A 56393-nucleotide genomic window follows, 5' to 3' on the forward strand; every position below is an offset into this window, starting at 1 on the left:
CATTCCTGACGGCCGTGACCAATCCCAAGGCGACGATGTTTTTCACCGCGCTGTTCCCGCAGTTCATCGACCAGGGCGCGACGCTGCTGCCGCAGTTCCTGATCCTGACGTCGATTTTCATGGCGCTGTCGGTGACGTCCCTGACGCTCTACGCCGCGCTCGCATCCCGGGCCAAAGGTGTGTTGACCCGTCCGGCGTTTTCCCGCTGGGTCAGCCGGGTGGTGGGGTCGACGTTCATCGGCTTCGGCGCCGCCATTCTGACCATGCGCCGGCAGGCTGCCTGAGGGGCAGCGTCCATCGCCAGCGTCAGCGGGTCATAAAGCTGCGAATCGCCTGTGTGGTTTCCACCGGTGCTTCTTCCATCAGCCAGTGACCCGCTCCGCCAATCACCACTTCGGTAACGTTGTCGGCGGCGTTGCGCATCACGATGGCTTCGTTATTACCGAAGGACTTTTCACCGCCGACGGCCAGGACCGGCATCGTCAGTTTGTTCTTTGACGACGCTTCGTTGTCTACCGCGTCCTGGCGAATGGCGCGGAACTGAGCGAAGGCCGCGTGCATCGCGCCGGGGCGGGCGTAGAGTTTGGCGTAATGCTGGCGGGTGGCTTCGTCGACTTTTTTCGGGTTGCCGGCGAACTCGTTCCAGAACCGATCCAGGTAAATGCGCTCACGGCCGGCGACCAGTCGCTCCATGTCCGGGCCTCCAAAATCGAAGTGCCAGAGCATCGGCGAGCGAACGATGTCGTTCCACGGCGCAATGCCCGGAACAGGCGCATCCATTACCACCAAGCGATCGGTCTGTTGCGGATACCGCGAGGCATAGGCGAACGCGACCATGGTGCCGATGTCGTGACCGATGACGACCGAATGCTCGATGCACAGCGAGGCGAGTACGGCGCGGATGTCTCCCGCCTGGGTCTTCTTGTCGTAGCCACCGTCGGGAATCGACGACAACCCCATCCCGCGCAGATCAGGGATCACCACGGTGTGATCCTTCGCCAGATCGGTCGCCAATGGCACCCACATGTCCCCGGTATCACCAAAACCATGCAACAGCACCACGGCCGGGCCTTTGCCGCCGATGCGCGTGTGGATCTTCGCGCCGTCCACGGCAATGTCTTGCGTGCGGAAGGAAGCGGGGAAGGGTTTCACGTCCGCATGGGCCGGAACACTCAGGGTCACCAGCAAGGAAGCGGTCAGCAAGGCGCGGATCATCACGGTGACTCCAGAGGTGTAGGTGGGTGGAGCGTAGACCGCTTTTAGAACGCTGCCTTTTACCGTTGAGCGTTTTGCGCGGGAGTCGGCCTCTGGCTGACTTGAGGTGCGGTGCAAAGCCTGTCGAGAAAGGTCGAAACCTGCCGTTTACCGCGCAAATGCACCACCGGGACGTCTGGCCCGATTGACTGGCGCACGTTGTCGATACCCGGGCGGTAACCCCGGTCAAAGGTCCATACGAACTTCAGAAACGTCAGGAATTTCCGGTCGATTTTTTCTCTGCAGCCTGCCGCGAGATCCGGGCGCGGGCGGTTCATGATGCTGCGTCGGATCACGCGGGCGAAGCAGGTGAGTCGTGGCGTATCAATCCAGATAATCAGATCGGCACGGGGCAGCCGCAGGTCGAAGGTTCGCCGGGCATAGTTGCCTTCACACACCCATGAATCCGCGTTGATTGCCTCGCGGACCCGTGTGCGGAATTGTTCTGCGTCGGGCTCGACCCAGTCTGGTTCCCAGAACAAGGTATCCAGATGAACCACGGGCAGGTTCAGGCGCTGGCCGAGGGCGCGGGCGAGGGTGGATTTGCCACTGCCGGCGTTACCCAGAATCACAATCCGTTGCATAGGGACGTCCTGTCGAAAAAAGCCGGCAATTGTGCAGGTTCCGGATGTTCAATCAAAGCGGATTCAGTCGTATTTCTTGCCTGACCCGCCGATATCAGGGAAGCTCCCGCGAATCCTGTCTCGGGCAAGTTGGCTGTACGATCGAATCGTTAGGGAAGCGTTGAATGGCGTTCAAGGTGTTGGTGGTCGGTGGGTATGGAAACTTCGGCAGCATCGTCTGCCGGCATCTGGCGTCGATGCCCGATGTTGATCTAGCGATCTCGGGTCGCGATCCGCACAAGTTGCTGCGCAAGGTCGAGGCGTTGCAAGCCGCTTCAGGAAAAAACTGCGCCAGTTGGTGCGGCGATGCCATGGGCCCCGGGTTTCAATCTGCGTTGGGCTCGATGGGAATTGAGCTGGTCGTCCACACCGGCGGCCCGTTTCAGGGGCAGTCCTATGCGGTTGCCGAAAGCTGCATCGAGGCCGGGGTGAACTATTGCGACCTGTCCGATTGCCGAACCTTCGTCAACGGTATTGCTGTACTCGATGCGCGCGCGAAAGAGGCGGGCGTGGCGATTCTCAGCGGTTGCAGTTCGGTGCCGACCCTGTCTTCGGCCATCATCGATCAGCAGCGGTATCGCTTTCAACGCATCGATTCGATCGAACATGGCATTTCCTCTTCCGCCAAGATGCCGGGGCTGTCTACCGTTGAAGGTGTGCTTGCCTACGCGGGCAAGCCGATCAAACAGCTTAAGGATGGCCGGGTTCACGAGGTGCCGGGCTGGCAGGATCTGACGTTGCGCAAGATGCCGCATCTGGGCACCCGCTTGCTGGCCAACGTCGACGTGCCGGACATGGACATTTTCGCCGGTCGCTACGGCGCCCGGACACTGAGCTTCAAGGCCGGTGCCGGGCTCAAGCTCGGCGGTGTCGCCAATGCGTTGTTCGCCCAGGCCCAGAAGAGGGGGCTGATTCGGGACCCTGCGCCCTGGGCTGCACGACTGCATCGTTTGGGCACCTGGTTCGAGCGACTCGGCGATGGCAAAAGTGCGATGTACATTGACGTGCAAGGTATCGGGGTTGAAGGGCAACCGCTGTCCATGACCGCTCAGCTGACGGCGTGGAACGACAAGGGCCCGGAAATCCCGAGCTGCGCCGCTGTGGCCCTGGCCACCAAAATGGCCCAAGGCTATGTGCCTGAACCCGGCGCCCGGCCTTGCGTGGGCGAAATCACCGTCGACGAATACATGGCCGCGATCAACGACCCTGAAAACCTGAGCCTGTCCGTGCGTTTCTCCGACGGGCAGCGCTGAGCATGCTTTACCTGTGCCTCAAATACATTCATGTGATCGCCGCGGTTTTCCTGTTCGGATTCGGCATGGGTTCCTACCTTTACCTGATCGCTGCCAGCCGCACCGCGAATCCTCAAGTGATTGCTCATGTGGCGAAAATGGTCGTGCGTTTCGACGCCTGGATCACCACCCCGGCAGGCTTCATTCAGATCGCATCGGGCTATGGGCTGATCAAGCTGGCCGGCCTTCCGTTGACCACGGAATGGGTGCTGACGTCGTTGATCATCTTTCTTTGTGTGGGATCGCTCTGGCTGCCGGTGCTGGTGCTTCAGAAGCGCCTGTACGTGATGGCTTCGAGTGCGAACGAGACCGGAGGAGGGCTCGCGGAGGAGTACCGGTCGGTGTACCAGAAATGGTTCTGGATGGGAGTGGCCGGTTTTCTGGGGATGTTCGTGATTGTCTTGATGATGGTGACGAAGATGACGCCCGTGCAGGTGCTAGGGCTGTTGCTGTAGCGAAGCCTTCAGAAAGCGTTGTTCATGATCGGGATCAGGCAGAAGACAGGTGTCATATTGTCCAAACAGCCGATAACGATTCAGTGCAATACGATCGTAGGCCCAGTTCCGAAGCCCGCGCGGGAAAATGCGCAAGCATTGCAAAGGACGCCAGCGGGCAGGCAGTTGAGCAACGACTTCGAAAAAGGCGTCGGAGCGCTCCCAATAGTGTCGGTCGCGGATGACCGCCATGGTGTCGAACTGATCGAGGGGTAAATCTGCCCAGGCGAGCAGCGCCTGCCCTTCGGGAGATTGCACCGCCGCCAGCCGGACTCGCTGATGGCGGTCATGACGAATCAGGAATTTCGCCCAGCCATTGCACAACTTGCAGACGCCATCGAACAACACCACCGTTTCGCCGGGTTTCAGCAGGGGAGCCGGTGAAGGGCGAATCCGGGAAACGGTCATAGACATCGGTCCATTGAGGCCTGGTTTCCCGGATCATATCCTTAAACGGTCACGACAATCTTTCCGACCTGCTGGTTGGCTTCAAGAAAGCGATGCGCCTCTTGAATGTCCTCGAGGGCGAACGTCTTCGCGATGATCGGTTGCAACGCGCCCGATGCGAGACCGTCGGAAATGAACGTCTTGGCTCGGGCCAGAGCGGCAGGATCCGCGACGACCTCCGCGTAAAGGTAGCCCTTGAGCGTCAGGCATTTGCCCAGCACGGTGAACAACGGGAACGGCGTAGGCTCCGGGCTCAAGGCGCCGTACTCAAGCAGAATGCCGCCCCTGGCCATGCTCTGGGTGAGCTGTTCGAAAGCCGGGCCGCCGATGGGATCGAACACCACGCGCGCGCCCTGACCATCGGTCAGCGCCATGACGGCGGCGACGATATCCTCTTCATCGCTGACGATGACGTGCGCGGCGCCGGCGTCCAGCAACGCCTGCTTCTTGGCCCGGGTGCGGGTCACGGCGATCGAAGTCGCGCCCACCATTCGGGCAATCTGGAAGGCTGCCAGGCCGACGCTGCTGGAGGCGGCAGTGATCAGCACAAAATCATTCTTCGTCAGTCTGGCCTGTTCGACGAGCGCGCCCCACGCGGTGACGTATTGCATCCAGGAAGCGGCGGCCTGTTCAAAGGACAGGTTCGACGGGTGTTTTACCGTCAGCTCGGCGGGCACGTTGGCCAGCTCGCCGTAGGTGCCCCATTTGGCGATGTCCAGCGGCGGAATCAGGCTGACCGCATCACCGACCTTGAACTCGCTGACACCGGCACCGACGGCAACCACCACGCCGGCCGCTTCATAACCGAGGCGGCTGGGAAACTGCGCTTCCTGCAGATAGGCGTGATTGCGGAACATGACCTCGGCCCGATTCAACCCGAAGGCCTTGACCTCGATTTGCACCTCGCCGGATGCCGGAGCCGGCACATCGACCGATTCCAGTTTCAAAACGCTTGCGTCGCCGTATTCATGAATCCTGACAATGCGTGCCATGGTTACCTCTTCTGTGATCAATGAGGCCGGTGTGACCGGCCTGAATTTGTGTGAAATCGCACCTGTTGCAGCCGTGCGCGTCGTTGCCATGGCCGTCAATTTAGGCTTTGGCCCGGGTCGGATAAAGACCTACGATAGCGCAACACTAGAAACGCAGGGTTTCCAATGGATCGCCTCACCTTGATGGCCGTCTTCGTCAAAGCGGTGGAGCTTGGCTCCTTCAGCGCGGTGGCCGATGAGCTCAATCTGTCCCCGCAACTGGTCGGCAAACAGGTCAAGATGCTCGAGCAGCATCTGGGTGTCTCGCTGCTCAATCGCACGACCCGCAAACAGAGCCTCACCGACTTCGGCCGCACGTTCTATCAACGGGCGAAGCTGATCCTGGCCGACATGGACGCCGCGGAAGAAATGGCCGCGATGACCCGAGGCGTACCCAGCGGCCGGCTCAGAATCAACGCACCGGTCACCTTTGGCGTCAGCACGCTGTCGCCTCGGCTGCTGGAGTACATGGTCAGGTATCCGCAGGTGTCGGTGGACCTGACCTTGTCCAACGAACTCGTTGACCTGGTGGAGGGCGGATATGACGTGGTGTTTCGAATCGGTGAACTGTCAGATAGCGGTCTGAAGGCATTGCCTTTGAAGCCTTATCAAATGGTGTTGTGTGCAGCGCCTGCCTATCTGGCCAGACGTCCACCGATTACGACCCCGCTGGATCTTCAGGAACATGAATGCCTGGCGTTTGCCTATTCGGACGGTCGCTCACACATTCGCCTCGAAGGGCCGGACGGTTGCATCGACGTGCCGATTAAAAGCAGATTGACGATCAATCAGGCCGACCCGTTGCTGTCAGCGGCGGTGGCTGGGCTGGGGGTCGTGCTGTTGCCGTTGGAGCTGGTCAAGGATGCACTGAGAAGTGGAACGCTGGTGAACCTTCTGCCGGACTACAACGTCCCGGTTTCCCTGATGAATCTTCTGTATGCACCGGACCCTCGGTTGACGCCCAAGCTGCGAAGCTTCGTGGATTTTGCCAGGGCTGCGTTTGGGGCGGATGCGTGAAAGGGGAGCGAGGCCGTCATCAGGGTCCATCGTTCAACTCATTTCGAGGCTGTCAGAAATCCCGGATCGAATGACGTATTGGCGATCCTCGCAACGTCCGATTCAGCTTCCCATTCCACGGTGTCACCTGCAATTTCGCGCACGATCCACTGCTGTGGCGCCGTCCACGAGAGTTCGATGTAAGGGCCGTTGAGCGCCTTGTTTGCAATCAGCAGCGCAACCTCATCGGCCGGGCCCGGGCACATGCCACCGACGGCCATGGGCACGCATTCGCGTATCAGACGAGTGAGCAGGGACAGTCGCTCGGTGTGGGAACTGAAGGGAGCTCGATGCGCTGCGCCTGCGTTATCCGTCAGTTGCAGATAGCCCGATTCGTCCGCGGCACAATGGATCAGAGCAAGATGCAACGGTGCCTGCCCCTGACCTTTTGCATAACGTGATTTGATGATTACGAATTCCTGAGTGGGTGAATTGACCGGGGCGTTGCTCAATTCGGTTCTGATTCCTTTGCCTGGCCTGTTGCCCATTGTGCCCTGGCCAGTCCGTGGCACTTGCACCACGCCGGGGTAGTGGACAGCGTCAGCTCGGCATCATCGCGCTCAAGCTTGATATCTACCGTTTCGACGCTTGAATCGCCGCATCAAGCAAAGGCCCCGTGATCATCCGTGCCTTGTAATCGCTGACGAAATAATTGATTCGATTGGCCAGGTACTGAATGGACAGCCAGCCCAGGCCGTGGTGATCGCGCAACTCATCGTCGTTGAGCTTGATCAGAGCGTCATAACTCACAAAAGACGCTTCGCAATTGACGAGCAGATACAGCGATCCGTCTTCAGCACCTAGAAGATCCCAAAAGCTGTCGTTCAGGTGATAGGTTGCCGGCGTGAGTTCAAGTAGCTTCATGTGCGTTCCTTGCTGGCGCTGATGGGGGCGACCCCTTTCTTATCGGTAGCTGCAGCTTTTCCCTGATGTTTCCCCACGCGTTTTTTCCACGGAAAGTACTCTACAAAAACCGCACGGTTGACCACTCCGGATTCACCCACCTGAAATCCGGGCATTTGTTGCAGGTCGAGTTGTAGGCACTGAGCCGCAAGTGACTTTTGTAACGCGGGATCCGGGTGAAAGGACTCTGGACGGGAATAGATTTTCTCAAGCGTCACATCGCAACGCGCAATTTGGCCCTTCGCGTTAGCCGTGAAATCAAAACGGGCTATGCCGAACGCGTTGATTGAGTGCCCGGCCAGCAGGTTGTCCCAGAAAAAGCGGCTTGCAAGACCAGCCTTCCGGTGTTTCAGGTCGTAGTCGGAAATGGATGAAACATCGCCCTTGGCGATTAGCGGCGCGATAATCTCAAGGGAGCCATCGACCGGGCTCTGAAGGTTTTCCGGGATGGTTGACCAGATCTCGCTCCAGCACACATCGGTTACAAGATTGGCGAAGTCGGCTGGGGAATCCGGGTCAGTTGACTGCGTTTCGCAGAGCAATACGTCACCTTGCCGGCTGAGCTTCATCCGTAACTTCACGCTGCCTCGTATGCCTTCGCTATTCGCCAGCAACACTTTCTCGGCCAAGGTGTTACGTAAAACCCTGATGTAGCGCCTTGCCTCCATCGCATTGATTTCTTCTGAAGTCATGAACGCTGGAGCAGACTTGCCACCACTGTCCATCCAGGCATTTATTCGCTGGTCGGTGGTCAGTTGGTGACAGCCAGAAAGCGTCACCAGGCCTGTCAGGAAAAGCAGCGGCGAGATCAGCCGACAATCGATCCATGATTTCAATGTATTGCTGATCACTCATCTGTTCCTTGAAAAAAACGAGGCGCCATTTTGCCTTGAAGCCAGACCGCCGTACATTTGCAACGCGCATCTCGATTGATCGCAAGAATCAAACCGGACTCGGCCGCAACTCGTGCACCAGATCAATCAGTGCGCGCAATCGCGCAGGCACGAAGCGATGGCCCGAGTAATAAAGCCTCAACCCGCCAAACGACGGACACCACGGCATCAGCACCGGCACCAATGCGCCGCTTGCCAGTTCTTCCTGGATGAACCACTCGGAAATGAAACCGATGCCCAGGCCCAGCACCACGGCCTGTTTGATCGCCAGCAACTCGTTGAACACGAAGCGCGTCGGCAGATCCATCTGCAATTTCTCGCCATCGCGTTCCAGCTCCCAATGGTAGATACCTCCGTGGGCCATGCGCATGCCGATGCTCTGGTGGGTGAGCAGATCCCGCGGGTGTTCGGGCACGCCGTGGCGTTCGAGGTACTCGGGCGTTGCCACCATGAGCATCCGGATGTCGCCTGACAGCGCCACCGCAATCATGTCTTGCGGTACCGACTCGGCCAGGCGAATCCCGGCGTCGAAGCCCCCGGCGACGATGTCGACCATGCTTGCCTCGCTGACGACGTCGATGCGCACCTCGGGATAGCGCCGAGCGTACTGATCGAGCAGCGGCTCCAGCAGCAGGTAGGCCGCGCCGTGCGGTGCATTGATGCGCAGTGTGCCGCTGGGTTCGTCGAGACCGACGCTGGCCTCTTCGCCGGCACTCTTGATCTGCGCCAGGGCAGGGGCGATGCGCTCCACATAGCGTTGCCCGATGTCGGTGAGGGCAACGCTGCGTGTGGAGCGATTGAACAGGCGCACCTTCAGGCGCGCTTCGAGGCCGGCCACCGCGCTGCTCACCGCCGTGGTGGACATACCCAGTTCCTGGGCCGCGCCGCGAAAACTGTTGCGTCGGGCAACGGCCAGCACCACTTCCAGCTCGGTCATTCCTGTTCTGTGCATGGATTGTCCTGAAAATAGGGATGCTTCATCAGCCAAAGGATAGCTTATCGGAACAATCAACTCTTCTTAGACTTCGCTTCATCGAGGCTCGCTTCAAGCGAGTCATTTTCAGCGAGGAGTTGCCATGCAGCGCATTGAACACATCTACATCAACGGCGAGTACGTCCTCCCACACGGTCAGGAGTGGTTTGACCTCCATAACCCGAGCACCGAGCAAGTCATCGGTCAGGTCCGGTTGGGCGATGCACTCGACGCCCAGCGCGCCATCGCCGCCGCCAAGGCTGCATTCCCGGCCTGGTCTCGCACCACGCGCGAGGAGCGCATTGCCGCCCTGCAACGCATGCATAAGGCCGTGGCGGCCAGAGAGGAAGAACTGCTGGAAGCCATCCTTGAGGAGTACGGCTCGCCTGCGGTTCGTGGGCGCTGGATGGCGACGTATCCGGCGGATGTGATTGCACAAGCGATCGAGGCGCTGGAGGCGTTCGACTTCGAAGAGCAGGCCGGTATGGCCAAAGTCATTCTGACGCCCGTGGGCGTGACCGGTCTGATCACGCCGTGGAACAGCAATGCCGGCTTCATCTGCAACAAACTGGCTACCGCACTGGCGGCAGGCTGCACCGCCGTCATCAAGCCCAGCGAGATGAGCGCGTTGCAGACGCAGGTCGTGATCCGGGCGTTGCACGAAGCGGGACTGCCACCGGGTGTCTTCAATATCGTCAACGGACGGGGCGATGTGGTGGGCGAGGAGATCGCCCGCCATCCCGACGTGGCCAAGATTTCGTTCACGGGGTCGTCCGCAGTTGGTCAGCATCTGGTCAGAACCGGTGCCGACACCCTGAAACGCGTGACCCTGGAACTGGGCGGCAAGTCGCCCACCGTGGTACTCGATGACGCGGATTTCCAGGCGGTCATGCCGTTGGCACTGCACGCCGGATTCCTCAACAGCGGCCAGGCCTGCATCGCGGGCACGCGCATTCTTGTCCCGCGTTCACGGCTCGCAGAGTTCGAGCAGGTCGCGAAGGAGGGCGTCGCACAGTTTCAATCGGGCGACCCACGCAACGCCGACACCGATATCGGCCCGATGGTCAGCCAGAAACAATGGGAGCGGGTGCAGCGCTACATCCGTATCGGTCAGGAAGAGGGCGCAAGGTTGCTGGCGGGTGGCGAAGGTCGTCCGGAAGGCCTGCACGCCGGATGGTTCGTCAAGCCCACGATCTTCACCGATGCCAACAACCAGATGCGTATCGCGCGTGAGGAAATTTTCGGCCCGGTGCTGACGATCATCCCTTACGAGGACGACGCCGATGCGATCAGCATCGCCAACGATACGGACTATGGACTGAGCGCTCTGGTGCTGGGCCAGAACCCCGAACGTTGTGTGAATATCGCCCGTCAGATCGATTCGGGACGCGTGCTCATCAACACCCTGGCCCATGAACCGCGCGCCCCTTTTGGTGGCTTCAAACATTCGGGCCTGGGGCGCGAAATGGGCAAGTGGGGGATGAGCGCGTATCTGGAGCCAAAGACATTGATCACCCATGACGCGGTGAAGTGAACGCTGTGTGTGGCATCGGAAACCGGGCGGAATTCATTCCTGGTTTCCAGCAGCGTTACGAATGATTGCCCGGGTTTGAAGTTGACCGTCCATGCTGCTGTATCGCAGCATGGCGCCTCCCGAACACCAAGCCTGGAAACTCATGTCTGACCCTTTGGATCTTGATGAATTGTTGGTACATGTCAGCGATGAAGCCTCGTTCATTCGCTTCATCCAGGCGCTGGGTGCTGATTTTGCCCACGAGCGATCACTGGAAGAGCTGTCACCTTCAACGCTCGATCGGGCCGGCGCTTCAGAGTGGGAAAACGGATCCGTAGACTCGTTTCTCGATGCCGCGGCCGCGTGGGCAGATTCAAGCAGCCGATCCACCTCAAACGACGGAGCGGTGTCGAACGTATGGCAGCGCTGCGCCGCTATTCTGTTGGCCGGAAAGTTTTATGAGTGAGCCGCACGCGACCTTCGCGTCTGGCCGGAAGAGCCCCATGCCCAGAATGCTACCGGACAACGAACTCAAGGCGCTTTCGGTGGAAGCCGAGGTCAATGGATTAACGCTGAGTGATCTTGCCGTCACGTGCGCGAAGTTCGGAATGACACCGCGATATCTGCTGAACGAGCTCTCCGTAGCGATTGCGGAAAGCTATCTGGAGAGATCGCTGGACTATGAATTTTGCGATGGTGTGATGAACGGAATCATCAATGCCGTGGTTGAGGTCGGCATGACTGACGATATGCCTGAGCCCGCCTTCTCGCTCTATCAGGCGTTTGATCTGGGTGAATGGATCCGCAGCGAGGACCCGCCGGGGACTGATCCCAGTGAGAAATACGCGAGGCCAGTGGTTGAGGACATAATGCGTGCGTTGAGGGGCTGAGGTTCAGTGTCGATTCTGACGGGCGACTGACGTCGAATCGGGCTTGCACCTCTGGCCGTCACCCGCATTCATCGATCACACCGACTCATCCGCCGAACACCAACGATTGCGCCCCAGCCGCTTCGCCTGATACAGGCAGGTATCCGCCGACTGCAGCAGCATGGCCGGCGTCACTGTGTCGTCAACCGGATGGCGGGTCGCAATGCCGGCGCTGGCCGTGACGTATCCGAGGGGATGCCCGGAGTGTTCCAGTTCCAGCGAGCGGATGGCTTGCAGGATGTCCTCGGCAACTTGAATGGCACCAGCGTTCTCGGTGTTGGGCAGCAGCACGGTGAACTCTTCGCCACCGTAGCGCACGGCAAGGTCGCCGGGGCGTTTGACCGCTTGCTGGATCGCGCGTCCGACGGCGTTGAGGCAGTCGTCGCCGGCGGCGTGGCCGTAGCGGTCGTTGTAGCGTTTGAAGTGGTCGACATCGAGCATGATCAACGACAGCGATGAGCCCTGGCGCCGGGCCAGACGAATCTCGTCTGCCAGCGCGTTGTCCAGGCGCCGGCGGTTGCCGAGCCCGGTGAGGCTGTCGGTCAGTGCCATGTCGCGCATGGCCTGGTGGGCGGAACGGATCTCCCGCTCCATCGCGATCCGCTGGCGCAACTGGCTCAGCACGATCAGTCCAAAACCGGCGAGGACCAGGATCAGAAAAATCAGCACGAAGCCGTTTTTCAGCAAGTCCCGACGCCATGGCGCGGTGATGGAATCTTTCGACAGGCCCGCCTCAACCACTAGCGGATAGGTGGTCAAGGCGCGATAGCCATAAAGCCGTTCAGTGTCATCGACCACCGCTCGGATCTGGGCGATGCCTTCGTTGGAGGCGGGCAGGTAAGTCTTGAAGATCTCGCTGTTCGCCAGGCTTTTGCCCACCACAGAGGCGATGAAAGGACGGCGGACCAGAATCGTGCCGTCGCGCATGGCCAGCACCAGTGCGCCTTTGTCATCGATCCGGAAATCGCCGTAATAGTCGACGAAATAACTGACCTTGACCGTCCCCAGCAGCACGCCTGCGAACGAGCCATCAGGGTTGTTCAAGCGACGGGAGATGGGAATGATCAGGTCATGGGTGGAGCGGCTCTCGACCACCTGGCCGATGCGCACTTGCCGATCCTCGTGAGTGCGGTGGTACTGGAAATAATCGCGATCGGCGTTGTTGGCTGTTTCGGGGGTGACCTCTTTGTCGGTCACGATCCAATGGCCGTCCGGGCCGTAGATGAACAGGCCGTGCAACTGCGGCATGATTTTCGATTGCTGCACCAGCAGCTTGTGAATGCGCGGGACATCGAGGTTTTGCAGACCGTCACCTTCGACACGCTCGGCCAGCCCGGCGGTGACCACATCGACCTGGCGAATCGTGTCTTCGGCGTGCTGGGCGGTGGCGCGGGCCAGGTTGGTCACCGAATCGCGCGCAGACGCAAAGACCGAACGATAGTCACGCCACGTCCGCCAGCTCTCGACCGCCAGAAACGCCACGACCACAACCAGCATGAAGCTGACCGTCAGCCGGAAGGTTGAGCCGGCCTTCACGGCTTTGCTGGCGGGGCGCAGCTTGTCGTTTGCAGTTGGCTCTTGCGTGTTGCGTCCGAGCATCAACTTTTCCTTGAATGTCGTTCTGAACGTAATGCTGGCGGACATTATGACAAGGATCGGCAGGAAGTTCGGGACCGCAGCGTGATTGAGCCTCGGTTTGCGCTGATTGTCTCTTCTGAGTTGACGGTTAAACGCTTTGCAGGTGATTTATCGCTTTCAGGCGAGTCATTAATCTGTGCCCATCTTGAACGCAAGCGAACTTCCACAACTAAAAAGGGATTCAACATGAGCACTGCAACCTACAACCGCCTGAACAAAGACGACGCCGTGGTTCTGCTGGTCGATCACCAGACCGGTCTGATTTCGCTGGTCCAGGACTTCTCGCCGAACGAGTTCAAGAACAACGTGCTGGCATTGGCCGACCTGGCCAAATTCTTTGAGTTGCCGACCATCCTCACCACCAGTTTCGAACAAGGTCCGAACGGCCCGCTGGTGCCGGAACTCAAGGAAATGTTCCCGGATGCGCCGTACATTGCCCGCCCGGGCCAGATCAACGCCTGGGACAACGAAGACTTCGTCAAGGCAATCAAGGCCACCGGCCGCAAGCAGATCATCATTGCCGGTGTCGTGACCGACGTGTGCGTGGCGTTCCCGACCTTGTCGGCGCTGGCGGAAGGGTTTGACGTGTTCGTGGTGACCGATGCCTCCGGCACCTTCAACACCACCGTGCAACAGGCCGCATGGAACCGCATGACCCAGGCCGGCGCACAGATGATGAACTGGTTCTCGGTGGCCTGTGAGCTGCACCGCGACTGGCGCAACGACATTGAAGGGCTGGGCAACCTGCTGTCGCAGCGGATTCCGAACTACCGCAATTTGATGAATGGCTACGCGGCGCTGACGGCTCGTCAGGCTTGATCGAATACTGCGAAAAATGTGAAAGGCCTGCTCTCAAAAGCAGGCCTTTTGTTTCTACTGCGGTCCTCTAAACGTGAAGGTCATTCGATGGGCGGTGTTCTATACGTTTTATAGAGCCGCTGCACTTCTGGACTGTCGAGGTTCTCGTAGGTAATGCCTTCTTTATCCAGCCCATCCAGACCCTTTATTCCACCGATCATTTCCGGCCATTCGTCACGGCTGGAGATATCGAGAACGTAGGGCTTCAGATAGTCGTCGAGATGGCCTTTGAATGGGTTTTGGATCTCATCACTGAGTGCTCGCAGGTAGTCGTCTTTGTTCGTATTTGACCAATCAATGGCAAATCTCGTGCGGTAGCACAGTTCCATGTAAATGAGCAGGATCGTGCGCCCATTGCCATCCAGAAAAGGGTGAGCAGATGCGAGCTGGCCCATTACTTCTCCCGGACGTTCTCTGAAACGCTCTTTGTTTGCAGCAAGTTCAAGGGCGTATTCCACAGACCTTCTGATGAGGTCGGGACGTTCAAAAACCGTGTGGCGAGGATCGTCTTTTGATCCCTTGAAAACGGCGAGGTGGGGTACGAGTTCGTTCCTGTCCTTTCCGGCCCATGGATAGAAACCGGAAAACAGGATTTCGTGCGTTTTGAGGATAGATTTGTAATCGATGGGTTTTCTCTTGGCCAGATAGGCAAGAGCGTCTTCGAGACTCGCTTCGAAAGCGAGATGTTCAGATTCTTTTACCTCGAGGGGATCTTTCAGCTTCAGTGAATTTTGAAGATAGCCGTTAGTGTCAAAATCGCCGAAAGGGTCGAACATCATGCGCTCAGCTTCTTTTTGGACCGCCTCTTTTCCTCAAGATAACGCCCTTGAAATGTCATGATTTCCCACTTGTTCAGAACACCCTTCCTTTTGAGATTGACGAGTAATTGCTCAACGCCATCCAGCTCAACGACATCACCCGCCAGGCGCGTAATGGTTACCGCCATGCAGCTCACGCTGTCACGGTCGGCGGTGACGTGATGTTCCTTGGCAAGCTTGCGAACCTCGGTTGCAACACTGTCAGCGGCTGGTTTAGTCATTTGGAAAACCCTTGTCTACGTGTTCTGAGCATAGCATGACGCCGGTTCATCAAAAGATGAAGGATCAGAACCAAACTGCAACAAAATCCCCAAGATTGAGCTTCACATCTTTTCATTGCCAGTCGACAATGCGCGCTCTGTTCCGGGGTAGTTCAGCGGTAGAACACTCGGCTCTTAACCGGGTGGGCGCTGGTTCGAATCCAGCCCCCGGACCCATTACAACGCAGGGTCGCAAGGAAGTATGTCCAGGCACGATAGTGAATCGGATGCGTTTGTCGGGATAAATGACGGTTATGCGCACTTTCAACTATCTCGAGCGCTGACCGCGGCACGAGAAAACGACGCTGACCCACAAATGCTTGATCGGATTGAGCGTTGGCGACAGGTTGTCGAGCATCTCGTGCAGGGCAGCGCGCTGTACGGTTCACGCACACCGTTTGCGGATTTGCCCGAATGGGTCACGTTGGAGGTGGCCACTGGCGGCTTTGCCACTGGCAAGCTTCTGGCCGGCGGCGAGTTAACGCTTTATGAGCGCCGGTTGGCTGCATTGATCCCCGGCATTCGCGTCGGGTTTGAACGACTCGATTTAAATACCTGGCATCTTTCAGATGAAGGCGTTGGATCGCTTCAAGAGTGTCTGGCGAAAGGGAATTATCAAATCGATGTGCCGGAAGAGGCTGCACTGCTGACAATTGCCTGGTTTCTGAAGCACCAGCGCATCGAGGAAGCACGAACGCTGATTGAGCAGATTGCGCCTTTTTTCGAACGACTACGTTTCTTTCCGACAGTCACTGACAAGCAAGCATTCTCGGTGGCTGAAGTTGAGGTTTTTAATGTCGGTTATATCAGCCAGCGTTTGGCCACCCTTGCACCTCAACCGCGTGTGGCTGTTCAAAAACACGTTGTCGAAAACAGCTTGCCTCTCTACGACGCAGCCATCTCGCTTTTCCTTCTGACCTATCAGGAAAGCTGGCCTTGCAGGTATTACCCTGAGGGTTGGTTCGAACGTGCAATTGCGCTTGGCGCACAGTTTGAAAAGACATTGGAGTCTGATCCCCGCAGTGCAGGCTCCTCCATGAACCGGGTGGTGGAGTTGCATGCATTGCTCAAACAGTGCTCCTTTGATCCGGCATCGCTGACGGGGCGTCAAGTGGGACGCATCCGGAAGATTGTCGATGACTTTCTGGCCAAGCATGGCCATCCAGAATCCGAAGCACACTCCAATAAGCGAGCAAAGCAACGCCATCACGTGAACGCGTCGGCACATCATCTGATTGCCAAGGCTGTCTCCGCGCGTCTGACGAGTTATCCAGACTCTGAAGGTATTTCTGACTTTTCCCCTCTGTTGGAACCCATCACCAATGAGGAGGCGAACCTACATGCATTAATGGTTGGAGACGCCGTTCCCCCCTCGGTTCGTCGACGCCTCGAACGCTGTCGCAAGGGAACCGTCGCGGAGTTGATTGACCAGGGTGTGATTACATCCGGAGATACGGTGGCGCGAGTACTGCCGACCATGACGGCGGAAATCTGTAGTGCGGGATATCGAGATGCAACGCTGAAGACATTGTCTGTCGCTACGTATCGAGCTTTCAGGCGTCGGCGCTCTTTGTTGCTATTGGATATGCAACGTCAGGTAAAAATCGGAGATATTCCGTGGGTGTCTGCGCTTGAAAGTGAGTATGAAGCGAACGTATCTGCGGTCGAAGGCGCCAAACAGGCCCTGATCGAAGCGTCAGCACTGACTCTCTCGGCGTTTCCACAAGCGATTATTCCGAACAAATTGCTTCAGGAATTTTCGTCCCTGGTTGAAACGGCGAAGCTGGATCTTCCAATCGTGGAGGAGGTCGCGGCGGACATCTTCATGGGCGCTTTCTCGAATAAGTTCGTGAAGGCCGCCAGGCAATCAGCCCGTATGTTGACTGGATCGCTTTACGCCCGATATTACGATATCGATACGGATCAGTTGGCAGGTCTTCCCGACCCGCCGAAATCGAGGCGCACCAAAACGTATTGGCAACGTTCGACAAACAACAACGATGCGCTGGCCCGACTGTGCGCGCAGCGTGCAAATGTCGATATCGGTCCCCGGCATCCTGCAACCAACGGCACCATTATCGAGCAGCAACAGATCGTGACAACACAGAATCTGGCAACGCTGTTTGGTGTGCTGGGACTGAGAGAGGTGTTGCATGATCGCCTGAGTGCAATGGCTCAGTCGTGCTTCGAATGGGTTTGCCGTCGCCAACAAATTCAGATCCAGCTTTACCACGCACGCTTGGTCATGTTGAAAAATACGGCCTATGCCTGGCGTCAGATGATGTTTTATTTGTCGATGCTGGATCCGGTTCAGTTGCAGGGTGCACTCAAGACCATTGAAATGCATTTTGCGGCTCAATCCAGTGAGTTTCAGGAAAAGTTTTTACCGGCCATGATCGGGTTGCGTATAGCAGCATCCGGGCATCCGTTGACTGAGAGTCGCCAGAAGCGCGAAGGCGGGAAGGTGTTTCTCGGATGGACCACTGAACGACACTGGCTAATGCCTTCCTGAAAATTTATCGTCAAGCGAAAGGCCTGCCCTCAAAAGCAGGCCTTTCGCGTTTTCAGAAACGATCCAGCCTGTAAGGCTCGACACTCGGCAGTTCCTCACCCCGAGTCGCTGCCAGCGGCGAAACCATCCGCAACACGAGCTCCGCCGTCACCGCCGCCTGGGTCAACCCCAGATGCTGATGACCGAACGCGAGCAGTACCTTGCCGTCGTCTGTCTGATCGATGATCGGCAGCGAGTCCGGTAGCGAGGGCCTGAACCCCATCCACGGTGTGGCCGCCTCGGCACTCAACGCCTCACGGAACAATCCCTTGCTCAACCGATGCAATTGCCAGGCGCGTGCCATGGTCGGCGGCGCTTCAAGCCCGGCGAATTCGACGGTGCCCGCCAGGCGCAAGCCTTCGGACATCGGCGTCATGATGAACTTGCGTTCCAGTGACGTAACGGGGAAGGGCAGCCGGTTGTGTTCCTGAGGCAGCATCAGGTGATAACCGCGCTCGGTGTCCAGCGGCACTTTCTTGCCCGTCAGCGCTGTCGTCAGCCTGGCCGAGTGAGCACCGCAGGCGATCAATACTCGACGGGCGTTCAAGTTGCCGGTTCCGGTATTGAGCGAAACGCCCTGTGCATCCAGTTGCCCGCCCTCGACCCGTTGCTTCACAAACTGCACGCCGCTGGCCTTCGCGGCGCTGACCAGTTCACACACCACTCGGTACGGGTCGATGAAGTGCCCGGTGCTCGGGAAAAACAGCCCGCCCTGAAGGTGTTCGCTCAGTTGCGGTGCGCTGTCACGCACCGCAGCCGCCTGCCATAAATCGACCGGCACCTGTTGCTGACGCAAGCGTGCCTGCAACGCTTCAATGGCCGGGCGCGAGTCGGGACTTTCGAACACCAGCAGCGAACCTTCCACTTTCAGCAGGTCGGGCCGCTGGATGTCACCGAGCAACCGGTGCCAGGCCTCCAGTGAGCTTTCATTGAGTGCTCGCAGACCCGCCACGGTGCGCTGGAGCGGCGCCGACCGCAGGTTCAGCAACAGCCGAGTGAACCAGGGCAGGGCGCAGGGCAGGTATTTCCAGTCCAGGCGCAGCGGCCCCATCGGGTCCATGAGCATGGCCGGCAAGCGCTTGAGGATCGACAGATCGGCAATCGGAAAAACCTGCTCGGTCGCCAGGTGCCCGGCATTGCCGAACGATGCGCCGTGGCCGGGTTCCTGCAGGTCGATCACGACCACCTGCAAACCCTGTCGCGCCAGACGCAGGGCGCAGGCAACGCCGATGATGCCGGCGCCGACCACGGCGATGTCATGGGTGATGTTCGGCATGGTTTCAGGCTTCCCTCTGGCCATCGAGCAGGCGTCGCAGTGCCAGTGGATTGGCCTGTTTGAGTGCGGAGGGCAGCAAGGCGTCGGGGAAGTCCTGATAGCAGACCGGGCGCAGGAATCGCAGGATCGCTGCCGTGCCGACCGACGTGGTGCGCGGGTCGGACGTGGCCGGGAACGGTCCGCCATGCACCATCGCATCGCACACTTCCACACCGGTCGGCCAGCCGTTGACCAGCAAGCGTCCGGCCTTGCGTTCCAGTGTCGGCAGCAATGAGCGGGCCTGATCCAGATCCGCGTCATTCAGATGCAGCGTGGCGGTCAGTTGACCTTCCAGCTGTTCGAGCACCTGACGGACCTCATCGTGGCCAGCGCATTGCACGACCAGAGACGCCGCGCCAAACGCTTCGGCTTGCAGCGCGTGATCGGCAAGAAAGTCCGCAGCATCGGTGATGAAGACATGGGCCTGCCCCTGATTCGGACCTGTTCCTCTCTGGCCGACCACTGCAAGACGTGCGTGCGGATTTTCCGCCAGTGCATTCACGCTGCACTCGTAAGCATTGAAGATGCCGGGGGTGAGCATGGTCTGGGCCGGGCTGCGCTGGATGAGCTCGGCGGCGGCGCCAATGAAGGTGTCCAGCGCCGGCCCCTTGAGGGCGATGACCAGGCCGGGATTGGTGCAGAACTGCCCGGCGCCCAACGTGAGCGAGGCGACAAAACCTTCGGCCAGCGCTTGCGGGCGATTGTGCAACGCGGCGGGAAACAGCAGCACCGGGTTGATCGAACTCATTTCCGCATACACCGGAATCGGTTCGGGGCGAGCCTGAGCCGCTTTGATCAGCGCGAGGCCCCCAATGTGCGAACCGGTGAACCCCACCGCTTTGATGCGTGGATCGCTGACCAGCGCAATGCCGACCTCGCGCCCGGAACCGTACAACAACGAGAACACGCCCTCAGGCAAACCGCACGCCTTGACGGCCCGTGCCACCGCGTGGCCGACCAGTTCGCTGGTGCCGGGGTGAGCGCCGTGGGCCTTGACGATCACCGGGCAGCCGGCGGCCAGTGCCGAAGCCGTATCGCCGCCAGCGACGGAGAACGCCAGTGGAAAATTGCTCGCGCCGAACACCGCCACCGGCCCCAGCGCAATCTGACGCTGACGCAGATCCGAGCGCGGAATCGGCTGGCGCTGTGGTTGGGCGCTGTCGATGCGCACATCCAGCCATTCGCCGGCTCGTACAGTGCGAGCGAACAGCCGCAATTGCTGGCAGGTACGCCCGCGTTCGCCCAACAGGCGAGGGCGCGGCAGGCCGGTTTCGGCCATGGCGCGTTCAATCAACTCATCGCCGAGGGCTTCGATTTCGTTGGCAATGGATTCGATGAATTCAGCGCGTGCGTCCAGCGCTGTCTCGCGATAGCGGTCGAACGCGGCCCAGGCGAGTGCGCAGGCTTGTTCGACGTGCTCGGCAGAGCCGCCGGAGTAAGCGGGTTCCAGCGGCGAGTCGGTGGCCGGGTTGATTCCCTGAATGATCTCGCGATCCCCCGAGATAGTTTGCTGACCGATCAGCAGTTTGCCCGTAAGAGACATGGCAGGTTCCTGGAAAAGAATGAAGGCCCGCCGCGGATGTGGGCGGCGGGCTGAAGCGAAGCGGCCGGTCAGGCGAATTTCTGTTCCGTCGACCAGTTTTCGTACCAGTGACGGAACAGCGCGTACTGGGCTTCCGCGTAGCGACGCTGCGAGTCGCTCAGGGCATCGGTCTCGTTGAAATGCAGGGTGTATTCCTTGTCGCCGTTGAGCACCATCAGGTGTTTGTAATACAGCACCAGATCCGTGCCTTCGTCGAAGGACGACAGCACCGCCAGCGCCGATTCCAGCTCCCGGGCCTGACGTCGTGCCTTGGCGTCACCCTTGGCCGCCTGTTTGCTCAGCGCCACCAGTTGTAGCACTTCGCGAGGCAGGGCGTTGCCGATGCCGGTGATTGCACCGGTGGCGTTGCAGTTGACGAAACCGTGCACGACCTGAGTGTCGACACCCACCATCAGCGTCACGTCATCGTCCTTGGAGGTGATGTGCTCGGCGGCGTAGCGCAGGTCGGCGCCACCGCCGAATTCCTTGAAGCCGATCAGGTTCGGGTACTCGCGGCGCAGTTCGAAGAACAGGTCGGCGCGGGTCGCGAAGCCGTAGTAGGGGCTGTTGTAGATCACCGACGGCAAGTTCGGCGCGGCCTGCAGAATCGCTGCAAAGTGGGCTTTTTGCGCGGCGAGCGAAGCGCCACGGGACAGCACCCGCGGAATCACCATCAAACCCTGAGCACCGACTTTTGCGGCATGGGCAGCATGGGAGACTGCTTCACGGGTGTTGATGGCGCCCGTACCGACAATGGTCGGAATCCCGGCGGCCACCAGGCGTGCCACGCCTTCCTGGCGCTCGGCCTCGGTGAGCAGCGGCCAGTCACCCATGGAACCGCAATAGACCACGGCGCTCATCCCGGTATCGATCAGTTCACGTCCCTTGGCCACCAAGGCGTCGAAATCCGGTTTGCGTGCGGCGGTGCACGGGGTCATCAGGGCGGGCATGCAGCCGGTGAAGATGTTGTCGCTCATTATTGTTCTCCTTAGAACGGTCATTCGGATTGGATTGGAAAAGCAGCGCAGCGGCTCAGATGCCCCACGCGAACGGATCTTCTTCGTCGATCAGCAGCGTGCTGTCGGCGGTCATGTAGGCGCGGCCGGTGATGAACGGGCGCACGCGTTCACCTGCCCATTCGAAGCGACCTTCGAACTGGCTGCCGGTGATGCTTGCCTGTACCCAGCGCTCGCCGGGCGCCAGTTTTTCGTCGACGGCCAGGCAAGCGAGTTTGGCGCTGGTGCCGGTGCCGCACGGTGAACGGTCGTAGGCTTTGCCGGGGCACATGACGAAGTTGCGGCTGTCGGCGTGGTCGTCATCGGCGAACAGTTCGATGTGGTCGATGGCAGCACCGTCCTCGCCATGAATGCCCTGGTCCTCGAGGGCCTTGAGCATTTTCCAGGTGAAGTCGGTCAGGGTTTCGACGTTGTCCATCGTCAGCGTCTGTCCGTGCTCCGACACTAGGAAAAACCAGTTGCCGCCATAGGCGATATCGCCGAGGAAACGGCCGTAGCCCGGCACCTCAACCGCCACTTGTTTGCGCAATCGATAAGCCGGCACGTTGCCCAGGGTCACGGCGCCGTCTTCATGCAACGTCGCGCTGACCGGACCGACCGGCGTGTCGATCTTGTGCACGCCCGGCGCGATCAGCCCCAGGTGCTGCAAGGAGGCGACCAGGCCGATGGTGCCGTGGCCGCACATGCCCAGATAGCCGGCGTTGTTGAAGAAGATCACGCCGCAGGTGGCGTCCGGCGACACCGGTTCGCAATACAGCGCGCCCACCAGCACATCGTTACCGCGCGGTTCCAGCAGGCAGGCCCGGCGCCAGCGGTCGTGCTGGCTGCGCAGGGCATCGCGCTTTTCCGCCATGGTGTTGCCGGGCAGATCGGGGAAACCCTTCATCACCAGACGCGTGGGTTCGCCGCCGGTGTGCGAATCAATGACGTGTACTCGTTTCATGGACGTGTCCCTTCAAATGATTTCAATAAGCGCCGGCAGCGCGCGGGTTGGAAGCGGAGGCCGGCGACGCCGAAGTGACTTCGCTTTCATCCTCTTCGGACTCCAGACGCAGCAGATGCGCCGGTACGCCAGTGGCGGCGCCCCAGTAATAAATGCCGGTGGCGAAAGCGGCGACGACCAGCGTGTCGAAAGGGTGGGCGAGGATGCCCAGACCACCGAAGGTGCCGAGTTTCGACAGGACGATGGTCACGGCGTAGAAGGCGATCAGCCACGCGGATGAACGCACTTGATGGGCGAGGCTCAGATGCTGGGTCGGCACGAAACGACCACACAGCAGGTACACGACAAACATCAGGATCTGCAGACCGAGCAGCCAGGACACGGTGTCCCAACCTGACCAGTAGACGATCAGCGCGGCGATGATGAACGACACCGGCCCGAGCAGGCCCATGCACTTGACCCGGAACGGGCGCGGCATGTCGGGTGCATTGCGACGCAGTGCGGCGACGGTGACCGGGGCCACGGCGTAGCTCAATACCAGTGCGGCGGACACTACGTTGATCAGCGCTTCCCAGGACGGGAACGGCAGGGTCCAGAACACCGACAGGGCAAACGTCAGCCACAGCGCCGGACGCGGGATGCCGGACTTCTCATCGATGCGGGTGAAGATTTTGAAGAAGGTGCCGGTCTGCGCCCAGCCGTAGATCACTCGTGGCGTGGCGTTCATGTAGATGTTGCCGCAGCCGCTGGGCGAGATCACCGCGTCGGCCACCACCAGATAGGCCAGCCAGCCCACACCGAGCGCCAGGGCGATGTCGCGATACGGCAGGGCAAATTCCTTGGAAACCCCGGCCCAGCCATTGGCGAGCAATTCGGTAGGGATGCCGCCGAGGAAAGCCGTTTGCAGCAACACGTAGATCGCGGTGGACAGCAGCACGGAAAGAATCAGCGCAATCGGGATGGTGCGCTGTGGGTTTTTCACTTCACTGGCCACCGAGATGATCGGGGTCAGGCCGAGGTAGGCGAAGATGACGCCGCCGGCGGAAACGGCCATCTCGATGCCCGAGAGCCCGAAGGGGGCGAAGCCTTGAACCTGGAAGTTTTCGGGTTTGAAGAAGGTGAACAGCACGCCGATCACCAGCAGCGGCACGATGAACTTGAACACGCTCACCAGATTGTTGGCCTTGGCGAAGGTTTTCACACTGCGGTAGTTGAGCAGGAAGAACACGCAGAGCAGGCCGAACTGCACCAGCCAGCCCAGCACCGTCGGATCACCGCTGCCGGTCTTGGTCAGGCCGGGAAACCACGCCGCCGCATATTGGCGAGAGGCAACCACCTCGATTGCCACCAGGCTGGAAAACGCGATCAGCGTGATAAAGCCCATCAGGTAACCCAGCAGCGGCCCGTGGCTGTAGACCGGGTAGCGCACCACACCGCCAGCCCGGGGCAGCGCCGCGCCCAGTTCGCAATAGACGATGCCCAGCAGCAACACGGCGAAACCGCCCAGCAGCCAGGAAAAAATCCCGGCCGGCCCGGCAATCGCGGAGACGTGACTGGCCGCGAATAACCAGCCCGAACCGAAGATCGCCCCGAGCCCGATAAAGGTGAGGTCGATCAATGAAAGTTGTTTTTTGAACTTGCCTTGGCCTGACATGGCATCGCCTTCTTGTGAGTTATTGGATAGGCAGGTGTGAAGTCACTGGAACGGCTAAACAGTGAACTCATCAGGCGTCGGGCGATTGATGTTTTGCGCAGGTCTGGATGACGAAATCAGCACAATTGCACTGAACGACAGCAGGCCTCGACAGGCTGCGGACGTTGCTGCAATCTGCACGCGAACGCCGTACAGCCGATCCATCCGCGAAGGAAAAACTGACGATGCAGAACGCATTTGCGATCCTGTGCGAGGGTGATGAGCGCAATCGCCCCCAGACCCTCGAAGCCTTGGTGGCGGGCGTGGCTGCGTTGTTGCCGATGCTGGATGTGATTCCGAATGCAGCGATTTTCATCAAGGATGTCGAGGCGCGTTATGTCATGGCCAACCGCACGCTGGTGCAGCGCTGCGGGTTGAAAGACCTGAAACCGTTGCTCGGTAAAACCAGTGCGCAGGTGTTCCCGGCGCAACTGGGGCCGGGCTACACCGAGCAGGATCGTCGGGTGCTGGAAGAAGGGTGGGTGCTGGAGGATCAGCTGGAATTGCACCTGTACGGCAGTCGCGAACCAGGCTGGTGCCTGACCCATAAACGACCGCTGTACAACCGCGACGGCGCGATCATCGGCCTGGCGGGGATTTCGGTGGACCTGCAATCGGCCAGCGAAACCCACCCGGCCTTCGAGCGTCTGGCCGCTGTCGACGAACACATCCGCGCGCATTTCAATCGCCGGGTGACGCTGGGTGAACTGACCCGGATCGCCGGTATCTCGGTGGCGCAGCTGGAGCGCTACTGCAAACGGGTGTTCCACCTGACGCCACGGCAGATGATCCAGAAAGTACGACTGGAACATGCCCATCGCTTGCTTCACACCGACATGCCGATCACCGAGGTTGCACTGCAATGCGGCTATACCGATCACAGCGCTTTTACCCGACAATTCAAGGCCTCGACCGGATTCACGCCGCGTCAGTATCGACAGGCGACGGAACAATGAGAGGCTTGCGAGTCATCGCGGCTAGACTGAACACGCCAGCCCCCTTTGCTGAAGGTGAAACGAGATGAGCGAAATCTGGGTACGCCGATGCTCGTATGGCCTGTGCGCGATCCTGTTGACGCTCACAGCGTCCTGCTCAAGCAAGGCTCACTACGCGACCACCGGTGATCGCTGCTATGCCAAAGCGGTGCCGACGATGGGCGAGGGTGGCCTGGCCTGGGGATCGACCCTGGGCCAGGCACAGAAAAAATCCATGGATAACTGCATGCGCTACGCCGGCCGCTCCGGCGGGACGCCCGGTACCTGCCAGGTGGTGGTGTCCAAGTGCAAGAATTGATAAGGCGCGATAGCCGCCCGAGCCATATTGACCGGAAAGGACTTCAGTGAATCTTCATCTTGAAATCGAGCGGATTTTTACCGACCAGGCCTTCGCAAGGCCGCTGTTTTATTCCTGCCCGGGAGGACTGCGTTTCGAACTCTCCGAAACGGGAGGGATGATCGAACAGTTCCTGTTGGCCTTGCGAAAATCGACCGAGATCTGCACCGACATTTTCAGTGGCGAGCCCACGCTGGTGACCTGTCTGCGCTTTCACTCCGGCGGTCAGCGATTTGCCCATCGAGCGTTGCTTCAGTCCCTTCGGTCGGCTGGCATCGAGATACCTGCAGAGCGCTCGATCTGGAGTGAACGCACTGATCCGGATGACTGGTTCTGCGAAAGCGAACCCGAGTACTGGATCAACCTCGCATTCGAAGCGCCCGCAAGGTTGCTTCAAGCATTGCTCTGGTGCGCACTGGCCACGGATTTTGGCGCCATTGCGCCGAATCCACGCTGCGCGGTCTACCTGTTCAATTTGAAGGCCGAAGTGATGGTTTTCCCTTACGACGACCGAGGAATGGACGTGGTCGGGCCCAACAAGGATCTGCTTTCAAGGCTGTATCACCGGCATCAAGCGTATCTCCTCGATTACGACCGGCCCGCGATGGACGCTGACTTCGCGGGCGCTGCCTGAGATTGGCCCCGGGCCCTTGATGCCGATCAGAGAGGTCCGAGGGCTCAAGGGCATTTGAATCAAGTCCCGTTCACTAGGTGCGTTGCAAGGCCCGCGACACGTACATTTTGGTAATCATTGACACCATCTCTTTCGCCCCGAAACAACGGAAGTAAAAGTAGCCGTAGTCGGTTTCCAGACACACAATCTTGGTCATGAACCCCCATTCCAGGCTGACCTTTCGAATCGATGCCATGGGGATTTCAATATCCAGAACCCCGTCCTGAACCATACGGTTCATGGCATTGGCGCTCATGAAAATCGTGGAGTGGGTCACCGTCACCTTCCCGCCAACCCAGAGTCCGCTGGGGGCCAGAAAATTGACCAGTTTCGTCTTCAATACTGCTTCGGCCATCCCTGCATCTCCCTCGTTCAAATCACAATCCAGCATTTCAGCCGCCTGTTTACCTGACAAAAAACAAAATCACCATGTGTTTACTTCGTTCATTCATACGTCGCAGTTCTCACTGCCCGTTTCTGTCTGTCTGGAGTTCTCTCGATGCCCTCGCTCAAAACACTGCCCGCTGCATTGCTGGGGCTGGCCCTTGCTTGTCCGGTGGAAGCCGAGTCTCAGGGCATGGAGTTGGGGCAGGTGCTGATCGGGGCTGAAGACCAGAGCGGCGAAGACCTTTCGCTGGAGGAGGCCAAGGCCCGGTTGGCACAGGTGCCCGGTGGCACCAACGTGGTCGATATGCGCCGCCCGATGCAGGGGCGGGTGGCGAGCAATCAGGATGTGCTGGCGTATCAGCCGGGGGTGTATGCCCAGTCGGCGGGCAACGAGGGGGTGAAAATCTCGATTCGTGGTTCGGGCATCAATCGGGCTCCTGGTGCTCACGCGTCGGGGCTGTACACGATGCTCGACGGTCTGCCGCTGACCGGCCCCGGTGGCACACCCTATGAATTGCTGGAACCGCTGTGGCTCGACCATGTGGAAGTGTTGCGCGGTGCCAACGGTTTCGATCGTGGGGCCCTGGCACTGGGCGGTGCAGTCGATTACGTCAGCCACACCGGCTACGACGCGCCTCGGTTGAATGTGCGCTACGTTATGGGCAGCCACGGTTATGCCCAGCGGCAAGTCAGCTCGGGCCAGGTGCTGGGCGACTTCGATTACTACCTGTCGATGACCGATGCACACTCCGACGGTTATCAGGATCACACCGCGAGCAAGAGCCAGGGCGTGATTGCCAACTTCGGTTATCGCTTCAATCCGAATCTGGAAACCCGCTTCTACATTCGTCACCGCGAGACCGACAACGACCTCGCCGGGCGGGTGACCAAGCACGCCATCGAGCACGATCCACGGGCGGCCAACCCGGCCTACGTGACGCGCAACGACAGCCGCGATCAGCCCGGCAGCACCTTCATCGGCAACAAGACCACGTATTACATCGACGACGATTCGAGCATCCAGACCGGCCTCGTTTATCACGACTACCCGATGGACCTGCGCGAAGGCCCGAACCGTCTGAAAGTGGCGTACACCGATGTCAGCGGCACGTTCGACTACAAGCGCCGCGACACCCTCTGGGGCCTCGAAAGCCACAGCACGGTCGGCCTGCGGGTGACCAAACATTTGCCTAACGACGGTGCGAGCGAGCTGGTGCGGATTCCCACCGGCAACACCGCCGGCTATGCGCCGGGTACGCACATGCGCAACTTCACTTATCAGGGTTCGGATTCTGTTCTGCATGTGGGCAACGACCTGGAAATCGCCGATGACTTGTGGCTGACCACCGGCCTCGCCGCGATCTACACCCGCCGCGAAAGCGCCGTGACCTACCCGGAGGGTGGTGGCAAGACCAGCCTCGGCGACTGGGATTACGCGCCACGTCTGGGCTTGCGTTATCAGGTGACGCCGGACCTGCAACTGTTCGGCAACCTCAGCCGCTCGGTCGAAGCGCCGCATCCGTGGTCGCTGATCTACAGCTCCAACGTACGGTTCCCGGCCGGCAGCGGCGCCGCCACTGGCACTCAGCGTGATCCGGTCAAACTGCAGAACCAGACCGCGACCACCCTGGAACTCGGCGGCCGTGGCGACAGCGCACTCGGCGAATGGAGCCTGGCGTGGTACTACGCCCAGGTGCGCCACGAATTGCTCTCGGTATTGCCGGACGCCAACGCCACCACGCCTTATGAACTCAATGCCAGTCCTACGGTGCATCAAGGTGTGGAGGCGAGCCTCAACAGCAATCTGTGGTCGGCGAACGATGGCGGCAAGCTGAGCCTGCGCCAGGCCTACACCTTCAGCGATTTCCATTACCGCGACGACGATCGCTTCGGCGACAACCGCTTGCCGGGCTTGCCGATGCATTACTACCAGGGCGAACTGCGCTACGACTTCCCGCAGGGCTTCTTCGCCGCCGTCAACACGCAACTGGTGTCGAAAGTGGCGGTGGATTACGCCAATAGCTACTACGCCGACCCTTACGCCACCTTCGGCGCGACCCTCGGTTACAACGCACCCAAGGGCGACTGGCAGACCTGGCTGGACATGCGCAACCTGACCGACAAGCACTACGCCGCTACAGTTACGCCGGGCTATGACGATAAAGGACTGGATGCCGCACGCTCAACGCCGGGCGAGGGCATGGCGATGTATGTCGGGGTGTCGTGGAGTCTGCTCTGAGGCTGGTGCTTGAGTGTCAAACCCTATCGATCAGTTATCTCTGGTGCATGGAACCAAAAATGAAATTGCGATTCTCCTGGGAAGAAGCGTTCGACGACTTGTTTCCGCACTGTAGTTCAAACGTCATGAAGGACGATGGTGCGAGCCCTTTGTCTTGCATCCTGACCGATGATGGGGGCTGCGGGCATATACACTCGCTGGAGTGGATAGACGTGGGTCTGGCGCGGATCAAATCGGTGAAGGAGTCAAAGGTCGAATTCGATAGCTGGGGTCGTGAAGATTGGGGATCAGAGTTTTCAAAGGACTCCGTAAAGATCTATTTCCTGATGGAAGACGATTATTGTGAATTTCTCAGTCTGGAATCCTTTGAAAAAGCCTTGATGGCATGGCGGGATTTTATTGTGTTGCCACCCGATAAAGAGGTGACACGAGAGCTGGAAATTTGAGCCTGGCCGGCGATCGGGAGAGTGTTCAGCCATCCAGCAATGGCGTACCAAGACCGGTTTCGCTTGCCTGACGTTTTTACCCGACACCCAATAGCTTTCGGCATCCCTGCCTTTGCAGTCTGACGGGGTAACCCTCAAACAATATCGTCGATCAGAATATGGTGCTGCCCGCGGCTGCATTGCTCGATCCGTGCCTCGACCTTGTAAACCGTGCGCAGCATCGGCTCGGTGATGACTTCATGGCTCGGCCCGCTGCCATGGGCCGTGCCGCCGGCAATCACCAGCACCTGATCGGCAAAGCGCAGCGCCTGATTCAGGTCGTGAATGGCGATGAACACGATCACTTCGCGCCGGCGCGCCAGGGCTTTCATGAAGTTCAGCACCTGAACCTGCCGGTGCATGTCGAGTGCGCTGGTGGGTTCGTCCATCAACAGGACTTCCGGCTCGCGCACCAGGGTCTGGGCGATTGACACCAACTGTTGCTGGCCGCCGCTCAGTTCGCCGAGGTTGCGGAACGACAGCTCGGTGATCCCGAGCGCATCGAGAATTTCGTCCACCAGTTGCAACTCATCGTCGTGAACCGACCAGTTGGGCGTCAGTTGCTTACGCGCCAGCAGCACCGATTCGTACACCGTCAACCGCGCGCTGGCATTCAGGCCTTGGGGCATGTAGCTGATGCCTTGAGTGCCTTTTTTCGAGCCTTCGAGAATCACTTCGCCCGGGCCATCGATCAGCCCGGCCATGCGTTTGAACAACGTCGATTTGCCCGCCGCATTGGGCCCGACCACCGCCACGACCTGGCCGCCGGTAAACGTCGCGGTGCTGACACCAGAAATGATCTCGCGCTGCCCATAGCGGGCGCCGAGGTTGTCGAGCCGGATCTTCACCATGAGTTTTTCTTTCCGTTGAGAATCAGAGAAATGAAGAACGGCACGCCGATCAGTGACGTGACCACGCCGATGGGGAATATCGCTCCCGGAATCAGCGTCTTGCTGACCACCGAACTGGCGGACAGGATCAGCGCACCGGTCAGCAACGAGGCCGGCAGGAAAAACCGCTGATCCTCGCCAATCAGCATCCGCGCAATGTGCGGCCCGACCAGCCCGATAAAACCGATCGTGCCGACGAATGCCACCGGAAACGACGCGAGCAGGCTGACCATGATCAGCGTCTGAAAACGCAGGCTGCGCACATTGATGCCGAAGCTGGCGGCCTTGTCATCGCCCAGGCGCAGGGCGGTCATCGCCCACGCGCGTTTGGCGAAGATCGGCAGAGTGATGAGGATCACCACGCAGATCACCCCGAGTTTCGGCCACGTGGCTTTGGTCAGGCTGCCCATGGTCCAGAACACCACGGCCGCCACGGCTTGTTCGGTAGCGAAGAACTGCACCAGCGCCAGCAGCGCATTGAAGGTAAACACCAGGGCGATGCCGAGCAGCACGATGGTTTCGGCTGTCACCCCGCGACGCATGCTCATGAAGTGGATCAGCAGCGCCGAAAGCATCGCCATGATGAACGCATTGAGCGGCACCATGTATTGCGCCGCCAGCGGAAACAGCGCCACGCCAAAGGCCAGCCCCAGCGCCGCACCGAAACCGGCCGCCGCAGAAATGCCGAGGGTGAAGGGGCTGGCGAGCGGGTTGTTGAGGATGGTCTGCATCTGCGCACCGGCCAGCGACAGCGCCGCGCCGACAGCGACCGCCATCAACGCCACCGGCAGACGGATGTCCCACATCACCACGCGCACTTGTGCCGACGCAGTATCCGGTGAAATCAGCGCGCCAAGCACTTCGCTGAGGCTGTAACGGGCCGGGCCGAGCGCCAGGTCGAGCAGCACGCTGAAGATCAGCAGCACGGACAGCCCAAGCAGAATCAGCCGTTTACGCAGCACCAGCCGACGGTAAGTGACACTCTGCACAATCGGTGCTTCGCCCAGCGAACTCATGGTTTGGCCTCGGTTTTTTGCAGGCTGACGAAATAGCCCGGTTCGTAAGGCACTGGCAGAAACCGCTCATGCAACTCGCGAAACGCGGCATCCGGGTCAAGATCGGCGAACAGTTCCGGGTGGAACCATTTGGCCAATTGCTGAATGGCCACGAACTGGTAAGGGCTGTTGTAGAACTGGTGCCAGATCGCATGAAACGCCTGAGTGTTCTGCGCCTTGATGCCGGCATAGGCCGGGCGCTGGGTGTACCACGCCAGTTTGCGCCGGGCTTCGGTCAGGTCCGCGCCCGGGCCGACGCCGACCCAGTGACCGCCCGGCGCAAAGGCTTCCCAGTCGGCACTGGTGACCACAACATGGTCGGGGTTGGCGACGATCACTTGCTCAGGATTCAGTTGCCCGAAGGTGCTCGGAATGATCCGACGGGCGATGTTGTTGCCGCCGGCCATGTCGACGAAAAGACCGAAGTTCTCGTTGCCGAAACTCAGGCAGCAGTCATCGGTGTAGCCGCCTATGCGCTCGATGAACACGCTGGGACGGGCAGGGTGGCGCTTTTCGATGACGTCGGTGACGCGATGGATCTGCTGGTTACGAAAATCGATGAAGGCCTCCGCGCGTTGTTCCTTGCCGAACAACTTGCCGAACAGGCGCATGGTCGGCTCGGTGTTCTGCATGGGGTTGTTGCGAAAGTCGACGTACACCACCGGGATGCCCAGGGCGTCGAGTTTCTCGATGTAGCGTGCATCCTCGGTCGCGTGTTGGGCTTCGATGTTGAGGATGATCACGTCAGGCTTCTGGGAAATCGCCTGTTCGATGTCGAAGGTGCCGCTCTCGAAACCGCCGAAGGTCGGGATCTTGGCAATGTCGGGGAATTTGCGCAGGTAGGCGTTATAAGTGTCCGGGTCCGACTGGATCAGGTCCTTGCGCCAGCCGACGATGCGTTCGATGGGGTTCTGCGTATCCAGCGCGGCCACCAGATACAACTGCCGACCTTCACCCAGGATCACCCGGCGCACCGGCAAGTGAACCTTGACTGTGCGGCCCTGCAAATCAGTCACGCTGCCCAGGGCCGGATCCGGCTCGGCAGCCTGCGCGCTGCTCGGCATCAAGGAAGACAAGGACAGGCCCAGCAACCCCGCAAACAGCAGGGCGGCGAAGGTCTGGCGGCGGCGAAAAACGTTAACCATGGTGTATGCCTTTGCAAAAGCCGGATCGGACCACGACGCCAGGCGCCGCTCCGGGCCGGACGTTTCAGAAATCGACAGTGGCCGAGAGCAACAGGGTCCGAGGCGCACCTTGAGAGAACGCACCGTAGGAGGCGACGCCCGACCAATATTCGCGGTCGAACACGTTCTGCACGGTGGCCCGGAAAGTGGTCGGTCGTTCGGCGATGCGTGTGGCGTAGCGGGCGCCGACATCGAAGCGGGTCCAGGCGTCCAGTTGTTGGGTATTGGCCTGATCGACGTATTGGCTGCCGGTGTAAATGGCGCCGCTGGTCAACGTCAGGCCTTCGACTTGCGGGACGTCCCATTCGGCCCAGAGGTTGGCTTGCACCTCGGGAACGCCGACCGGTTTATTGCCGCGATTGGCGGCGACGCCGGTGCGGGTCAGTTCGCCGTCGAGCAGCGTCACGCCACCGAGCAGGCGCGTGCCTGATGCGATCTCGCCGGCCATGTTCAGTTCGACGCCACGGTTGCGCTGTTCGCCATTGACCGCGAACACCCCGGATGCCAATTCGCCGCTGGGCTTTTCAAGTTGAAACAGGGCGATGGTGGACATGAAACGGCCGTAGTCGAGCTTGACCCCGACTTCCTGCTGCCGGGACACATAAGGGGAAAAGATCTCGCCCGCGTTGGAGGCGGCGGACGGCGCGATGTCACCCTTGCTCAGGCCTTCGACGTAGTTGTAGTAGAACGCGACATGATCCCAAGGCTTGACGACGACCCCGAACAGCGGCGTGGATTTGCTCTTGTCGTAATGTGTGGTGACGAAGCCGGCCGCGTTGTAGTTATCCGATTTGATGTTTTGCTGGCGCACGCCGAGCGTGACTTGAAGGCGTTCGTCGAGCATCGACAGCGTGTCGGCGAGGGCCACACCCGACAGTTCGCTTTCGGAGACCTTCGGCGTATCGGGCTTGGCAATCGCGGGTTTCGGGCGGTCAATCGGGTGGTAGATGTTCGACAGGATCGCCGGGCCGGAAATGATGCCTCGGGACAAGTTATCGCGGTAACGGGTGACTTGCAGGGCGGTGCTGTGACTGATCGGCCCGGTGTCGAAACGCAGGCGTGCACCCGCGTCGACGGTGTAGCGCTGGACTTCGAATTTGTAATAGCCGGGGATCGACGAGGTGTCGCCCGCTTCGTTGATGATGGTCGGTGTCTGGTCGGACATGCGCGCGACATCCGATCGGCCTCCGCCAGCATGGGCGAACAGCGTCAGGTTGTCGTTGAGGTCGTATTCGCCACCGAGCAACGCCGATTTATCGCGGGTTTCCGACCAGCCCCATTCCTGGCTGACGCTGGTGCGCCCGTTGGCTGCTGAAGGAATCTCCACGCCGGGGGCGATCAGAAACGGTCGGGACGCGGCGTCGAAGCTCTCTTTCTGGTTGATCAGATCCAGTGTGGTGCGCAGGCGGTCGCCCTGATAGTCGAGGGAAATCGCGCCGATGCCGACTTCCCGCGATTGTTTGTCGATGGCCGTTTCACCTTGCTGGACGCTGCCATTGATTCGCACCCCGAACCGGCGTTCTTCGCCAAAGCGCCGACTGACATCGACGTGACCGCCGACCTGGGTATTCAAGGCGTAACTGGTGGTAAAGCGGGTCAGGTCTTCGTCCAGCGAACGCTTGGGCACCACGTTGATCACGCCGCCAACACCGCTGTTGGGTGACATGCCGTAGAGCAGGGCGCCGGGGCCTTTGACCAGTTCGATGCGTTCGGCGTATTCGGTGAACACCCGATAATTGGAAGCCACGCCGTACACGCCGTCGAACGCCAGTTCACCGAGGTTGCCTTCGCCGACGGGAAAGCCACGGATGAAGAACGAGTCGACAATCCCTCCGGCCTGTCCCGTGGAGCGCACCGAAGAGTCACGCTCCAGCAAGTCGCCGACGGTGACAGCCTGCTGGTCCTTGATCAACGTCGAGGTGTAGCTGCTGACGCTGAACGGGGTGTCCATCGCGTCGCGGTTGCCCAGCATGCCGAGACGTCCGCCGCGAGCGGCCTGACCACCCGGCAGTACCGACGGCAAGCTGTCGCTGCGCCTGTCGGTGCCTTCGATCGTGGTGTCCGACAACGTGACCCGGCGTACCACCAGCGTCCAGGTGCCGTCGCTGCGGGCGACCATTTCCAGGCCGCTGCCTTCCAGCAGACGGGACACCGCGTCCTGGACCGAGTAGCTGCCTGACAGTCCCGGGCTGACGAGGCCTTCGGTGATCGATGGTTGAAACGACAGGGCAATCCCGGCGTCCACGGCAAAACTCGACAGGGTTACGCCAAGCGGTCCAGGCGCGATGTTGTAGGCTCGAACGGTGACCGCGTCCAGTTGCGTCGGTCCGGCGGCCAGAGCGAACGTGCCACCGGCCAGGCCCAGCACAACGCTGAGCAACACACTGCGTAGAACGGGCTTTAGTAGCAGACGATCCGGAGGCAAGGGTCGTGCAACGAGCATGAAGGAGTGACCCTATGGACGAGGTGGAATGGTTGTTCCTTTCATTGCCAGCCGAGATCAAAAAAAGTATCACCTGCGAGGTGATTTTTTGCTCAGGCGGGTGAGAGCGTCACCCAGTAGCCGCTCAAGTGCCCGGAGACGTGCACGGGATAGGTCTGCGCCAGCATGTTCAGCGAACGTTGGGTATCGCTGATGGGAAAGGCCCCGGAAATGCGCAAGTCGGCAATGGCCGGGTCGCAGCGCACGAAACCCCGGCGATAACGCGCCAGTTCGACGACGAAATCCGCCAGGCGCATCTTGTCGGCCATCAGCATGCCCTGGGTCCAGGCGCCGACGTTGCGGTCGGTCGGGTTCAGTGAGCCAAAAGCCTGCGATGAAAAGTCGGTACGCTGCCCGGCGTTGACGATGATCGGCGTGCGCTGAGGGCTGTCGGCCAATTCGACCTGGACGGCGCCTTCGAGGACCGCGAGTTGGGTGCGCGGCTGCCATTCACGAACGGTGAATCGCGTGCCCAGCGCCTGCATCCGGCCCTGCCGGGTGCTGACCAGAAAGGGCCGAGGCTGCGCGGCGTTGTCCGGCGCGGTCTGCACCAGGATTTCGCCTTCGCGCAGATTGATCAGCCGCTGACGGGTGTCGAACAAGACGTCGATGGCCGTGTCGGTGTTCAGGGTGATTTGCGAGCCATCGGCCAGGGTCAGTTCGCGGCGCTGGCCCACGGCGGTGTGGTAATCGGCGGACCATTGTTGCGATTGCGCCAGTTTCCAGCTGCCCCAACCGGCCGGCACCGCCGCCAACAGCAAGGCCAGTTTGCCGAGGGCTGCGCGGCGTTCCGGGTTGCTCGGGCGATCCAGCGCCGACATCGCCAGCGACGGTGGCAGGCCGCCAAACTTGCTTTGCAGCAACTGCGCACGGGACCAGGCCCGATTGCGTTCGGGGCTGCTGACTTTCCAGTATTCCCATTCCGCGCGCTCGGTCTCGCTGAGGTCGTTTTCGCTCAGACGCATCAGCCACTCGGCGGCTTCTTCGAGGATCTTCGGATCGAGCGGCGGTTCACTGCGACGCGTGAGCATTCATTCCACCAGCATCAGGCACTGCACGAAAGCCTGTTTCATGTAGCGCTTGACGGTGATCAGCGAGACGTCCAGCTGCTCGGCGATGTCGGCGTATTTCAAACCGCCGATCTGCGACAGCAGGAATGCGCGTTTGACCAGCGGCGGCAGGGTGTCGAGCATTGCGTCGATTTCGTGCAGGGTTTCCAGCACCACGAAACGCAGCTCGGGGGAGGGCACTTCCGGCGCAGGCAAATGCGCGAGGGCATCAAGGTAGGCGCGTTCCAGTGCCTTGCGCTGATACCAGTTGATGAGGATGCCCTTCGCCACGCAACTCAGGTATGCCCGGGGCTGCTCGATGGTCGTGACCTGGGAGGCGAGGATCCGGGTGAAGGTATCCTGCGCCAGATCCGCCGCATCCATGGCGTTACCCAGTTTTTTCTTCAGCGTGTTGTACAGCCAGCCGTGATGACCGCTGTACAGCGCTTCGATCACGCGCAGGTGGTTGTCGTTGTTCGCGGGAAGGGTTTCGCTCATGGCTGCAGTGTTTTGCAATTGAGAAGTATTCCCAATGCTAGTGTACAAAGAGCCCGCGACGCAAGCGCGAATCAGCATCCGTTTTCAGGTGCGGGGCATTCTCAACAACGCGTTTACCATGGCATCAATTTCAGCCTCGGTGTTGTAGGCGTGTAGCGATGCGCGGCTGACTTCCAGCAGGTCCCGTTGCTGCATGTCGAGCAGGGTCGAGCGGAAGGTCGAGGTGGTGACGTTGATGCGTTTTTCCTGCCCCGCCAGCCATGCCTGGACTTGCGCCGCGCTGGCGTCCTTGCAGGTGAAGGTGACGATGCCAGACTTGACCGCGCCCCGATCCTGCGGCGTGACGCCGGGTACGTCGTTCAGGCGATTGCGCAGGTGAACTGACAATCCTTGAATGCGCTGCCACATCGGCTCGATGCCTTGCATCAGGGCATACCGGGCCGCCGCACCCATGCCCAGTTTCGCGGCAACGTTGCATTCCCAGTTTTCGAAACGCCTGGCATCTCCACGAATCCTGAAGGTGTCCGGGGTCAGCAATGAAGCCGCGTGCAGGTCGAGAAAGGCCGGTTCGAGGCTTTCGCACAAGGTCTTTTCGACGTAGAGAAGCCCCATGCCCCGAGGGCCGCGAAGGTATTTTCGGCTGGTGGCGGCGAGCATGTGACAGCCGATTTTCTGCACATCGATCGGCATCTGCCCGACGCCCTGACAGGCATCCAGCAGAAACAGAACCCCGGCCGCGCGGGCGAGGGCGCCGATCTGTTCGATGGGCTGCACCGGGCCGCCGTTGGTGGCGATCACCGGCAGCGACACCAGGGCAACCCGGTCATCGCCGAGCATGTCCCGCAGCGCCGGCAATGACACCTGGCCCTGTTCATCGTTGGGAATGACCCTGATCTCGATCCCGCGCTGCTGCTTGAGTTGCAAATAGGGAATGTAGTTGCCGGCGTATTCGGTGGTCGACGTCAGCACCACATCGCCGGGCCGCAGCGGCAATGAATAGAAGGCCATGTCCCAGGCGCGGGTCGCGTTTTCAATGACCGCGATTTCTCCGGGCAGAGCGTTGATCAGTTGGCCGATGGCGTCGTAGACGTCTTCCACTTCCCGGGCCTGTTGCCCGGCGGCTTCATAGCCGCCGATCCGGGCTTCAAGTTGCAGGTGACGGGTCATCACCTCGATCACCGGATCGGGCATCAGCGCTGCGCCGGCATTGTTGAAGTGAATGAGTTGCTCGACACCCGGGGTGTCGGCGCGCAGTTGTTCAATGTTCAAAGCGAACTCCTTGATCAGTCGCCCGGCGGGATCTGGCTCGGTTGCATGACCATGGGCCGGTAGCGCAACGCAACGATGGGAATCAGCGCGAGGATGTAGGCGAGGCAGACAAACAGGTAGGTGTACTGCAAACCGTAGACCTGGCTGAGCAGCCCACCGGCCGAGATGCCGGCGATGGACGCAAACTGTGCGGTGCTCTGGGCTATGCCCAGCACATAGCCCTGGCGTGAGCTGTCGGCGGTTTTGGAGATCAGCGCCATCAGTACCGGCGTCGTGGCGCCCAGCAATACGCCCCAGATGAAGTATGTGCCGACGAATATGATCGGGTTGCGGGTGACGCCGGCGAGTGCTGTCAGCGCAATGCAGCCGAGGACGACATAAGTGATGCGTTGCAAGGTGTCCTGTTGGGTACGGTGTTCGAAGTAACGCGACCACGCGGTTGCCGACAGAATGAAACCCAGCGCCAGCAAGCCATAACACAGCCCGACCACCGAGTTACTGACCTCGAACACCGAGCTGACATACAGCGAAAAAGACGTCTGCGGCAGCATCCGCGCCAGCAGCAAAATGCCCATGACGCCCAGCAGCGACAGCAGGGGCGTGCCTTGCCAGACGCTGGTGTTGTGGCTGACCGGAGCCGCTTTGTCGGCGACCGGAGCTTTCTTCACCGGCGGCACGTCCGGCAACGTTACGGCTGCGACCACGGTGCAGATGGCACAGAGCACCGCCGCGATCATGTTGATCCAGAAGAACGTCGCGTAATCGAGGATCAGTCCGCCGACCACCGCGCCGAGCAACGAGCCGACGTTGGTGGAAATCTGCAGGATCGCGAACAGTCGCGCCCGGCGTGAAGGGGCCTCGATACTCACGCCATACGCCTGGGCCGGGGCGATGTAACCGGCGAAGGCGCCTTGCAGGAAGCGCAGGATCAGGATCACCCAGATATCACTGCACAAGGCCAGCCCAAGCTGGGTCAATGACAGGCCGGCGAGGGCGCGGATCATCATCAACTTGTGGCCGTAGCGGTCGCCGATACGGCCCCAGAATGCACTGGTCAGAATAATGCCCAGCATCGGCCCAACGTACACGGCGATGCTGGCGAAGCTGAAGAGCGAGTCCGAAGATGTCAGCCCTCGCAGGTGGACGGGCCAGAACGGCCCGCTCATTTCCATCGCACCCATCGAAATGAGCTGGATCGCGAACAGAAGATAAATCAGGACTCTTACGCGCGAACCCGCGATGGCACCTGCATGGGTCATGAGTCAGCCTCGGTTATTGAACGACATTGAGCGGGTTGGTCAGCGTGTGCTGAATCCGGTAGTTGGAGTACTGCATCATGTGCATGCGCAACAACGAACGGGTCGGCCACGGATCATTGAGGAAGGCCTTGCGTTCGACTTCCCACAGATCCGGCGCGACACGCTCGCGCACCGCGGTAAAAGCCTGCTCGGTTTCTTCACGCAGAATGTCCCACATCCGATTGTTGTCCAGCGCGTACTCCTTGGTCAGCCACAAGGCCATTTCATGCAGATGCGTGAGGAACGCCGCGTCGAGCACGAACATGCGCACCGGCTCGATATCGCCTTCGAACACCGTTGGCAGAATGCCCGGCTGCACATGCGGTTGCAGGGTGTAGCCGCGTCCTTCCAGCAATGGAGCGTAGGTCCTGCCATCGCCAAAATCGCGGATCAGCAGACTACGTGCTTTGCCATCCGGGGAAAACAGCACCATCGTGTTCTGCTGGTGCGCCTCAAGCCCGATGCCGTACATCAAGTAAATTGCAATCACCGGATGGGTGACCACTTTGGCGTACTGACGAAACCAGTCTTCGACCTGGGCGGCATTGGCCCGAACGCCATCGCGCTCGATCAACTCGGTGAACAACGGCCGGCCGCTGCCCGGCAAGCGAGTGAACAGAGAAGCCACGGTGATCGGCAGACACTCATCGGTGCGCTCGAACGCTTGCTGGCTGGCGCGGAACACGACTGACAGATGCCGGCCGGGGTGGTCGTCCTGAGTGATCGCGTTCTTGTAGCGCACGCCGATTTCTTCCGGGAAGATTTCCAGTCGCTGCTCGAAACCATCCTCGACCTCGAGGATTTTCGCGATGACGGTGCTGATGCGCGGGCCCATGTGGATCGACTTGGCCTGCAGGCTACGCAGCTCGCTGGTCATCCACACGGCAATCGGCAACTTGATCAGCGGCGCGCTCTCCTTGAGTACCGGCATCATCGTGCGGTACGACATGGTCGGCAGGGTCTGGATGTCCGGGCCGTCGATGATGAGGATGCCTTCTGCGATTTCCGCCGCGAAGTGCTTCAGCACGTAAGCCTGCAAATGCCACGCGTGAATCGGCAGTGGCAACCATTGGGATTCGTCCAGGCCCTTGCTGTTGAGCGACGCTTTCCATTGCTCCCATTGAGTCGGGAAGTTGCTGGCGAACCAGGTGTGGTAGTCCGTCACGTGGGGCATGCTTTCGCTTTTCGCCATGTCGGCGCGCAACGCGGCAATGCGCAGTGGCACCTGGGCGTTGAACTCCGGCGACAGTTGCTCGACTTCTTCGTCGCTCAGGCCCGGCCGGGCTTTCCACGTCGGATAATACGGGTGACCTTCCAGCGAGCCCCACTGGTCGAGGAGGATCGCGGCGTCCTTGGTGCTGGCGTGCTGGCGCAGGTAATCGGTCAGGCTGTCGAGGCCCTGTTCCCGGGCGGCGGCAGCCAGTCGTGCGTTCCATTGCTGGCGATACTGACGAGCATGGGCATCGTTCATCAGGCTGTTTTCCATGTCCGACTTGAGCCCGGCGATGCCTTCATCGGTCGGCTCGAAATCGAAGCTGTCGCGCAGCACATCCAGCAAATCCTGATGGGTGTAGATCACCTGGCGCACGCCTTCATCGGTCATCAGGATCACGTCGCCGTCATTGACCACGGTGTCCGCCGGGCCCTTGGCGATGTTGGAAAAGAACACTTGGGAACGGCCGTCTTTCAGCGCGTACGTGGCCTCGTTGCCGGCTGCGGAGAAGCGCAGGCCCGAGCGATCCAGAATGTTTTCGGCAAACAGGCAACGGATCATCCGTCGCAGGGCGTTCTTGCGGGAGTAGGCGATGAGTGTCTTGAAGTCATCCATATCAGCTATCTGCTCGTCGAGAAATTAATGAAAAGTTGAACCCGCTCACGCCGTGCGCGGCCATTGGCTGGGGAAGTAGTCGAGCGCCGAGTCGCGCAGGCCCTGCATGTAGGAAACGCTCCATTGCAGGACTTCTTCGATGTAGGGGACTTTCAGTTCGAAGCGCCGGGCCATTTCCACCAGCAGCACCAGGCCGTAGGCGACGTCTTCATTGAAGGCGCGGCTTTCACGTTCGATCACGTAGCCGGCGCGGTTGTCATCGGCTGGAATCATCGGGGCGAGGATGTCGTTGTAGGCCTGGTTGGTGCGCAGGATCGACAGCATGCTGCTCTGATCGCGGATCTGTTCGCCGTAGGCCTCGACGATTTCCTGCTTGAGGGATTTGACCGAAGACAGGTCGATGCCCATGCGCTGGCTGATCACGCTGCACAGTTCCTGACTTTCCTGATCCATGCGTTCGAGGAAATAGGCGCCCAGCTCGGGGCACTCGGTCCACCAGCACATGCGCTGCGGGAAGATCTTGCGATGCCACTGGCCGTAGGGACCGATCAACCCGTAAATCACCGAGCTGTGCATGATCGGATTGCCCGGTGTCAGGGTGATTTCCAGGTAGTGGTCGAGCATCGTCACGCAGGGGCCGTACAGCGTGGTAAGGATTTCTTCCAGGTGCTGCCGTGATTGCGCTGATTCCCGGTCATGCATCGCCACATACAACTGGCTCTTGCCGCCGCCCATCTTCACCGACACGCCCGGCTTCAGATCGAACGCGGTGTGCGGCACATCCTTCATGCCCCAGATCACCACGTTCGAACGTTCGCCCAACGTGGCTTCCGCCAGCCAGTCGAAGCCGCAGAAACCCGGAATGGCGCCGACGTACACCGGTTTGCCCGAACTCAAATGCGGCGCGATGGCTTGCAGGGTTTGTGGTCGGGCATGGGCCGGAACCGTGATGATCACGATGTCGGCGTCGGCCACCACGACACTGGCATCGGTGCTGACCTGATCCGGCCGGGCGCTCAGTGTCGAGCCGTCCGGCATCAGCGCCTGCATCGGCAGGTTGGCGAGGTGCCGGTCGACCACCTCCTTATTGTTGGTGAGCATCGAGACCTGAACATTGGGCAGCTGTTTAAACAGGATGGCATTCAGATGCCCGGTCCGGCCTGCGCCGCAGATGGCGACTTTCAGCGGTTTCATACAGAGACTTTCCTGTGTGGGAGACGCGTCAGGCGACGCTCAATTGCAGGGGAGTGGCGTCGGATTCCAGCCAGCGGGTCTTGCCCAGCCAGCGATCCAGTTGCGGTGCGACGCCGGGGTCCAGCAGGTCTCGTTCTTCCAGCCAGTTGTCGTCGAATACGGTGTGCAGGTATTTCTCGCCGCCGTCGGCAATCGGCACCACGACATTGCCGGTCAGCGTGCCTTTGTGAATCAGCTCCAGCGCCTTGAAGATCGCGCCACCAGTCGAGCCGCCGACCAGCAGGGCCAGATTGCGCGCGATGTAGCGGGCGGTTTCGAAGGCCTGGGAATCGGTGACTTGCAAGCCCAGGTCGATGCAGCTGTAGTCGAGCACCAGGCCCACGGTGTCGCCGGCCGGGGTGCCGGTTCCCGACTGGTAATACGGATAGCCGGGATGACCGAAGACGATGGAACCGGCCGGTTCGACGGCCACGGTGACGATGTCCGGGTTGTGCAGTTTCAGACCGCGGGCGATACCGGTCATTGAGCCGCCGGTGCCGACGCAACCAACGTACGCGCCGATGTGGCCACCGGCCTGGGCAATGGTTTCACGGACGAAATCGCTGTAGCCGCCGGCGTTGGCCGCGTTGTCCGACTGGTTCATGAACACCGCGCCGGGGATCTGCGAGGCGAGCTCGGCGGCCAGCCGTTGACGCTCGACCACAGCCACTTCGTCTTCCCGGTAAGTGCCGGCGACAAAGCGGATTTCCGCCCCCAGTGCCTTCATCACCGCGATCTTGTCTTGCGCCGCATGGTGATCGACCACGGCAATGAAATGCAGGTCGAACTCAACGGCTGCCATGGCCAGGCCGATGCCGGTATTGCCGGAAGACGATTCCACGACCACGCCACCGGGTTTCAACTTTCCGGACTTGAGCGCCGCCAGCACCATGTTTCGCGCCATGCGGTCTTTAATACTGCCACCGGGGTTGTTCTTCTCTATCTTCAGCAGAAGTCGGGCGTTGGTATCCGGAACATCGATGCCCAACATTGGTGTATTGCCAATAAGATCCGAAACTTTATTCAGTATCATCTGGACGTCTTCCCTTAATAGTCAGGTGTGAATGCGTAGTTACCTTCCGTACAACACGTCGCCCTCAGTCGCTGTGGCAACGGGTGGCGATGAAATTCGTTTTCCAGCAAGTCCATCTGATAACCGGCAGTGTTGGCGTAGATCAATAAGTCGCCGGTTTGTGGTGGTGTATCGAAGTTGATCAGGCGATGAGTGATCACGTCGTCATCAAGGCAACTATGCCCGGCAATGTAGGCTTGCATTGGAGCAAGTTTCGACTCTTTCGAAGTGATCAGGATTGGATCGACAAGGTATTCAGACGAGAACCAGGTTTCGCATGCGCTGAAACTGCTGCCTTCGGCGAAAATCACAACTTTGTTGTCGGTCAGTTGTTTTGTGCGGGTTACGCGAAAGATGGTGATGGCGGCTTGGTCAACCAGACTTCGGCCAGGCTCCAGTGCCAGTTTTATATTCTGACTCTTCAAGTAACTCGTGATGGTTTTTCCCGGGGAGTGATCGGACTCCAGGAATAACTCCAGCCACTGGCAAGCCGTCAGACTGCTGCCATAAGGGTAATAAGCGTTGGGCACTCGACCATTCTGATAATGACCAGGATTGTTGTCGTTCTGCAAAAAGCTGTTGTAGTCCTGCGGGTCTACATACCGCATCGGCAGGCCACCACCGATATCGATCATGACCGGGTCGAGGCCCATTTCCCTTGCCGCATCGATGAAGCCGGTGACTTCACGGAAAGCCTGTACCCGGGTTTCGTAACCGTAACCGCCGAGGTGGAAATGGAAGCCTTCGAAGTGGAACGACTCACGTTGTTCGATCAGGTATTGCAGGCACTGAAACAAATCATCCGCACCCATTCCGAATCGGCTCGCCGGGCAACTTGTCGGCCTGTAACGCAGCAGGATCCGGGCTTTGGCCGGTGGTTGCGAAGTGTCGAGCAACGCTTTGAGATGGCTGAACTCTTCCAGTGAGTCCACACAAATCAGCGATCCGCCTTGCACCAGTGCGTTATGAAACGCTGCCGTTTTGGCCGGCCCGGTCGCACACAGATGTTCCGCCGGGGTTCCGGCGCGCAGTGCCGCTTGCAGCTCGAAGAGACTCGATACATCGGTGCCGATGCCCGACGCCGATGCCGCAGCCAGCAGGCATTGTGACTTGTTGGCTTTGGCACCGTAGAAAATCGCGTAGTCGACGTCGTGTCGTTTCAACACCGATTGCAGCGCTTGAGCATTGGCTTCAAACGCATGCGGCCACACCAGGTTCAGTGGGGATCCGTGTTGTTTAACAAGTTCGGCAAGTGCTTTCGGAGAATGTTTAAGAAAGTTATCGATAACAGGATCAAGTAACGGTTTCAGCACTTTTGGGTATTGGGTTTCGATTGTTTCTTTAACTGTCGGCGCAATTGATTCAGGCATAGAAAACCTCTGGCGTCGATAATCGCCATGTGCAGGTCGACAACTAATGCTTGTCGAGTCGTGTGTTCTTGCTGCTCGTCAGATACGAGTGTTTAAAGAGGTGGAGGCGGATGACAGATCCGCTCAGCAAATAAACTCGGGGTATTTTCTTTCATAAAATTTTCACAAAACTGTTTCATGAGAACCCCACTCCTTAAGGCTCAGGCAGGCAAGGAGAAGGCCAATAACTGATGGCCTTGTCTCTTTTAAAGTGCCATTACCTGACATGTAAATGACATCATTGCGCCGAACTTTTCGTGAACAAAATTTCAGGTCTTGATTTGAGTCTTGACCCTGTCAGCGGCTCGAACAATATTGCGAACAGGAATGATTATCAAGTAAGGTTTTCAAATATTTTTGAATGAACACACACAACAGAGGAGTGCGAAGCCGCTTATTCGCATGCTCAAGTAAGCGCTCGCGTGTTGATTTTAAAAACCGTCAACGCCTTGTTATTCAAGGTGTTGGCGGTTGATTCAAGACACCCGGATGCAACCTGGTTTTCCCCCTGTAACAGGTGTTCGAATTTTTTTGAAAACCCACGACTGAAGCACGCTCAGGAGAGTCCCGATGACTGTTCGTCACAGCACCAATGCCACGCTTCCCATCAGCTACCTGTTCGTTCCCGGCAACCGGCCGGAGCGCTTTTCCAAAGCGGTCGAAGCCGGGCCGGATGCGATCATTCTCGACCTCGAAGATGCCGTTCATCCGAACAGCAAAGCCGTGGCCCGGGCATCGATCTGGGCTTGGCAGCAGAGCACACCCGAAACCGCCTGCCAGCGTTACATCCGGTTGAACAGCGTCGGCAGTTCGCTGTTTCGCCAGGACATGACCTGGCTGGGTGACATGCGCTATCCCGAGCGCTGCGCAGGGATTTTCCTGCCCAAGGCCGAATGTCCAGAGAGCCTCTCTCGTGTGGTCGAACGCCTGTTGGCGTGGAACCCCGACCTGCAAATCGTCGCCATCATCGAGACTGCCAAAGGCTTGCATCAGGTCGAGGCAATTGCGGCGATTCCCGGTTTGGCACGGCTGGCATTCGGTTCGCTGGATTTCTCCCTGGACATCGATTGCAGCCAGATTCCCGAGGCGTTTCTGTTCGCTCGCAATCGCATCGTGCTGGCGTCGCGCGTCGCCGGTTTGCCTGCACCGATCGATGGCGTGACCCCGGCCATCAGCGACATGGCGGTGGTCGAGCGCGACTCGCGTTACGCCCGGTCGCTGGGGTTCGGCGCCAAGTTGTGTATCCATCCTTCGCAAATCGCCACGGTGCAGAAAGCCTACCTGCCCAACGCCCGCCAACTGGCGTGGGCGGATCGGGTCCTTAACGCCGTGGCCGGGGGCAGCCACGCGGTGCAAGTCGACGGTGAAATGGTCGATCTGCCGCTGATCGAGCAGGCGCAACGCCTGCGGGACATGGCCAGCCAGTACGCGCTGGTCGCCAACGCGGATGCCTGCTGAAACGGGGGACGCATCATGGGACATGGTTACCAGATTGCCCTGCGGCCACTGTGCGACGTGCGGCAATCCGAGCAGGTCGATCCGCTCAACGTGCAGCGGCTGCGCGAGGCGATCATCCAGGCCGGGCACTGGCTGGAACCGATCATCGTCGAGCGCTCCCGGGGCATCGTGATGGACGGCAATCACCGGTTCAACGCGGCGCGGGCGCTGGGGTTGAAACGGGTGCCGTGCATCCAGCTCGACTACGCCGATCCGCGAGTCTGTGTACGGCACTGGCAGACCGGGCAGGCGTTCGAAGTGGCGCGGATTTTCACCACCATCGAGCGCGGCGAACTGTTCCCGTACAAGACCACCCGGCACGCGTTCGACCCCGCGCTGCCGGTGATCTCCATTCCGCTGCAATGCCTGTACGACTGACCGGCGTCGGAGGGTGGGCTTCGCAGCCCATCCTCCGGACGTTCTCTTCCGAGCCATCCGCTCGCAAAAAAATATTCAACGACGCTGATACTTTTTCGATTGTCGACTGGCAAATAGGAGTCATTACCATTTTCCGTCATTCGAGAAGGACCCCATCGTCATGTCTGTTGCACGTCGACCTTGCAGTGAACGCGCGTTAACGCTGGCTATTCGCACCGCCATGCTGAGTTCTATTCTGGCCGCAGGAAGCGCCACTGCCTGGGCAGCAGACCCCAAGCAATCCGAGCAACAGGACGTCGCCGCCACGGAAGGGCTGACGCTGGATACCACCAACGTTACGGGCAGCTACAACGGCGCGACTGCCTTGCCGGAAGTGCTCGCCGGAGGCCAGGTCGCCCGAGGCGCAAGGCTGGGGATGATGGGCAACAAGGATGTGATGGACACGCCGTTCAGCGTGACCAGCTACACCGCCAAGACCCTCGCCGATCTGCAAACGGTGACCGTGGCCGATGCGCTGGAACGCGATCCTTCGGTACGCTCCACCGGGCAGACCGGCGGCATCGTCGATTCGTTTTTCATCCGTGGATTTGCGATAGGCGAGGGCAACCTCGGCGAGCTGGCCTACGACGGTGTGTACGGCGTCGCGCCCAACTATCGGGTGTTCACCGAATACGCCGAACGCGTTGAAGTGCTCAAAGGGCCGGGTGCGCTGATGTACGGCATTTCCCCCAACAGCGGCGTTGGCGGTGTGATCAACATCGTGCCCAAACGACCACTGGACGAAGACCTGACCCGCTTCACCGGCACTTACGCGTCCGACTCGCAAGTGGGCGGGCATCTGGACGTCAGTCGGCGTTTCGGCAGCGAGAACCAGTTTGGCATCCGTTTCAACGGCAGCACTCAGGGCGGCGACACCGCGATCAACGATCAGGAACGCGCGCTGAACATCGGCGCCATCGCACTCGATTACAAGGGCGAGCGGTTGCGCCTGAACCTGGATTACATCAGCCAGAAAGAGAGCTTCGACGCGGCCTCGCGACCGTTCACCATTGCACCGGGTGTGAAGGTTCCATCGGCGCCGAACGGCCGCACCAACCTGCCGCAGGACTGGGGCTGGTCGGACACCAAGGAGCAGTCGGCATTGCTCGGCGGCGAGTATGACCTCAACGATAACCTGACCGTGTTCGCCCACGCCGGCGGCGGTCGCTCCGACGTCAAGCGCATGTCCGACCAGGTACCGCGAATCCTCAACGACGCCGGCGACACCAGCAACATTCCCGGTTACTACAAATTCAACGTCGACCGTTCGACGGCTGACGTGGGGATGCGTGCACTGTTCGCCACCGGCCCGGTCACCCACACGACCACGGTCATGGCGACCCGTTATCAGGACGAATTGTCCCGTGGCATCAACAACGGCACGGAAATCCGCTCGAACATCTATCACCCGGTAGACGTGCCCAAGCAGTACATCAGCTCGCCGAAAGTGCTGCGCATTTCCGAATCGGAACTGTCTGGCGTCGCACTGACCGATACCCTCGGTTTTCTGGATGACCGGATTCAGTTGACCCTCGGCGTACGCCGACAGGACATCGAATCGCGTAACTACAACGCCTCGGGCTCGGTCAGCTCCCGCTACGACGACAGTGCGACCACACCGCTGGCAGGCGTAGTGGTCAAACCATGGGAAGACGTTTCGCTGTACTACAACTACGTCGAAGGCCTGAGCAAAGGTGATATCGCTCCAGGCACCGCAGCCAACTCCGGCGAAACGTTCGCCCCTTACAAGTCCAAGCAACATGAAATCGGTGTGAAGTACGAACACGGTACGTTCATGACGACTCTGGCCCTGTTCCAGATCGAGAAACCGAGTGGCGAAATCGGCGCCGGCAATGTGTTCTCGGTGCAGGCCGAACAACGTAACCGTGGCGTCGAGTTGAGCATGTTCGGTGAAGTCGCGCCGGGCACTCGCCTGATGGGCGGCGTGACCTTGCTGGACGGCGAACTGACGGACTCGGCCACCGCCGCCAACCGTGGCAACAAACCGGTGGGCGTGCCGGATGTCCAGGCCAACCTCTGGGCGGAGTGGGATACACCGTGGGTCGAAGGTTTCACCCTGACCGGCGGCGCGATCTACACCGACAGCCAATACGTCAATCAGGCCAACACCCAGGAGCTGCCTTCCTGGACCCGCATCGACGCCGGCGCTCGCTACGCCACCAAGATCGAAGGTCGGCCGACGACATTCCGGGCCACGGTGCAGAACGTGTTTGATCGTGAGTACTGGTCAGGTGTGGCGTCCTACGGCGCGTTCTCCCCGGGCTATCCACGCACGTTGCAGTTGTCGGCGACCGTCGACTTCTGATCGGGGGCGCACTGCTGAGTGCGCCTTCTTCTATATAGAGCTACGCACAGCGGCTGATCATAAAAAGGAGCATTTGCATGTTAACCAGCCCGGCATCGACGTCCTCTGGCAAGCAATCGCAGTTTTCGTTGGCGAAGGGGCAGCGGGCCTTCGATTTCGAGCGCAGCACCAATGAGCATATCCGTGAGCTGCTGCATTATTACGGGCTGCGCACCAGTCTGATCCGGATCAAAGTGATCGATGCCTTGCTGGTTGCAGCACGCGAAGGACGCGCCGTTGGCGGGCGCGGGGTGCATGGGTATCTGCAGGCGTTTGTCAGCGGCATTCAGTTCATCAGCGTCAGGGAAGTGCTCAAGCGTTTGTGCGAGGAGGGCGTCATCGTGTTTCAGCCTGACAAGAGCTACCGGTTTACCGGCGAAGCCTACACCTTGCTGGAGCAGCATGCCGACCGCTGAATGACTGCGTTTGCTGTCCTGATCCAAACCACCTGTTCGCGGGTGGTTTTTTCGTTTGGGGCCGTCAATCCCGATTCGATGAAAGCGTTCGATCACCGGACAGCCAAACCTTCGTCCAATTGCCCACCCCGACACTCCGGCGTACTGTGACCGGTGAACCACCCGTGATCACACAATAAATAGAAGATCGAGTGCCTTGCCCATGGACAACCGCCTGCTGAGCGACCGCAGCAGCGTGTTTCGCCACGCTGACCCGTATGCCGTCTCCGACTATGTGAACCAGCACGTCGGCCAGCATTTCATCGGCCTGTCCCGGACTACCCATCCCCAAGCCAGCCTCAACCATCGCAAACTCGCCGACCTCGATCTGTGTCGTATCAGCTATGGCGGCAGCGTTCGCGTCACTTCAGTGGCGCTGGAAACGGTCTATCACCTGCAAGTCCTGCTGCAAGGCAACTGTCTGTGGCGCGGTCCCAAGTGCGAGCATCATCTGGTGCCGGGCGAATTGTTGTTGATCAACCCGGACGATCCGGTCGATCTGACCTATTCCGACGATTGCGAGAAATTCATCCTCAAGGTGCCGGTCAGCGTGCTGGAGTCGGTGTGCGACGAGCAGCGCTGGTTGCATCCTGCCGGTGGCATCCGGTTTCTGCGCAATCATTACCGGCTCGATGAGTTGGAAGGTTTTACCAACCTGCTCGGCATGATCTGCCAAGAAGCCGAAGCCAGCGATCCGTTGCTGCGGGTGCAGGAGCATTACGCGCAGATCGTCGGCAGCAAACTGATTTCGCTGATGAACACCAACGTCAGCCGTGAATGCCTGAGTTCACCGAGCGTCAGTTTCGAGCGAATCCTCGACTATATAGAGCGCAACCTGAAACAGGATCTGCCTGCCGAGCACCTGGCCACACAGGCGAACATGAGCCTCCGCTCACTCTACGTCTTGTTCGAACGCCAGCTTGGCGTGACCCCGATGCAATACATCCGCCAGCGCAAGCTGGAACGTATTCATGCCTGCCTCAGCGATCCGAGTTGCCCGGTGCGCAACCTCACCGAACTGGCGCTGGACTACGGCTTCCTGCACCTCGGGCGTTTCTCCGAAAGCTATCGCCAGCAGTTCGGCGAACTGCCGTCCGTGACCTTCAAACGCCGCCACTGAATTCCCGCCCCGAAACAACCTGAAGCACCTGCCGCGCCGTCCTGCACAAAACGGATAACGCTCTGCAGGATTCGGATATTGCCTCCCGCGTTGCCTCCCTAATCTGACCTGGCCTGAACAATAACAATGGAGGCCCCGGCCATGTCCCTGGGAATCGACTACCTCAATGCCATGCTTGAAGAGGACCCCGAGAAGGGTGCCTACCGCTGCAAGCGGGAGATGTTCACCGATCCACGGCTGTTCGAACTGGAGATGGCGCACATCTTCGAAGGCAACTGGATCTACCTCGCCCATGAAAGCCAGATCCCCAACGTCAATGACTTTCTGACCACAACGATGGGCCGCCAACCCGTCTTCATCGCCCGCAACAAGGCCGGTGAACTCAATGCCTTTCTCAATGCGTGCAGCCATCGCGGCGCCATGCTCTGCCGGCACAAGTCCGGCAATCGTTCCAGCTACACCTGTCCGTTCCACGGCTGGACGTTCAACAACAGCGGCAAACTGCTCAAGGTCAAGGACCCGAGCGAGGCCGGCTACCCCGAAGGCTTCAACTGCGAAGGCTCCCACGACCTGACCAAAGTCGCGCGTTTCGAATCCTATCGCGGCTTTCTGTTCGGCAGCCTGAATGCCGACGTGAAGTCTCTCGTCGAGCACCTGGGTGAGTCGGCCAGGATCATTGACATGATCGTCGATCAATCCCCCGAAGGCCTGGAAGTGCTGCGTGGTTCCAGCTCTTACATCTATGAAGGCAACTGGAAACTCACCGCCGAAAATGGCGCCGACGGCTATCACGTCAGCTCCGTGCACTGGAACTACGCCGCCACTCAGAACCAGCGTCAGCAGCGCGACGCCGGTGAAGAAATCAAGACCATGAGCGCCGGCAGCTGGGCGAAGAAGGGGGGTGGTTTCTACTCGTTCGAGCACGGCCATCTGCTGCTCTGGACCCGCTGGGCCAACCCCGAGGACCGTCCGGCGTACGAGCGTCGCGATGAACTGGTTCGGGACTTTGGCCAGGCTCGCGCCGACTGGATGATCGAGAACTCGCGCAACCTGTGCCTGTACCCCAACGTGTATCTGATGGATCAGTTCAGTTCGCAGATCCGCATCGCCCGGCCGATCTCCGTCGACAAGACCGAGATCACCATTTATTGCATCGCGCCCAAAGGCGAGAGCGCCGAGGCTCGGGCTAAACGCATTCGCCAATACGAAGACTTCTTCAACGTCAGCGGCATGGCCACCCCGGATGACCTCGAAGAATTCCGCTCGTGCCAGACCGGCTACGGTGCCGGGCGCGGCTGGAACGACATGTCCCGTGGCGCGACCCATTGGGTCGAAGGCGCGGACGCGGCGGCCGAGGAAATCGACCTCAAGCCATTGCTGTCCGGCATGCGTACCGAAGACGAAGGCCTGTTCGTGCTGCAACACAAGTACTGGCAGGAAACCATGCTCAAGGCCGTTGCCAGCGATAAAAACCTGATCCCCGTGGAGGCCGTGCAATGAGCAACCTCTACGACACCGTGCGCGATTTTCTCTACCGCGAAGCACGCTATCTCGACGATGGCCAGTGGGATCAGTGGCTGGAACTCTACGCTGCCGACGCCAGTTTCTGGATGCCGGCCTGGGACGATCACGACACCCTGACCGAAGACCCGCAAAGCGAAATCTCGCTGATCTGGTACGGCAACCGTGGCGGCCTCGAAGACCGGGTATTCCGGATCAAGACCGAGCGCTCCAGCGCGACCATCCCCGACACCCGCACTTCGCACAACCTGAGCAACATCGAGATCGTCGAGCAGGGCAAAGGGCAATGCCAGGTGCGCTTCAACTGGCACACCCTGAGCTTTCGCTATCAGGTCACCGACAGCTACTTCGGCACCAGTTTCTACACCCTCGACCTGCGCGGCGAACAACCACTGATCAAGGCCAAGAAAGTCGTGCTGAAGAACGATTACGTCCGTCAGGTCATCGACATCTACCACATCTGATCGAGACGGCGGCGAGCCGGGCTCGACGCTGTGAGCGAGGTGCACCATGAGTTACCAGATCGCACTGAATTTCGAAGACGGGGTCACTCGTTTCATCGAGGCCTCGGGCCACGAAACTGTTGCCGACGCGGCGTATCGCCAAGGCATCAACATCCCGCTGGACTGCCGCGACGGCGCCTGCGGCACCTGCAAATGTTTCGCTGAGGCCGGGCGATACGACATGGGCGACAACTTCATCGAAGACGCCCTGAGTGAAGACGAACTGGCCCAGGGTTACGTCCTGACCTGCCAGATGCGCGCCGAAAGCAATTGCGTGGTGCGGGTGCCGGTCGGCTCGCAGGTGTGCAAGACCGAACAGGCGAGTTATCAGGCGTCGATCAGCGATGTTCGTCAGCTCTCCGAGAGCACCATCGCGCTGTCGATCAAGGGTGAGTCCCTGAGCAAACTGGCGTTCCTGCCGGGGCAATACGTCAACCTGCAAGTGCCGGGCAGCGAGCAATCCCGTGCCTATTCCTTCAGCTCGTTGCAGAAGAACGGTGAGGTCAGTTTCCTGATCCGCAATGTCCCCGGCGGCTTGATGAGCAGCTTCCTGACCGGGCTGGCCAAGGCCGGCGACAGCCTGAATCTCGCCGGGCCGCTGGGCAGTTTTTACCTGCGGCAAATCAAGCGGCCGCTGCTGCTGTTGGCGGGCGGCACCGGGCTCGCCCCGTTCACGGCGATGCTGGAGAAAATCGCCGAGCAGGGCAGCGAGCACCCGGTACACCTGATCTACGGCGTGACCAACGATTTCGATCTGGTTGAACTTGACCGCCTCGAAGCCTTCGCCGCGCGCATCCCGAATTTCAGCTTCGGCGCCTGCGTGGCCAATCCGCAGAGCCAGCATCCGCTCAAGGGCTACGTCACCCAGCACATCGAACCACGTCACCTTAATGAAGGCGATGTCGACGTGTACCTGTGCGGCCCGCCGCCGATGGTCGAGGCGGTCAGCCAGTACATCCGCGAGCAGGGCATCACGCCGGCGAATTTCTACTACGAGAAGTTCGCGGCGGCCTGAGTCTTTTTTCTGAATGTCGAGGTTGTCATGAACAACAGATTCGCCAACAAGGTCGCGCTGGTCACAGGCGCGGCGCAGGGCATCGGTCGCCGGGTGTGCGAGCGATTGCTGGAAGAGGGCGCACACGTCGTCGCCGTCGACCGCTCCGCACTGGTTCACGAACTGCAAGGCGAGGGCGTTTTGTCGCTGACCGCCGACCTTGAGCAATACACCGATTGCGCCCGGGTGATGAGCGCCGCCGTCGATGCATTCGGGCGCCTGGATGTGCTGGTCAACAACGTCGGCGGCACCATCTGGGCCAAGCCGTTCGAGCACTACGACGTCGAGCAGATCGAGGCCGAAGTGCGCCGCTCGCTGTTCCCGACGTTGTGGTGCTGCCACGCCGCATTGCCGTACATGCTCAAGCAGGGGCGCGGCGCCATCGTCAACGTATCGTCGATTGCGACCCGCAGTCTGAACCGCGTTCCCTACGGCGCAGCCAAGGGCGGGATCAATGCGCTGACTGCCTGCCTGGCCTTCGAGAATGCCGAGCGCGGGATCCGGGTCAACGCCACCGCGCCAGGCGGCACTGAAGCACCTCCCCGGCGCATTCCGCGAAACACCGCCGAACAGTCCGCGCAGGAGCAAGCCTGGTATCAGGAAATCGTCGCGCAAACCCTCGATAGCAGCCTGATGAAACGCTACGGAACCCTCGACGAACAGGTCGGCGCGATCCTGTTTCTGGCCTCGGACGAGGCCTCCTACATCACTGGCGTGACCTTGCCGGTCGGTGGCGGCGATCTCGGCTGACACCTATTGAATGGACATCTCAATGAACCGAATCCTGATTGAAAACCTGTCGACGATCATCGTCGACCTGCCGACCATCCGCCCGCACAAACTGGCGATGCACACGATGCAGAACCAGACGCTGGTGATCCTGCGCCTGCGCTGCAGCGACGGCATCGAAGGCATCGGCGAAGCCACCACCATCGGCGGCCTGGCCTATGGCTACGAAAGCCCGGAAAGCATCAAGGCCAACATCGACGCGCACCTGGCGCCGGCGCTGATCGGCATGGACGCGAGCAACATCAACGCCGCCATGCAGAAGCTCGACAAGATCGCCAAGGGCAACACCTTCGCCAAGTCCGGGATCGAGAGCGCGTTGCTCGACGCCCAAGGCAAACGCCTTGGCCTGCCCGTGAGCGAACTGCTCGGCGGACGGGTCCGCGACAGCCTCGAAGTCGCCTGGACACTGGCCAGTGGCGACACCGCCCGCGACATCGCCGAGGCCGAGCAGATGCTTGATCTGCGACGGCATCGGATCTTCAAACTGAAGATCGGCGCCGACCCGCTGGAGCAGGATCTCAAGCATGTGGTGGCGATCAAGAAAGCCTTGGGTGATCGCGCCAGTGTGCGGGTCGACGTCAACCAGTACTGGGACGAATCCCAGGCGATTCGTGGCTGTCAGGTGTTGGGCGATAACGGTATCGACCTGATCGAGCAGCCGATCTCGCGAGTCAATCGTTCCGGGCAGATTCGTCTGAACCAGCGCAGCCCGGCGCCGATCATGGCCGACGAATCCATCGAAAGCGTGGAAGACGCGTTCAGCCTCGCCGCCGACGGCGCCGCCAGCGTCTTCGCCCTGAAGATCGCCAAGAACGGCGGTCCGCGCGCCGTATTGCGCACTGCGCAAATCGCCGAAGCCGCCGGCATCGCCCTGTACGGCGGCACCATGCTCGAAGGTTCCATCGGTACGCTGGCCTCGGCCCACGCGTTCCTCACACTCAGGCAACTGACGTGGGACACCGAGCTGTTCGGCCCGTTGTTGCTGACCGAAGACATCGTCACCGAGCGCCCGCAGTACCGCGACTTTCACCTGCATATTCCACGTACCCCAGGCCTGGGCCTGACGCTGGATGAAGAGCGCTTGGCGCGTTTTCGCCGGCACTGATTCCCCAAGGAGAACGCCATGCTGTTCCACGTAAAAATGACCGTGAAATTGCCCGCCGACCTGGACCCGGCCGTTGCCACAAAGCTCAAGGCCGACGAGAAAGAACTCGCCCAGCGCCTGCAACGCGAAGGCCAGTGGCGACACCTCTGGCGCATCGCCGGGCACTACGCCAATTACAGCGTGTTCGACGTACCCAGCGTCGAGGCGCTGCACGACACCCTGATGCTTTTACCGCTGTTTCCCTACATGGACATCGAGATCGACGGCCTTTGCCGTCATCCCTCGTCGATCCACGCCGACGACCGCTGAGCACGGACTCAACCCCACAACAACAAGATGAGGTGAACATCATGACCGTGAACATTGCCCATACTGCCCAATTGCAGAAGTTCTTCGAAGAAGTTGCCGGTTTTGCCAACGATGGCGGCAGCTCGCGCTTGAAAACCATCGTCTTGCGGGTGTTGCAGGACACCGCTCGGATCATCGAAGACCTCGACATCAGCGAAGACGAATTCTGGAAAGCCGTCGATTACCTTAACCGTCTGGGCGGCCGCTCCGAAGCCGGGCTGCTGGTCGCCGGCCTCGGCCTTGAGCATTTTCTCGACCTGCTGCAGGACGCCAAGGATGCGCAGATCGGTTTGACCGGCGGCACACCGCGCACCATCGAAGGCCCGTTGTACGTGGCCGGGGCGCCGCTGTACGAAGGTGAATGCCGGATGGACGACGGCAGCGAAGAGGGTGTCGCCACGGTGATGTTTATCGAAGGCCAGGTGTTCGATCCGCAGGGCCAGCCGCTGGCCGGCGCCACGGTCGACCTGTGGCATGCCAACACCAAGGGCACGTACTCGTTCTTCGACCAGAGTGAGTCCGAATACAACCTGCGCCGCCGGATCATCACCGACGCCGAAGGCCGCTACCGTGCCCGCAGCATCGTGCCTTCCGGTTATGGCTGCGATCCCCAGGGCCCGACCCAGGAATGCCTGAACCTGCTTGGCCGCCACGGCCAGCGCCCGGCTCATATTCACTTCTTCATTTCCGCGCCTGGGCATCGACACCTGACGACGCAGATCAATCTGTCGGGGGACAAATACCTGTGGGATGA

Annotated in this window: 56 protein-coding genes and 1 tRNA gene (2 of these 57 running past the window's edge); 28 read left to right on the forward strand and 29 right to left on the reverse strand. The window is 60.0% G+C overall.

The annotated features are described in order from the left end of the window. Positions 1-284: the 3' end of a LysE family translocator gene (locus tag AC1RME_RS21650; protein ID WP_096820658.1), read on the forward strand. 358 nt of this gene lie to the left of the window's left edge; only the last 284 of its 642 coding nucleotides appear in the window; the start codon falls outside the window, past its left edge; the stop codon is at positions 282-284. A 22-nt stretch (positions 285-306) separates the two neighbouring features. On the opposite strand, the gene AC1RME_RS21655 is transcribed toward AC1RME_RS21650, so the two are convergent. Both AC1RME_RS21655 and AC1RME_RS21660 read right to left on the reverse strand, forming a co-directional pair. Further along, on the reverse strand, positions 307-1215 hold the full coding sequence (locus AC1RME_RS21655) for an alpha/beta fold hydrolase (protein WP_096820659.1): 909 nt from the start codon (positions 1213-1215) through the stop codon (positions 307-309). 59 nt (positions 1216-1274) lie between these two features. Beyond that, positions 1275-1838, reverse strand: coding sequence for a P-loop NTPase family protein (locus tag AC1RME_RS21660; protein ID WP_493091732.1), 564 nt, complete (start codon positions 1836-1838; stop codon positions 1275-1277). 164 nt (positions 1839-2002) lie between these two features. On the opposite strand from AC1RME_RS21660, the gene AC1RME_RS21665 reads away from it, so the two are divergent. Next, positions 2003-3130 (forward strand): saccharopine dehydrogenase family protein, encoded by a 1128-nt coding sequence (locus AC1RME_RS21665; protein ID WP_096820661.1) that lies wholly within the window; start codon positions 2003-2005, stop codon positions 3128-3130. 2 nt (positions 3131-3132) lie between these two features. Next, positions 3133-3624, forward strand: coding sequence for a DUF2269 family protein (locus tag AC1RME_RS21670; protein ID WP_096820662.1), 492 nt, complete (start codon positions 3133-3135; stop codon positions 3622-3624). Here the strand turns inward: AC1RME_RS21670 and AC1RME_RS21675 are convergent. Both AC1RME_RS21675 and AC1RME_RS21680 read right to left on the reverse strand, forming a co-directional pair. Further along, positions 3607-4071, reverse strand: a complete 465-nt coding sequence (locus AC1RME_RS21675; RefSeq protein ID WP_096820663.1) for a thiol-disulfide oxidoreductase DCC family protein — start codon at positions 4069-4071, stop codon at positions 3607-3609. The genes AC1RME_RS21670 and AC1RME_RS21675 overlap by 18 nt on opposite strands. A 41-nt stretch (positions 4072-4112) precedes the next feature. Next, positions 4113-5102, reverse strand: coding sequence for a zinc-dependent alcohol dehydrogenase family protein (locus AC1RME_RS21680; RefSeq protein ID WP_096820664.1), 990 nt, complete (start codon positions 5100-5102; stop codon positions 4113-4115). Between AC1RME_RS21680 and AC1RME_RS21685 the strand changes: the two genes are divergently transcribed. Next, positions 5092-5286, forward strand: coding sequence for a hypothetical protein (locus tag AC1RME_RS21685; RefSeq protein WP_141401782.1), 195 nt, complete (start codon positions 5092-5094; stop codon positions 5284-5286). The two genes, AC1RME_RS21680 and AC1RME_RS21685, sit on opposite strands and share 11 nt — an antisense overlap. Continuing rightward, positions 5268-6158, forward strand: coding sequence for a LysR family transcriptional regulator (locus tag AC1RME_RS21690; RefSeq protein WP_096820665.1), 891 nt, complete (start codon positions 5268-5270; stop codon positions 6156-6158). Before AC1RME_RS21685 ends, AC1RME_RS21690 begins: the two co-directional genes overlap by 19 nt. A 38-nt stretch (positions 6159-6196) precedes the next feature. Here the strand turns inward: AC1RME_RS21690 and AC1RME_RS21695 are convergent, their stop codons facing one another. The 4 genes from AC1RME_RS21695 to AC1RME_RS21710 all read right to left on the reverse strand — a co-directional run bounded on the left by AC1RME_RS21695 (position 6197) and on the right by AC1RME_RS21710 (position 8945). Then, complete coding sequence (locus tag AC1RME_RS21695; RefSeq protein ID WP_255261919.1) at positions 6197-6649, reverse strand: hypothetical protein; 453 nt, start codon at positions 6647-6649, stop codon at positions 6197-6199. A gap of 121 nt (positions 6650-6770) precedes the next feature. Further along, positions 6771-7061, reverse strand: a complete 291-nt coding sequence (locus tag AC1RME_RS21700; RefSeq protein WP_096820666.1) for a hypothetical protein — start codon at positions 7059-7061, stop codon at positions 6771-6773. Beyond that, complete coding sequence (locus AC1RME_RS21705) at positions 7058-7951, reverse strand: hypothetical protein (protein WP_096820667.1); 894 nt, start codon at positions 7949-7951, stop codon at positions 7058-7060. The genes AC1RME_RS21700 and AC1RME_RS21705 overlap by 4 nt, the downstream gene beginning before the upstream one ends. 91 nt (positions 7952-8042) lie before the next feature. Next, a complete protein-coding gene (locus AC1RME_RS21710) occupies positions 8043-8945 on the reverse strand; it encodes a LysR family transcriptional regulator (protein WP_176504849.1) in 903 nt (300 codons plus the stop codon). Positions 8946-9069: 124 nt separating this feature from the next. Here AC1RME_RS21710 and AC1RME_RS21715 point away from each other — a divergent pair, with 124 nt between their 5' ends. The 3 genes from AC1RME_RS21715 (at position 9070) to AC1RME_RS21725 (ending at position 11369) form a co-directional block, all read left to right on the forward strand. Continuing rightward, on the forward strand, positions 9070-10500 hold the full coding sequence (locus AC1RME_RS21715; protein WP_096820669.1) for an aldehyde dehydrogenase family protein: 1431 nt from the start codon (positions 9070-9072) through the stop codon (positions 10498-10500). Between the two features lie 91 nt (positions 10501-10591). After that, entirely contained in the window at positions 10592-10945 is a 354-nt protein-coding gene (locus tag AC1RME_RS21720; protein ID WP_176504850.1) for a DUF7660 family protein, read from the forward strand. Next, complete coding sequence (locus AC1RME_RS21725; protein ID WP_096820670.1) at positions 10938-11369, forward strand: hypothetical protein; 432 nt, start codon at positions 10938-10940, stop codon at positions 11367-11369. Before AC1RME_RS21720 ends, AC1RME_RS21725 begins: the two co-directional genes overlap by 8 nt. A gap of 75 nt (positions 11370-11444) precedes the next feature. Here AC1RME_RS21725 and AC1RME_RS21730 read toward each other — a convergent pair whose 3' ends face one another. Then, positions 11445-13007 carry a sensor domain-containing diguanylate cyclase gene (locus AC1RME_RS21730; RefSeq protein WP_096820671.1) on the reverse strand — a complete coding sequence of 521 codons (1563 nt, stop codon included), beginning with the start codon at positions 13005-13007 and terminating at the stop codon, positions 11445-11447. Positions 13008-13232: 225 nt separating this feature from the next. Here AC1RME_RS21730 and ycaC point away from each other — a divergent pair, with 225 nt between their 5' ends. Then, complete coding sequence (gene ycaC / locus AC1RME_RS21735; RefSeq protein ID WP_096820672.1) at positions 13233-13865, forward strand: isochorismate family cysteine hydrolase YcaC; 633 nt, start codon at positions 13233-13235, stop codon at positions 13863-13865. Between the two features lie 80 nt (positions 13866-13945). On the opposite strand, the gene AC1RME_RS21740 is transcribed toward ycaC, so the two are convergent. Together AC1RME_RS21740 and AC1RME_RS21745 are read right to left on the reverse strand one after the other, a co-directional pair. Next, on the reverse strand, positions 13946-14683 hold the full coding sequence (locus tag AC1RME_RS21740; protein ID WP_096820673.1) for a Fic/DOC family protein: 738 nt from the start codon (positions 14681-14683) through the stop codon (positions 13946-13948). Next, on the reverse strand, positions 14680-14943 hold the full coding sequence (locus AC1RME_RS21745) for a hypothetical protein (RefSeq protein WP_096820674.1): 264 nt from the start codon (positions 14941-14943) through the stop codon (positions 14680-14682). The genes AC1RME_RS21740 and AC1RME_RS21745 overlap by 4 nt, the downstream gene beginning before the upstream one ends. Before the next feature lie 141 nt (positions 14944-15084). On the opposite strand from AC1RME_RS21745, the gene AC1RME_RS21750 reads away from it, so the two are divergent. Beyond that, a tRNA-Lys gene (locus AC1RME_RS21750) sits at positions 15085-15159 on the forward strand. A gap of 25 nt (positions 15160-15184) precedes the next feature. Beyond that, complete coding sequence (locus tag AC1RME_RS21755; RefSeq protein WP_096820675.1) at positions 15185-17494, forward strand: hypothetical protein; 2310 nt, start codon at positions 15185-15187, stop codon at positions 17492-17494. A 52-nt stretch (positions 17495-17546) separates the two neighbouring features. Here AC1RME_RS21755 and AC1RME_RS21760 read toward each other — a convergent pair whose 3' ends face one another. The 5 genes from AC1RME_RS21760 to AC1RME_RS21780 all read right to left on the reverse strand — a co-directional run bounded on the left by AC1RME_RS21760 (position 17547) and on the right by AC1RME_RS21780 (position 24043). Then, a complete protein-coding gene (locus AC1RME_RS21760; protein ID WP_096820676.1) occupies positions 17547-18809 on the reverse strand; it encodes an NAD(P)/FAD-dependent oxidoreductase in 1263 nt (420 codons plus the stop codon). A gap of 4 nt (positions 18810-18813) precedes the next feature. Further along, a complete protein-coding gene (locus AC1RME_RS21765; protein WP_096820677.1) occupies positions 18814-20391 on the reverse strand; it encodes an aldehyde dehydrogenase (NADP(+)) in 1578 nt (525 codons plus the stop codon). A 68-nt stretch (positions 20392-20459) separates the two neighbouring features. Next, a complete protein-coding gene (locus AC1RME_RS21770) occupies positions 20460-21407 on the reverse strand; it encodes a dihydrodipicolinate synthase family protein (RefSeq protein WP_096820678.1) in 948 nt (315 codons plus the stop codon). 55 nt (positions 21408-21462) lie between these two features. Next, positions 21463-22389 carry a 4-hydroxyproline epimerase gene (locus AC1RME_RS21775; RefSeq protein WP_096820679.1) on the reverse strand — a complete coding sequence of 309 codons (927 nt, stop codon included), beginning with the start codon at positions 22387-22389 and terminating at the stop codon, positions 21463-21465. A 22-nt stretch (positions 22390-22411) separates the two neighbouring features. Beyond that, positions 22412-24043, reverse strand: a complete 1632-nt coding sequence (locus tag AC1RME_RS21780) for an APC family permease (protein ID WP_096820680.1) — start codon at positions 24041-24043, stop codon at positions 22412-22414. Positions 24044-24267: 224 nt separating this feature from the next. Between AC1RME_RS21780 and AC1RME_RS21785 the strand changes: the two genes are divergently transcribed. The 3 genes from AC1RME_RS21785 (at position 24268) to AC1RME_RS21795 (ending at position 26048) form a co-directional block, all read left to right on the forward strand. Further along, positions 24268-25038 (forward strand): AraC family transcriptional regulator, encoded by a 771-nt coding sequence (locus tag AC1RME_RS21785; protein ID WP_096820681.1) that lies wholly within the window; start codon positions 24268-24270, stop codon positions 25036-25038. A gap of 64 nt (positions 25039-25102) precedes the next feature. Further along, entirely contained in the window at positions 25103-25375 is a 273-nt protein-coding gene (locus tag AC1RME_RS21790; protein ID WP_096820682.1) for a DUF4189 domain-containing protein, read from the forward strand. Positions 25376-25421: 46 nt separating this feature from the next. After that, positions 25422-26048: a DUF3885 domain-containing protein gene (locus tag AC1RME_RS21795; protein WP_096820683.1), complete on the forward strand. Its 627-nt coding sequence runs from the start codon at positions 25422-25424 to the stop codon at positions 26046-26048. Between the two features lie 73 nt (positions 26049-26121). Here AC1RME_RS21795 and AC1RME_RS21800 read toward each other — a convergent pair whose 3' ends face one another. Further along, positions 26122-26442: a hypothetical protein gene (locus AC1RME_RS21800; protein ID WP_096820720.1), complete on the reverse strand. Its 321-nt coding sequence runs from the start codon at positions 26440-26442 to the stop codon at positions 26122-26124. 144 nt (positions 26443-26586) lie between these two features. Between AC1RME_RS21800 and AC1RME_RS21805 the strand changes: the two genes are divergently transcribed. Continuing rightward, on the forward strand, positions 26587-28713 hold the full coding sequence (locus AC1RME_RS21805; protein WP_493066235.1) for a TonB-dependent receptor family protein: 2127 nt from the start codon (positions 26587-26589) through the stop codon (positions 28711-28713). A 59-nt stretch (positions 28714-28772) separates the two neighbouring features. Continuing rightward, positions 28773-29159, forward strand: a complete 387-nt coding sequence (locus AC1RME_RS21810; protein ID WP_096820685.1) for a DUF5376 family protein — start codon at positions 28773-28775, stop codon at positions 29157-29159. Positions 29160-29293: 134 nt separating this feature from the next. Here the strand turns inward: AC1RME_RS21810 and AC1RME_RS21815 are convergent, their stop codons facing one another. From AC1RME_RS21815 to AC1RME_RS21870, 12 genes are all read right to left on the reverse strand, one after another. Next, positions 29294-30049: an ABC transporter ATP-binding protein gene (locus AC1RME_RS21815; RefSeq protein ID WP_096820686.1), complete on the reverse strand. Its 756-nt coding sequence runs from the start codon at positions 30047-30049 to the stop codon at positions 29294-29296. After that, entirely contained in the window at positions 30043-31104 is a 1062-nt protein-coding gene (locus AC1RME_RS21820; RefSeq protein WP_096820687.1) for a FecCD family ABC transporter permease, read from the reverse strand. The genes AC1RME_RS21815 and AC1RME_RS21820 overlap by 7 nt, the downstream gene beginning before the upstream one ends. Next, on the reverse strand, positions 31101-32288 hold the full coding sequence (locus tag AC1RME_RS21825) for an ABC transporter substrate-binding protein (protein ID WP_493091735.1): 1188 nt from the start codon (positions 32286-32288) through the stop codon (positions 31101-31103). The genes AC1RME_RS21820 and AC1RME_RS21825 overlap by 4 nt, the downstream gene beginning before the upstream one ends. 64 nt (positions 32289-32352) lie before the next feature. After that, a complete protein-coding gene (locus AC1RME_RS21830) occupies positions 32353-34770 on the reverse strand; it encodes a TonB-dependent siderophore receptor (protein WP_493091737.1) in 2418 nt (805 codons plus the stop codon). 92 nt (positions 34771-34862) lie between these two features. Beyond that, positions 34863-35840, reverse strand: a complete 978-nt coding sequence (locus tag AC1RME_RS21835) for a FecR domain-containing protein (protein WP_096820690.1) — start codon at positions 35838-35840, stop codon at positions 34863-34865. Continuing rightward, on the reverse strand, positions 35841-36356 hold the full coding sequence (locus AC1RME_RS21840) for a sigma-70 family RNA polymerase sigma factor (RefSeq protein ID WP_096820691.1): 516 nt from the start codon (positions 36354-36356) through the stop codon (positions 35841-35843). Positions 36357-36440: 84 nt separating this feature from the next. Continuing rightward, a complete protein-coding gene (locus AC1RME_RS21845; protein ID WP_096820692.1) occupies positions 36441-37625 on the reverse strand; it encodes an aminotransferase class V-fold PLP-dependent enzyme in 1185 nt (394 codons plus the stop codon). Positions 37626-37639: 14 nt separating this feature from the next. Continuing rightward, on the reverse strand, positions 37640-38884 hold the full coding sequence (locus AC1RME_RS21850) for an MFS transporter (protein ID WP_096820693.1): 1245 nt from the start codon (positions 38882-38884) through the stop codon (positions 37640-37642). 13 nt (positions 38885-38897) lie between these two features. Beyond that, the gene (locus tag AC1RME_RS21855) at positions 38898-40751 is read right to left on the reverse strand and encodes an IucA/IucC family protein (RefSeq protein ID WP_096820694.1); all 1854 of its coding nucleotides are present in this window, start codon (positions 40749-40751) and stop codon (positions 38898-38900) included. Positions 40752-40796: 45 nt separating this feature from the next. After that, a complete protein-coding gene (locus AC1RME_RS21860; RefSeq protein ID WP_096820695.1) occupies positions 40797-41945 on the reverse strand; it encodes an NAD/NADP-dependent octopine/nopaline dehydrogenase family protein in 1149 nt (382 codons plus the stop codon). 28 nt (positions 41946-41973) lie between these two features. Beyond that, positions 41974-43017, reverse strand: a complete 1044-nt coding sequence (locus AC1RME_RS21865; RefSeq protein WP_096820696.1) for a PLP-dependent cysteine synthase family protein — start codon at positions 43015-43017, stop codon at positions 41974-41976. Between the two features lie 14 nt (positions 43018-43031). Further along, positions 43032-44426, reverse strand: a complete 1395-nt coding sequence (locus AC1RME_RS21870; protein WP_096820697.1) for a Y4yA family PLP-dependent enzyme — start codon at positions 44424-44426, stop codon at positions 43032-43034. Positions 44427-45035: 609 nt separating this feature from the next. Between AC1RME_RS21870 and AC1RME_RS21875 the strand changes: the two genes are divergently transcribed. The 12 genes from AC1RME_RS21875 to catA form a co-directional block, all read left to right on the forward strand. Continuing rightward, positions 45036-45923 (forward strand): HpcH/HpaI aldolase/citrate lyase family protein, encoded by an 888-nt coding sequence (locus AC1RME_RS21875; protein ID WP_096820698.1) that lies wholly within the window; start codon positions 45036-45038, stop codon positions 45921-45923. A gap of 15 nt (positions 45924-45938) precedes the next feature. Further along, positions 45939-46340: a ParB N-terminal domain-containing protein gene (locus AC1RME_RS21880; RefSeq protein ID WP_085708451.1), complete on the forward strand. Its 402-nt coding sequence runs from the start codon at positions 45939-45941 to the stop codon at positions 46338-46340. A gap of 160 nt (positions 46341-46500) precedes the next feature. Further along, positions 46501-48705: a TonB-dependent receptor gene (locus tag AC1RME_RS21885; RefSeq protein WP_096820699.1), complete on the forward strand. Its 2205-nt coding sequence runs from the start codon at positions 46501-46503 to the stop codon at positions 48703-48705. 77 nt (positions 48706-48782) lie between these two features. Then, positions 48783-49160: a fe2+ zn2+ uptake regulation protein gene (locus tag AC1RME_RS21890; protein WP_255261920.1), complete on the forward strand. Its 378-nt coding sequence runs from the start codon at positions 48783-48785 to the stop codon at positions 49158-49160. Between the two features lie 202 nt (positions 49161-49362). Next, a complete protein-coding gene (locus tag AC1RME_RS21895; protein ID WP_493091740.1) occupies positions 49363-50319 on the forward strand; it encodes an AraC family transcriptional regulator in 957 nt (318 codons plus the stop codon). A gap of 141 nt (positions 50320-50460) precedes the next feature. Next, on the forward strand, positions 50461-51819 hold the full coding sequence (gene benA / locus AC1RME_RS21900) for a benzoate 1,2-dioxygenase large subunit (RefSeq protein WP_493091742.1): 1359 nt from the start codon (positions 50461-50463) through the stop codon (positions 51817-51819). Continuing rightward, a complete protein-coding gene (gene benB, locus AC1RME_RS21905; RefSeq protein ID WP_493091744.1) occupies positions 51816-52304 on the forward strand; it encodes a benzoate 1,2-dioxygenase small subunit in 489 nt (162 codons plus the stop codon). The genes benA and benB overlap by 4 nt, the downstream gene beginning before the upstream one ends. A 46-nt stretch (positions 52305-52350) precedes the next feature. After that, a complete protein-coding gene (gene benC / locus AC1RME_RS21910; protein ID WP_493091745.1) occupies positions 52351-53358 on the forward strand; it encodes a benzoate 1,2-dioxygenase electron transfer component BenC in 1008 nt (335 codons plus the stop codon). A 27-nt stretch (positions 53359-53385) separates the two neighbouring features. Then, a complete protein-coding gene (locus AC1RME_RS21915; RefSeq protein ID WP_096820704.1) occupies positions 53386-54147 on the forward strand; it encodes a 1,6-dihydroxycyclohexa-2,4-diene-1-carboxylate dehydrogenase in 762 nt (253 codons plus the stop codon). 22 nt (positions 54148-54169) lie between these two features. Then, a complete protein-coding gene (locus AC1RME_RS21920) occupies positions 54170-55291 on the forward strand; it encodes a muconate cycloisomerase family protein (RefSeq protein WP_096820705.1) in 1122 nt (373 codons plus the stop codon). 18 nt (positions 55292-55309) lie between these two features. Then, entirely contained in the window at positions 55310-55600 is a 291-nt protein-coding gene (gene catC / locus AC1RME_RS21925; protein WP_096820706.1) for a muconolactone Delta-isomerase, read from the forward strand. Between the two features lie 41 nt (positions 55601-55641). Continuing rightward, a protein-coding gene (gene catA / locus AC1RME_RS21930; protein ID WP_096820707.1) for a catechol 1,2-dioxygenase crosses the window boundary here: on the forward strand, positions 55642-56393 show its 5' portion. The gene runs 163 nt beyond the window's last position; only the first 752 of its 915 coding nucleotides appear in the window; its start codon is at positions 55642-55644; the stop codon falls past the right edge of the window.

This window comes from Pseudomonas sp. GW822-FHT03F08 (assembly GCF_058801265.1).

What these genes read in the sequence shown, in the direction of transcription:
- AC1RME_RS21885 (WP_096820699.1), top strand. Translation starts at nt 46,501, where the DNA reads ATGTCTGTTGCACGTCGACCTTGCAGTGAACGCGCGTTAACGCTGGCT.
- AC1RME_RS21815 (WP_096820686.1), bottom strand. Translation starts at nt 30,049, where the DNA reads ATGGTGAAGATCCGGCTCGACAACCTCGGCGCCCGCTATGGGCAGCGC.
- AC1RME_RS21875 (WP_096820698.1), top strand. Translation starts at nt 45,036, where the DNA reads ATGACTGTTCGTCACAGCACCAATGCCACGCTTCCCATCAGCTACCTG.
- AC1RME_RS21740 (WP_096820673.1), bottom strand. Translation starts at nt 14,683, where the DNA reads ATGATGTTCGACCCTTTCGGCGATTTTGACACTAACGGCTATCTTCAA.
- AC1RME_RS21920 (WP_096820705.1), top strand. Translation starts at nt 54,170, where the DNA reads ATGAACCGAATCCTGATTGAAAACCTGTCGACGATCATCGTCGACCTG.
- AC1RME_RS21870 (WP_096820697.1), bottom strand. Translation starts at nt 44,426, where the DNA reads ATGCCTGAATCAATTGCGCCGACAGTTAAAGAAACAATCGAAACCCAA.
- AC1RME_RS21745 (WP_096820674.1), bottom strand. Translation starts at nt 14,943, where the DNA reads ATGACTAAACCAGCCGCTGACAGTGTTGCAACCGAGGTTCGCAAGCTT.
- AC1RME_RS21680 (WP_096820664.1), bottom strand. Translation starts at nt 5,102, where the DNA reads ATGGCACGCATTGTCAGGATTCATGAATACGGCGACGCAAGCGTTTTG.
- AC1RME_RS21700 (WP_096820666.1), bottom strand. Translation starts at nt 7,061, where the DNA reads ATGAAGCTACTTGAACTCACGCCGGCAACCTATCACCTGAACGACAGC.
- AC1RME_RS21895 (WP_493091740.1), top strand. Translation starts at nt 49,363, where the DNA reads ATGGACAACCGCCTGCTGAGCGACCGCAGCAGCGTGTTTCGCCACGCT.
- AC1RME_RS21915 (WP_096820704.1), top strand. Translation starts at nt 53,386, where the DNA reads ATGAACAACAGATTCGCCAACAAGGTCGCGCTGGTCACAGGCGCGGCG.
- AC1RME_RS21655 (WP_096820659.1), bottom strand. Translation starts at nt 1,215, where the DNA reads ATGATCCGCGCCTTGCTGACCGCTTCCTTGCTGGTGACCCTGAGTGTT.
- AC1RME_RS21860 (WP_096820695.1), bottom strand. Translation starts at nt 41,945, where the DNA reads ATGAAACCGCTGAAAGTCGCCATCTGCGGCGCAGGCCGGACCGGGCAT.
- AC1RME_RS21710 (WP_176504849.1), bottom strand. Translation starts at nt 8,945, where the DNA reads ATGCACAGAACAGGAATGACCGAGCTGGAAGTGGTGCTGGCCGTTGCC.
- AC1RME_RS21890 (WP_255261920.1), top strand. Translation starts at nt 48,783, where the DNA reads ATGTTAACCAGCCCGGCATCGACGTCCTCTGGCAAGCAATCGCAGTTT.
- AC1RME_RS21715 (WP_096820669.1), top strand. Translation starts at nt 9,070, where the DNA reads ATGCAGCGCATTGAACACATCTACATCAACGGCGAGTACGTCCTCCCA.
- AC1RME_RS21765 (WP_096820677.1), bottom strand. Translation starts at nt 20,391, where the DNA reads ATGTCTCTTACGGGCAAACTGCTGATCGGTCAGCAAACTATCTCGGGG.
- AC1RME_RS21660 (WP_493091732.1), bottom strand. Translation starts at nt 1,838, where the DNA reads ATGCAACGGATTGTGATTCTGGGTAACGCCGGCAGTGGCAAATCCACC.
- AC1RME_RS21760 (WP_096820676.1), bottom strand. Translation starts at nt 18,809, where the DNA reads ATGCCGAACATCACCCATGACATCGCCGTGGTCGGCGCCGGCATCATC.
- AC1RME_RS21800 (WP_096820720.1), bottom strand. Translation starts at nt 26,442, where the DNA reads ATGGCCGAAGCAGTATTGAAGACGAAACTGGTCAATTTTCTGGCCCCC.
- AC1RME_RS21685 (WP_141401782.1), top strand. Translation starts at nt 5,092, where the DNA reads ATGCGTGCCATGGTTACCTCTTCTGTGATCAATGAGGCCGGTGTGACC.
- AC1RME_RS21780 (WP_096820680.1), bottom strand. Translation starts at nt 24,043, where the DNA reads ATGTCAGGCCAAGGCAAGTTCAAAAAACAACTTTCATTGATCGACCTC.
- AC1RME_RS21855 (WP_096820694.1), bottom strand. Translation starts at nt 40,751, where the DNA reads ATGGATGACTTCAAGACACTCATCGCCTACTCCCGCAAGAACGCCCTG.
- AC1RME_RS21790 (WP_096820682.1), top strand. Translation starts at nt 25,103, where the DNA reads ATGAGCGAAATCTGGGTACGCCGATGCTCGTATGGCCTGTGCGCGATC.
- AC1RME_RS21670 (WP_096820662.1), top strand. Translation starts at nt 3,133, where the DNA reads ATGCTTTACCTGTGCCTCAAATACATTCATGTGATCGCCGCGGTTTTC.
- AC1RME_RS21830 (WP_493091737.1), bottom strand. Translation starts at nt 34,770, where the DNA reads ATGCTCGTTGCACGACCCTTGCCTCCGGATCGTCTGCTACTAAAGCCC.
- AC1RME_RS21775 (WP_096820679.1), bottom strand. Translation starts at nt 22,389, where the DNA reads ATGAAACGAGTACACGTCATTGATTCGCACACCGGCGGCGAACCCACG.
- AC1RME_RS21730 (WP_096820671.1), bottom strand. Translation starts at nt 13,007, where the DNA reads ATGCTCGGACGCAACACGCAAGAGCCAACTGCAAACGACAAGCTGCGC.
- AC1RME_RS21665 (WP_096820661.1), top strand. Translation starts at nt 2,003, where the DNA reads ATGGCGTTCAAGGTGTTGGTGGTCGGTGGGTATGGAAACTTCGGCAGC.
- AC1RME_RS21755 (WP_096820675.1), top strand. Translation starts at nt 15,185, where the DNA reads ATGTCCAGGCACGATAGTGAATCGGATGCGTTTGTCGGGATAAATGAC.
- benB (WP_493091744.1), top strand. Translation starts at nt 51,816, where the DNA reads ATGAGCAACCTCTACGACACCGTGCGCGATTTTCTCTACCGCGAAGCA.
- benC (WP_493091745.1), top strand. Translation starts at nt 52,351, where the DNA reads ATGAGTTACCAGATCGCACTGAATTTCGAAGACGGGGTCACTCGTTTC.
- AC1RME_RS21820 (WP_096820687.1), bottom strand. Translation starts at nt 31,104, where the DNA reads ATGAGTTCGCTGGGCGAAGCACCGATTGTGCAGAGTGTCACTTACCGT.
- AC1RME_RS21725 (WP_096820670.1), top strand. Translation starts at nt 10,938, where the DNA reads ATGAGTGAGCCGCACGCGACCTTCGCGTCTGGCCGGAAGAGCCCCATG.
- AC1RME_RS21785 (WP_096820681.1), top strand. Translation starts at nt 24,268, where the DNA reads ATGCAGAACGCATTTGCGATCCTGTGCGAGGGTGATGAGCGCAATCGC.
- AC1RME_RS21720 (WP_176504850.1), top strand. Translation starts at nt 10,592, where the DNA reads ATGCTGCTGTATCGCAGCATGGCGCCTCCCGAACACCAAGCCTGGAAA.
- ycaC (WP_096820672.1), top strand. Translation starts at nt 13,233, where the DNA reads ATGAGCACTGCAACCTACAACCGCCTGAACAAAGACGACGCCGTGGTT.
- AC1RME_RS21690 (WP_096820665.1), top strand. Translation starts at nt 5,268, where the DNA reads ATGGATCGCCTCACCTTGATGGCCGTCTTCGTCAAAGCGGTGGAGCTT.
- AC1RME_RS21850 (WP_096820693.1), bottom strand. Translation starts at nt 38,884, where the DNA reads ATGACCCATGCAGGTGCCATCGCGGGTTCGCGCGTAAGAGTCCTGATT.
- AC1RME_RS21810 (WP_096820685.1), top strand. Translation starts at nt 28,773, where the DNA reads ATGAAATTGCGATTCTCCTGGGAAGAAGCGTTCGACGACTTGTTTCCG.
- benA (WP_493091742.1), top strand. Translation starts at nt 50,461, where the DNA reads ATGTCCCTGGGAATCGACTACCTCAATGCCATGCTTGAAGAGGACCCC.
- AC1RME_RS21840 (WP_096820691.1), bottom strand. Translation starts at nt 36,356, where the DNA reads ATGAGCGAAACCCTTCCCGCGAACAACGACAACCACCTGCGCGTGATC.
- AC1RME_RS21865 (WP_096820696.1), bottom strand. Translation starts at nt 43,017, where the DNA reads ATGATACTGAATAAAGTTTCGGATCTTATTGGCAATACACCAATGTTG.
- AC1RME_RS21835 (WP_096820690.1), bottom strand. Translation starts at nt 35,840, where the DNA reads ATGCTCACGCGTCGCAGTGAACCGCCGCTCGATCCGAAGATCCTCGAA.
- AC1RME_RS21805 (WP_493066235.1), top strand. Translation starts at nt 26,587, where the DNA reads ATGCCCTCGCTCAAAACACTGCCCGCTGCATTGCTGGGGCTGGCCCTT.
- AC1RME_RS21825 (WP_493091735.1), bottom strand. Translation starts at nt 32,288, where the DNA reads ATGGTTAACGTTTTTCGCCGCCGCCAGACCTTCGCCGCCCTGCTGTTT.
- AC1RME_RS21770 (WP_096820678.1), bottom strand. Translation starts at nt 21,407, where the DNA reads ATGAGCGACAACATCTTCACCGGCTGCATGCCCGCCCTGATGACCCCG.
- catC (WP_096820706.1), top strand. Translation starts at nt 55,310, where the DNA reads ATGCTGTTCCACGTAAAAATGACCGTGAAATTGCCCGCCGACCTGGAC.
- AC1RME_RS21675 (WP_096820663.1), bottom strand. Translation starts at nt 4,071, where the DNA reads ATGACCGTTTCCCGGATTCGCCCTTCACCGGCTCCCCTGCTGAAACCC.
- AC1RME_RS21880 (WP_085708451.1), top strand. Translation starts at nt 45,939, where the DNA reads ATGGGACATGGTTACCAGATTGCCCTGCGGCCACTGTGCGACGTGCGG.